This is a genomic window from Ruegeria atlantica (assembly GCF_013033965.1).
In the GTDB taxonomy this organism is placed as follows: domain Bacteria; phylum Pseudomonadota; class Alphaproteobacteria; order Rhodobacterales; family Rhodobacteraceae; genus Ruegeria; species Ruegeria atlantica_D.
Map to the genome: position 1 here is coordinate 683,345 of NZ_WQFE01000001.1, position 57,671 is coordinate 741,015.

At 54.7% G+C, this 57,671-nt stretch carries 49 protein-coding genes and 3 pseudogenes (2 of these 52 running past the window's edge); 22 read left to right on the forward strand and 30 right to left on the reverse strand.

Annotated features, from left to right (window positions below; genetic code table 11):
* Positions 1-327, reverse strand: the 5' portion of a protein-coding gene (locus tag GOW16_RS03345) for an ABC transporter ATP-binding protein (RefSeq protein WP_368039864.1). It extends 681 nt beyond the left edge of the window; 327 of the gene's 1,008 nt are visible here — the first part of the coding sequence; the start codon lies at positions 325-327; its stop codon lies beyond the left edge, outside the window.
* A 192-nt stretch (positions 328-519) separates the two neighbouring features.
* Between GOW16_RS03345 and GOW16_RS03350 the strand changes: the two genes are divergently transcribed.
* The 4 genes from GOW16_RS03350 to GOW16_RS03365 are packed head-to-tail and all read left to right on the forward strand — an operon-like array spanning position 520 to position 5,235.
* A complete protein-coding gene (locus GOW16_RS03350) occupies positions 520-2,175 on the forward strand; it encodes an ABC transporter substrate-binding protein (protein ID WP_170410199.1) in 1,656 nt (551 codons plus the stop codon).
* 11 nt (positions 2,176-2,186) lie between these two features.
* Positions 2,187-3,194, forward strand: a complete 1,008-nt coding sequence (locus GOW16_RS03355) for an ABC transporter permease (protein ID WP_170410201.1) — start codon at positions 2,187-2,189, stop codon at positions 3,192-3,194.
* Complete coding sequence (locus GOW16_RS03360) at positions 3,191-4,120, forward strand: ABC transporter permease (RefSeq protein WP_170410203.1); 930 nt, start codon at positions 3,191-3,193, stop codon at positions 4,118-4,120. Before GOW16_RS03355 ends, GOW16_RS03360 begins: the two co-directional genes overlap by 4 nt.
* Complete coding sequence (locus tag GOW16_RS03365; RefSeq protein WP_217354474.1) at positions 4,120-5,235, forward strand: agmatine deiminase family protein; 1,116 nt, start codon at positions 4,120-4,122, stop codon at positions 5,233-5,235. Before GOW16_RS03360 ends, GOW16_RS03365 begins: the two co-directional genes overlap by 1 nt.
* A gap of 82 nt (positions 5,236-5,317) precedes the next feature.
* Here the strand turns inward: GOW16_RS03365 and aguB are convergent, their stop codons facing one another.
* On the reverse strand, positions 5,318-6,199 hold the full coding sequence (aguB, locus tag GOW16_RS03370) for an N-carbamoylputrescine amidase (protein ID WP_170410205.1): 882 nt from the start codon (positions 6,197-6,199) through the stop codon (positions 5,318-5,320).
* Between the two features lie 5 nt (positions 6,200-6,204).
* A complete protein-coding gene (locus tag GOW16_RS03375; RefSeq protein ID WP_170410207.1) occupies positions 6,205-7,575 on the reverse strand; it encodes an aminotransferase in 1,371 nt (456 codons plus the stop codon).
* A 231-nt stretch (positions 7,576-7,806) separates the two neighbouring features.
* On the opposite strand from GOW16_RS03375, the gene GOW16_RS03380 reads away from it, so the two are divergent.
* Together GOW16_RS03380 and GOW16_RS03385 are read left to right on the forward strand one after the other, a co-directional pair.
* Positions 7,807-9,282 (forward strand): NAD-dependent succinate-semialdehyde dehydrogenase, encoded by a 1,476-nt coding sequence (locus GOW16_RS03380; RefSeq protein ID WP_170410209.1) that lies wholly within the window; start codon positions 7,807-7,809, stop codon positions 9,280-9,282.
* 873 nt (positions 9,283-10,155) lie between these two features.
* Entirely contained in the window at positions 10,156-10,452 is a 297-nt protein-coding gene (locus tag GOW16_RS03385) for a hypothetical protein (protein WP_170410211.1), read from the forward strand.
* Positions 10,453-10,862: 410 nt separating this feature from the next.
* Here the strand turns inward: GOW16_RS03385 and GOW16_RS03390 are convergent, their stop codons facing one another.
* The 5 genes from GOW16_RS03390 to GOW16_RS03410 are packed head-to-tail and all read right to left on the reverse strand — an operon-like array spanning position 10,863 to position 14,211.
* Positions 10,863-11,543, reverse strand: coding sequence for an NAD-dependent epimerase/dehydratase family protein (locus tag GOW16_RS03390; RefSeq protein ID WP_368039865.1), 681 nt, complete (start codon positions 11,541-11,543; stop codon positions 10,863-10,865).
* Positions 11,527-12,006: an SRPBCC domain-containing protein gene (locus GOW16_RS03395; protein ID WP_170410215.1), complete on the reverse strand. Its 480-nt coding sequence runs from the start codon at positions 12,004-12,006 to the stop codon at positions 11,527-11,529. Before GOW16_RS03395 ends, GOW16_RS03390 begins: the two co-directional genes overlap by 17 nt.
* 18 nt (positions 12,007-12,024) lie before the next feature.
* A complete protein-coding gene (locus tag GOW16_RS03400) occupies positions 12,025-12,480 on the reverse strand; it encodes a hypothetical protein (RefSeq protein ID WP_170410217.1) in 456 nt (151 codons plus the stop codon).
* A gap of 5 nt (positions 12,481-12,485) precedes the next feature.
* Complete coding sequence (locus GOW16_RS03405) at positions 12,486-13,319, reverse strand: oxidoreductase (protein ID WP_170410219.1); 834 nt, start codon at positions 13,317-13,319, stop codon at positions 12,486-12,488.
* A 10-nt stretch (positions 13,320-13,329) separates the two neighbouring features.
* Positions 13,330-14,211 carry an oxidoreductase gene (locus GOW16_RS03410; protein WP_170410221.1) on the reverse strand — a complete coding sequence of 294 codons (882 nt, stop codon included), beginning with the start codon at positions 14,209-14,211 and terminating at the stop codon, positions 13,330-13,332.
* 80 nt (positions 14,212-14,291) lie between these two features.
* Here GOW16_RS03410 and GOW16_RS03415 point away from each other — a divergent pair, with 80 nt between their 5' ends.
* A complete protein-coding gene (locus GOW16_RS03415) occupies positions 14,292-14,855 on the forward strand; it encodes a TetR/AcrR family transcriptional regulator (RefSeq protein WP_170410223.1) in 564 nt (187 codons plus the stop codon).
* A gap of 122 nt (positions 14,856-14,977) precedes the next feature.
* Here the strand turns inward: GOW16_RS03415 and GOW16_RS03420 are convergent, their stop codons facing one another.
* From GOW16_RS03420 to GOW16_RS03450, 7 genes are all read right to left on the reverse strand, one after another.
* Positions 14,978-15,934 (reverse strand): isopenicillin N synthase family dioxygenase, encoded by a 957-nt coding sequence (locus tag GOW16_RS03420; protein WP_170410225.1) that lies wholly within the window; start codon positions 15,932-15,934, stop codon positions 14,978-14,980.
* Between the two features lie 485 nt (positions 15,935-16,419).
* A complete protein-coding gene (locus tag GOW16_RS03425) occupies positions 16,420-17,106 on the reverse strand; it encodes a D-lyxose/D-mannose family sugar isomerase (RefSeq protein WP_170410227.1) in 687 nt (228 codons plus the stop codon).
* Entirely contained in the window at positions 17,103-18,380 is a 1,278-nt protein-coding gene (locus tag GOW16_RS03430) for an MGH1-like glycoside hydrolase domain-containing protein (RefSeq protein WP_170410229.1), read from the reverse strand. The genes GOW16_RS03425 and GOW16_RS03430 overlap by 4 nt, the downstream gene beginning before the upstream one ends.
* A gap of 12 nt (positions 18,381-18,392) precedes the next feature.
* A complete protein-coding gene (locus GOW16_RS03435; protein ID WP_170410231.1) occupies positions 18,393-19,433 on the reverse strand; it encodes an ABC transporter ATP-binding protein in 1,041 nt (346 codons plus the stop codon).
* A 23-nt stretch (positions 19,434-19,456) separates the two neighbouring features.
* Entirely contained in the window at positions 19,457-20,293 is an 837-nt protein-coding gene (locus GOW16_RS03440; RefSeq protein WP_170410233.1) for a carbohydrate ABC transporter permease, read from the reverse strand.
* A complete protein-coding gene (locus GOW16_RS03445) occupies positions 20,290-21,135 on the reverse strand; it encodes a carbohydrate ABC transporter permease (RefSeq protein ID WP_170410235.1) in 846 nt (281 codons plus the stop codon). Before GOW16_RS03445 ends, GOW16_RS03440 begins: the two co-directional genes overlap by 4 nt.
* Positions 21,136-21,211: 76 nt before the next feature.
* A complete protein-coding gene (locus GOW16_RS03450; RefSeq protein ID WP_170410238.1) occupies positions 21,212-22,480 on the reverse strand; it encodes an ABC transporter substrate-binding protein in 1,269 nt (422 codons plus the stop codon).
* A 211-nt stretch (positions 22,481-22,691) separates the two neighbouring features.
* Between GOW16_RS03450 and GOW16_RS03455 the strand changes: the two genes are divergently transcribed.
* Both GOW16_RS03455 and GOW16_RS03460 read left to right on the forward strand, forming a co-directional pair.
* On the forward strand, positions 22,692-23,702 hold the full coding sequence (locus tag GOW16_RS03455; RefSeq protein WP_170410240.1) for a LacI family DNA-binding transcriptional regulator: 1,011 nt from the start codon (positions 22,692-22,694) through the stop codon (positions 23,700-23,702).
* Between the two features lie 1,199 nt (positions 23,703-24,901).
* Entirely contained in the window at positions 24,902-25,510 is a 609-nt protein-coding gene (locus GOW16_RS03460) for a LysE family translocator (protein ID WP_170410243.1), read from the forward strand.
* A gap of 363 nt (positions 25,511-25,873) precedes the next feature.
* Here the strand turns inward: GOW16_RS03460 and GOW16_RS03465 are convergent, their stop codons facing one another.
* Positions 25,874-28,444 (reverse strand): hypothetical protein, encoded by a 2,571-nt coding sequence (locus tag GOW16_RS03465; protein ID WP_170410245.1) that lies wholly within the window; start codon positions 28,442-28,444, stop codon positions 25,874-25,876.
* A gap of 377 nt (positions 28,445-28,821) precedes the next feature.
* Between GOW16_RS03465 and GOW16_RS03470 the strand changes: the two genes are divergently transcribed.
* Entirely contained in the window at positions 28,822-29,115 is a 294-nt protein-coding gene (locus GOW16_RS03470) for a hypothetical protein (RefSeq protein ID WP_170410247.1), read from the forward strand.
* A gap of 357 nt (positions 29,116-29,472) precedes the next feature.
* Here the strand turns inward: GOW16_RS03470 and GOW16_RS03475 are convergent, their stop codons facing one another.
* Together GOW16_RS03475 and GOW16_RS03480 are read right to left on the reverse strand one after the other, a co-directional pair.
* The gene (locus tag GOW16_RS03475) at positions 29,473-31,899 is read right to left on the reverse strand and encodes an ATP-binding protein (RefSeq protein WP_254429663.1); all 2,427 of its coding nucleotides are present in this window, start codon (positions 31,897-31,899) and stop codon (positions 29,473-29,475) included.
* A gap of 80 nt (positions 31,900-31,979) precedes the next feature.
* Complete coding sequence (locus GOW16_RS03480; protein ID WP_170410249.1) at positions 31,980-32,705, reverse strand: response regulator; 726 nt, start codon at positions 32,703-32,705, stop codon at positions 31,980-31,982.
* 238 nt (positions 32,706-32,943) lie between these two features.
* Here GOW16_RS03480 and GOW16_RS03485 point away from each other — a divergent pair, with 238 nt between their 5' ends.
* The 4 genes from GOW16_RS03485 (at position 32,944) to GOW16_RS03500 (ending at position 37,953) form a co-directional block, all read left to right on the forward strand.
* A complete protein-coding gene (locus GOW16_RS03485; protein ID WP_170410251.1) occupies positions 32,944-33,966 on the forward strand; it encodes an ABC transporter substrate-binding protein in 1,023 nt (340 codons plus the stop codon).
* 94 nt (positions 33,967-34,060) lie between these two features.
* Positions 34,061-36,232, forward strand: coding sequence for an ABC transporter permease (locus tag GOW16_RS03490; protein ID WP_170410252.1), 2,172 nt, complete (start codon positions 34,061-34,063; stop codon positions 36,230-36,232).
* A gap of 10 nt (positions 36,233-36,242) precedes the next feature.
* Complete coding sequence (locus GOW16_RS03495) at positions 36,243-37,301, forward strand: ABC transporter ATP-binding protein (RefSeq protein ID WP_170410254.1); 1,059 nt, start codon at positions 36,243-36,245, stop codon at positions 37,299-37,301.
* A 13-nt stretch (positions 37,302-37,314) separates the two neighbouring features.
* Positions 37,315-37,953, forward strand: coding sequence for an HAD family hydrolase (locus GOW16_RS03500; protein ID WP_170410255.1), 639 nt, complete (start codon positions 37,315-37,317; stop codon positions 37,951-37,953).
* A gap of 308 nt (positions 37,954-38,261) precedes the next feature.
* Here the strand turns inward: GOW16_RS03500 and nadC are convergent, their stop codons facing one another.
* From nadC to GOW16_RS23045, 6 genes and pseudogenes are all read right to left on the reverse strand, one after another.
* A complete protein-coding gene (gene nadC, locus GOW16_RS03505) occupies positions 38,262-39,131 on the reverse strand; it encodes a carboxylating nicotinate-nucleotide diphosphorylase (RefSeq protein WP_254429664.1) in 870 nt (289 codons plus the stop codon).
* Between the two features lie 3 nt (positions 39,132-39,134).
* Positions 39,135-40,673, reverse strand: coding sequence for an L-aspartate oxidase (locus tag GOW16_RS03510; RefSeq protein WP_170410257.1), 1,539 nt, complete (start codon positions 40,671-40,673; stop codon positions 39,135-39,137).
* Positions 40,670-41,641, reverse strand: a complete 972-nt coding sequence (gene nadA / locus GOW16_RS03515; protein ID WP_170410259.1) for a quinolinate synthase NadA — start codon at positions 41,639-41,641, stop codon at positions 40,670-40,672. Before nadA ends, GOW16_RS03510 begins: the two co-directional genes overlap by 4 nt.
* 77 nt (positions 41,642-41,718) lie before the next feature.
* On the reverse strand, positions 41,719-42,633 hold the full coding sequence (locus GOW16_RS03520) for an NUDIX hydrolase (protein ID WP_217354475.1): 915 nt from the start codon (positions 42,631-42,633) through the stop codon (positions 41,719-41,721).
* Positions 42,634-42,883: 250 nt separating this feature from the next.
* A pseudogene (locus GOW16_RS03525) lies at positions 42,884-43,246 on the reverse strand (transposase); the annotation flags it as partial.
* 18 nt (positions 43,247-43,264) lie between these two features.
* Positions 43,265-43,630: pseudogene (locus GOW16_RS23045) on the reverse strand (WGR domain-containing protein); the annotation flags it as partial.
* Between the two features lie 4 nt (positions 43,631-43,634).
* Between GOW16_RS23045 and GOW16_RS03535 the strand changes: the two are divergent.
* From GOW16_RS03535 to GOW16_RS03560, 6 genes and pseudogenes are all read left to right on the forward strand, one after another.
* Positions 43,635-44,546 carry a hypothetical protein gene (locus GOW16_RS03535; protein WP_170410262.1) on the forward strand — a complete coding sequence of 304 codons (912 nt, stop codon included), beginning with the start codon at positions 43,635-43,637 and terminating at the stop codon, positions 44,544-44,546.
* A gap of 111 nt (positions 44,547-44,657) precedes the next feature.
* On the forward strand, positions 44,658-46,979 hold the full coding sequence (locus tag GOW16_RS03540) for a hybrid sensor histidine kinase/response regulator (RefSeq protein ID WP_170410266.1): 2,322 nt from the start codon (positions 44,658-44,660) through the stop codon (positions 46,977-46,979).
* A gap of 3 nt (positions 46,980-46,982) precedes the next feature.
* Complete coding sequence (locus tag GOW16_RS03545) at positions 46,983-47,684, forward strand: response regulator (RefSeq protein ID WP_170410269.1); 702 nt, start codon at positions 46,983-46,985, stop codon at positions 47,682-47,684.
* Between the two features lie 151 nt (positions 47,685-47,835).
* On the forward strand, positions 47,836-48,363 hold the full coding sequence (locus tag GOW16_RS03550) for a dihydrofolate reductase family protein (protein ID WP_170410272.1): 528 nt from the start codon (positions 47,836-47,838) through the stop codon (positions 48,361-48,363).
* 297 nt (positions 48,364-48,660) lie between these two features.
* Positions 48,661-51,129, forward strand: a complete 2,469-nt coding sequence (locus GOW16_RS03555) for an autotransporter family protein (RefSeq protein ID WP_170410276.1) — start codon at positions 48,661-48,663, stop codon at positions 51,127-51,129.
* Between the two features lie 940 nt (positions 51,130-52,069).
* Positions 52,070-52,927: pseudogene (locus tag GOW16_RS03560) on the forward strand (IS110 family transposase).
* A 477-nt stretch (positions 52,928-53,404) separates the two neighbouring features.
* On the opposite strand, the gene GOW16_RS03565 reads toward GOW16_RS03560, so the two are convergent.
* The 5 genes from GOW16_RS03565 to GOW16_RS03585 form a co-directional block, all read right to left on the reverse strand.
* The gene (locus GOW16_RS03565) at positions 53,405-53,842 is read right to left on the reverse strand and encodes a c-type cytochrome (protein WP_170410279.1); all 438 of its coding nucleotides are present in this window, start codon (positions 53,840-53,842) and stop codon (positions 53,405-53,407) included.
* An 8-nt stretch (positions 53,843-53,850) separates the two neighbouring features.
* The gene (locus tag GOW16_RS03570; RefSeq protein ID WP_170410282.1) at positions 53,851-54,717 is read right to left on the reverse strand and encodes a copper resistance D family protein; all 867 of its coding nucleotides are present in this window, start codon (positions 54,715-54,717) and stop codon (positions 53,851-53,853) included.
* A gap of 2 nt (positions 54,718-54,719) precedes the next feature.
* The gene (locus GOW16_RS03575) at positions 54,720-55,061 is read right to left on the reverse strand and encodes a copper resistance CopC family protein (protein ID WP_170410285.1); all 342 of its coding nucleotides are present in this window, start codon (positions 55,059-55,061) and stop codon (positions 54,720-54,722) included.
* A gap of 11 nt (positions 55,062-55,072) precedes the next feature.
* Positions 55,073-55,504: a c-type cytochrome gene (locus tag GOW16_RS03580; protein WP_170410287.1), complete on the reverse strand. Its 432-nt coding sequence runs from the start codon at positions 55,502-55,504 to the stop codon at positions 55,073-55,075.
* A gap of 536 nt (positions 55,505-56,040) precedes the next feature.
* Positions 56,041-56,430, reverse strand: coding sequence for a MerR family transcriptional regulator (locus tag GOW16_RS03585; RefSeq protein ID WP_170410290.1), 390 nt, complete (start codon positions 56,428-56,430; stop codon positions 56,041-56,043).
* Between the two features lie 97 nt (positions 56,431-56,527).
* On the opposite strand from GOW16_RS03585, the gene GOW16_RS03590 reads away from it, so the two are divergent.
* Positions 56,528-56,851, forward strand: a complete 324-nt coding sequence (locus tag GOW16_RS03590) for a hypothetical protein (protein ID WP_170410293.1) — start codon at positions 56,528-56,530, stop codon at positions 56,849-56,851.
* 4 nt (positions 56,852-56,855) lie between these two features.
* Positions 56,856-57,074 carry a GDCCVxC domain-containing (seleno)protein gene (locus tag GOW16_RS22735; RefSeq protein WP_254429665.1) on the forward strand — a complete coding sequence of 73 codons (219 nt, stop codon included), beginning with the start codon at positions 56,856-56,858 and terminating at the stop codon, positions 57,072-57,074.
* Between the two features lie 448 nt (positions 57,075-57,522).
* On the opposite strand, the gene GOW16_RS03595 is transcribed toward GOW16_RS22735, so the two are convergent.
* Positions 57,523-57,671, reverse strand: partial view of an ABC transporter permease gene (locus GOW16_RS03595; protein WP_170410296.1) — the 3' end only. The gene runs 649 nt beyond the window's last position; only the last 149 of its 798 coding nucleotides appear in the window; its start codon lies off the right edge, out of view; its stop codon occupies positions 57,523-57,525.

A 57,671-nucleotide genomic window follows, 5' to 3' on the forward strand; every position in this document is an offset into this window, starting at 1 on the left:
GTTGAGGCTGCTCATAGGGTCTTGGAAAACCATCGCTATTTCAGTGCCCTGCAGATCGCGCAGTCTCTTTGGCGATAGCTGAAGAAGATTCTGGCCATCAAACTCAACAGCTCCGGAAACATTGAGAGAGCGCTTGTCCAGCAATCCCATAATCGCCATGGCTGCTGTGCTTTTACCTGAGCCGCTTTCCCCGACGATGCCTAGGCATTGGCCGCGACTCAGTTGGAATGACAACCTGTCCACGATTGCTGCAGACCGGGGTCCGTTACCGACTGAAACGGACAGGTTATCAACTCTCAATAGTTCCATTTGCAGAGGCGTTCCCATTCCGCGGAATTTGTGCAGTGGTGTTCCGAGCCGAGTTCCGGCCGTTCGTTTTTAATACATGGTTCTGCACTAGGCGGCTGTGCCCCATAGGTGGTATCGACAGGTTGGACGGCAAACTGCGACGCTGGTTCCCATCAAAAAGCACAAACCGCGATGCATCACGCTCGTTGGATAAACTGCAGGGAGCCAGCAATGACCAAACGAACACCGACACGAAATTCACCACAGTTCCAATTGCCACGCCGGTCATTCCTTGCTGGGACGTGTTCTATGGCGGCGATGGCATTCGCCCCCACAGGTCGCGTATGGGCGGATACCGCTGCAACTGCTCCTGACATTGGCGCGCGCGATCCCAATACGCTTGTTGTTCTGGTCGACGCCACGGTCGAAAACCTAGACCCAGCGACGAATATCGAGTGGGCTTATGGCTTGCGTCCCATCTACGAGACCCTGACGATTCTTGACGGAAGCGATACTCTTTCGGTCAAACCAGCGCTAGCAGAGGCCTGGGAAGCCAATGAAGACAACACAAGCTGGACGTTCACGCTGGTCGATGGCGTGACCTTCCACGATGGCACGCCGTTCAACGCAGAAGCCGTGAAAAAAGCGGTGACCCGGATGGTGCTGCATCCTGCTGGTCTTGCCGGAACCTGGCAACTTGACGATCCCGAGACACAGATTGTCGTCGTTGATGACAGGACCGTTCGTTTTGATCTGGGAGAACCACGTCCCTTCTTCGACAGGCAGGTTAGCTCGCAATACGGGTTCTGGATGGCCAGCCCAACTGCTGCCGAAGCCAATTCAAAGGGCGATGATGACATGGGGTCCGAGTTTCTTCAGTCCAACCCTGTGGGAACGGGCCCTTACAAGCTGGAGAGCCTGAATCCAGGCCAAGACGCCACCTTTGTTGCCAACCCAGACTATCGTGGCGGGTGGGAGCATCCACATTTCAACCGTGTCATCACCAAGACGATGCCTGTATCCGCAACACGCAGACAGCTGTTGGAGACCGGTGAGGCTGATATGACGCTGGCGATGGAGCCGGAAGATATGATGGCCTTACGGGACGATCCGCGGTTCAACATGATCGACGCGCCCACTTTTACGGTTCAATACGTTGCGTTTGCCACAGATGGTAAGCTTGCTGATCCAAAAGCAAGGCAAGCAATCAGCCATGCGTTTGATCACGACGCATACATCGAGCAGGTAGCCCTTGGCACGGCAGACAAGCCGACATCGGTTTTCCCCGCACAAATGCAGGGACTTGACGGCAAGGATCGCCTGTTGCCCTTCGACCTGGATCGCGCCCGGGCATTGCTTGAAGAGGCTGGCATTGCGGAAGGCACCGAACTCACAATGGCCTACTACGCTGGGTTCGGAGATATCGAAGGTCAACTGCTGCAGGCCTGGCTGGCTGAAATTGGCATTGACCTGAAACTTCAGGAGCTATCTTTCTCGGCCTATCTCGATGTGTTCTTCGGCGAAGGTGAAGCTGACGAGCGCCCGGATCTCTTCTACTTCTCCTGGTGGCCGAACGTCGATCATCCCTACAGCTTCGCCTGGGGCCTGTTTAGCGGAGACGCCGCAACTTACGACGGCAATGCCGGTCGTTATGCCAACGATGAGGCGACGGCGTTGATCGACGAGCTTCGCAACCAGGTCATGACCGAGGATATGGCGGCCAAGTTCCGGCGCCTGGCAGACATTCTGACAACTGAGGACCCTGCCTGGCTTCCGATCCTGCAGGAACGCGCGCAATTCGTGTCACGAAATGACATCAAGGGCGTTGAGAACAACCCGATCTATGTTGCGACGCTGGACATGTACAATCTGTCGCGCGGCAACTGAGCGGCAAGCAGATGCTTCGGTTCATTCTCCGCCGCGCAATCGCAACAACGATTCTGATCGGCGGAGTCGTATTGATGACATTCGCGCTCGCCCGGCTTTTGCCGGGCGATCCCGCTCGTCTGATCGCCGGTGCCCGGGCCGATGCTGACGCGGTGGCGGCAGTCAGGGAACGCCTGGGACTGGATGACCCAGTTGGCATGCAGTTCCTGACTTATGTGAGCAACGTTATGGAAGGTGACTTTGGTCGTTCGGTTGTCACACGCCGTCCGATTTCCGAAGACATCGTCACCTTTTTTCCGGCAACGCTGGAGCTGGTCCTTCTGGCGGCCTGCATCTCACTTGTACTTGGTGCCTTGTTGGGTGTTCTGGCTGCGGTGCGCAGTGGCACACCTTCGGACGTTGGCGTGCGGGGCGTGGCCGTACTGGGCCTTTCCGTGCCCGATTTCTGGTTGGCGTTGGTCTTCCAGCTGCTGTTTTTCGCAACGCTCGGCCTATTGCCGTTTGGAGGTCGTCTGGGAACCGGCGTCACACCACCGGACTTCGTAACGGGTTTCATGACACTCGACAGCCTTCTGGCCGGTCGGTTTGACCTGCTTGTCGATGCACTGAAGCATATGATCCTTCCGGTTACAGTTTTGGCCATCCCTTCAATGGCGATCACGATCCGCGTCGTTCGCACCACAATGCTTGAGGTTCTGTCGCAGGATTTCATCCGAACGGCGCGCTCCAAAGGCATTCGGCCGGTTCGCGTTTACTTGCGGCATGCTCTGCGTAACGCGCTTTTGCCGATCGTGACGATTTTTGGTCTGAACACAGGTCTTTTGATCTCAGGAGCGGTGTTCATTGAGTTGATCTTCGATTGGCCGGGCTTAGGACGCTACACAGCCAACGCAATCGCGTCTTCGGATTACAACGCCATTATGGCGATCACACTTGTCGTTTCGATTGCCTACACCTTGATCAACTTCTTGGTCGACCTCAGCTATTCGCTGCTCGACCCGCGGGTGAAACTCTCATGAGCTCAGATTCCAACTTGATCCGTCGAAGCCAAAGCTTGCAATTTCCGGGACGCGAACGCGCAGCACAGATTGTTAGGTTTGCGACATCTTCCGGTCAGGCCCTTCTGGCAGTTTGCATCGTCTCGTTTATCCTCGTCGTCTCGGTTTCTGCTTTTGGCGCTTTTATTCTGGACATACATGTCACCGCCTTCGATCCGTTGAAGATGAACATCATGGCGCGGCTCGAGCCGCCGAGTGGAGAACACTGGATGGGTACCGACAAGATTGGGCGAGACATGCTAGCCCGGGTCGTTGCCGGATCATGGATTTCGCTATCGGTTTCGTTCGCGGTTTTGGCTGTAGCATCTGTGGTCGGCACCTCGGTCGGTCTGGTCGCAGGATACGTCGGCGGATGGGTTGATGAGGTTTTGATGCGGTTTACAGATCTGTTTCTGGCCTTTCCGGCATTGATTCTGGCTGCGGCTATCGCCGCGAGCTTTGGTGGCGGCATGGTCTCAACCACCGTCGCATTGGCCGCGGTTTTCTGGCCCTGGTACGCCCGACTTATCCGCAGCCGTGTGCTTTCCTTGAAAGAACAGGAATTTGTCGCGGCCAGCCGATGCCTTGGTGCATCGCATACGCGGCTGATCTTCACATCGCTGCTGCCGATGGTGTGGCCACTGGTGATCGTGCAAGCAACGACGGATGTAGGGTTCGTCATTTTGGCGGCGTCGGGCCTGTCTTTTCTAGGGTTGGGCGCACAGCCGCCCACTCCGGAATGGGGGGTTATGATTTTCGAAAGCCTGACCCACCAACCTGCTTCCTGGTGGCTTGCCGTCTTCCCGGGGGGCGCAATTGCGCTGGTTGCTATTGGCTTCAACCTATTGGGTGACTCCTTGCGCGACCGTTTGGATCCATCTCTAGGGGCATCGGAGGCCGGAGTTTAATGGAACACATGAATAGGCGGTTCTTTTTAGGCGCAACCGCTTCCTTAAGTTTGGCGTCGCCAAGTTGGGCCAGAAAGGACAAACAAGTGGACTATAGTCAAACGGGCGCAACAATCGTGAAAGGCGCCGGTGGCACAGATGGCTATCACTTCCCTGCCGAATGGGAAAAGCACGAGCGGACATTGATGCAGTTCCCATCCCCCCAGAACTGGCGCCGCCGTGATCTGGAGGATGCCCGAAGGGAGTGGGCTGAAACCGCAAATACCATCGCTGAGTTCGAGCCTGTGACGATGGCGGTTCGTGAGCAGGATATTAAAGCCGCTAAAAGCATGCTCAGCAGCCAGATCAAGCTGATCAAAATGCCGCTTAACGACGCCTGGTCGCGCGACAGCGGTCCGATGATCCTGAAAAACGCTTCAGGTGATCGTCGCGTTGCGGGGTTCACGTTTAATGGGTGGGGCAAGAAATTCCCTCCATATCGTGACGATCAGCTCGTTAAAGGAAGGCTCGCTGCCAAGTTGGATATGCCAATGTATCAGAGCAATCTGGTGCTCGAAGGTGGGGCGGTAGCATTTGATGGGCAGGGAACCGTTCTGACCACTGAAGAGTGCCTGCTGAATTCCAACAGAAACCCTGGCTGGACCAAGACTGAAATCGAAGCCGAATTACGGTCACATCTCGGCGTGATGAAAGTCTTGTGGCTGCCTCGAGGTTTAACACCGGACCCGATTACCGATGGCCACATTGATGGAATAGCGGCATTTGCAGCGCCAGGAATGGTCTTACTGCACACAACCGATGATCCGAGTGATCCGAATATGCAAATCACGCAGGAGGCTCGGGCTATCCTCGAAAGCGTAACGGATGCAGCTGGCCGGAAATTAGACGTAGTTGGGATTCCTCTGACCAGTTTTGATGTCGTCCACATGAATTTCTACATTTGTAACGGTGCGATTATTGTGCCCATTGCGGGACGCCGGTCGGAAGACGATGAGCCGCTTGGGATTTTGCGCGAAGTGTTCCCGCACCACGAAGTCAAAGGTGTTTCAGGAAGGATGATCGGTGGCGGTGGTGGCGGCGTTCACTGTATCACGCAACAGGTGCCAGCCATCTGACCCAATTCAGACCAGCGAAGTAAAAAAGGGGACCGCAATGCGATCCCTTCAAGTTTCGGGGAGTTTGTGAGTGGTAGTCGGCTTATTGGCCCTGCTCAGTCATCCCATCCAAGCTGCGCAAGGCTTTGTACATATTTGGCCTCCGATCCCGGAAAACACCCCAATTGTCGCGATATGCGTTGGCGGCATCCAGGTCCACGGCTGCAGTAATCACCGCCTCTGAAGCGCTATCCGCGTCCGCAAGAATTTCACCGGTATATCCGGCAATGAAAGACGTTCCATAAAACAGGCCTTCCGTATCACCCTGAGTTTCATGGCCAACACGGTTAGAGGCAACAAGCGGCACCATATTCGCCGCTGCGTGCCCTTGCATTGTCCGACGCCAATGGCCGCTGCTGTCGAGTTCCGGTTTCTTGGGCTCCGATCCGATCGCAGTTGGGAACATCAGAATTTCAGCGCCTCGCAATACAAGGCTGCGAGCTGTTTCCGGAAACCATTGATCCCAGCAAATACCGCACCCAACGCGGCCGTATTTGGTTTCGACAACTTGGAACCCGGTGTCACCAGGACTGAAGTAGAACTTCTCCTCATATCCAGGTGCTTGCGGAATATGCGTCTTGCGGTAATTGGTCAGAACTGAGCCGTCTGCGTCAATCACAGCCAACGAGTTGTACCGCGTCAGACCAGCGCGTTCGTAATAAGACACCGGAAGGACCACATCCAATTCTTTTGCCAGCGCACTAAAGTGGCTGACCACTCTGCTGTCCTCAAGCGTGCGCGCCATGTCAAAGTATTGGAGATCCTGTTCTAAACAGAAGTACGGCGTTTCGAACAACTCCTGCAAAAGAATGACTTGCGCACCAGCATCGGCGGCCTGCCGGACGAGTCCTTCGGCTCTGGCAATGTTGTCGTCAATGTCCCAACTACAGGGCATCTGCGTGGCGGCGAGAGTGATGTTTCGCATGCCGATTATCTTTCTGCCTGAAATTCAGTGATGCTCTCGCTGATTGCGCCGACTATCTCGTCGCATTGCTCTTTGGAAATGATCAGCGGGGGCGACAAAACGATCCGGTCACCGACCGGGCGAACAATCACGCCGCGCTCCATACATTTGCGGAATACGTGATGCCCGGCGTTAGCACCGGCATCCATCGGTGCTTTGCTCGACTTGTCGCTTACCAAGTCTATTCCCATCATCAGGTGGCTTCCGCGTACGTCCCCAACAATCGGAAGATTCAGAAGCGACTTTGCGGTCTCTTGCAAGTAAGGCCCGACTTCGCACACGTTTTCGAGCAGGTTTTCACGATCCATGATTTCAATGTTTTTCAATGCCGCGGCGCAAGCGACTGGATGGCCGAAATATGTCAGACCCAACGACAACAAGCCGCCTTCGCATTGCGGCTTTGCTATAACATCGTAGACCTTGGTCGAGATCAGAGTCGCACCCAAAGGGATGTAGCCAGAGGTCAAGCCTTTGGCGCAGACCAGGATATCTGGCTGGTAGTCAAACAGTGTTTCTGACGCGAACCATTCCCCCAGCCGCCCAAAGGCCGTCACGACCTCGTCAGCGATGTACAGCATGTCGTAGCGCTTGCAGATCTCCCACATACGTTTGTGGTACCCCTCGGGCGCGACCAGCACGCCACCAGCGCCCATGATGGGTTCGGCAATAAAGGCCGCTACATTGTCGGGACCCAATTGCTGGATGCGTGCCTCGAATTCGCGAACGAGGTAGTCGCAGTATTCAACATCGCTCCAGCCATCCGGTTTGGCGTAAAGATTGGCCTCGGACACGTGGTTTATGAAGTCTTCTCCAATCCGGTCGAACCCAAGTTTTGTCCCGTGAATTCCGGTGAGTGATGCGGCGACATAGGTCGCGCCGTGATATCCGTTTTGACGGGAAATGATCTTCTTCTTTCGATGTTGGCCCTTCTGGTCAAAATAGAAATGAACCAGCCGAATGGCGGCATCATTCGCTGTTGAGCCGCCACATGTGTAGTAAACGTGGTTCAAATCACCAGGCGCAAGCTCTGCGAGTTTAGCGCCCAGGTTTGCCGCTGGAACGTTAGAGCTGTGGCCAAACGGGTTGTAGTACTGCATGTTCATGACCTGCTCGGCGATGGTGTCTGCCATTTCCTTGCGGCCATGCCCGATGTTGACACACCAAAGCCCGGCAATACCATCCAACAGGCGGTTGCCCTCAGTATCGCTCACATGCATTCCCTCGGCGCGCTCGATGATCTGGCTGCCTTCCTTCGAGAAGGTCGAGAAGTCGGTATACGGATGGATGAGATGCGCGCGATCTTGTTCAAATGCGGCGTTTCGATCGAGGGTGGTCATCGTAGACTCCATGAAAACTTGTGCACCATTCGGCTGATTGCTGAGATCAGCATCGGCTAACAACTGTGCCCAACACAGTCCCCCACACGTGGTATCGACGCGACTAGAGACCTCCATCTAGGTACGGAAACGTCATCTGGTTCCCTGCACCGTTGACTGTAACCAAGGACGTTATTGCTGATGCAATGGGCATTCTCAAAGCGTCGATCGATGCCTTGCAAGAGGTCTGAAATGCTGGATACCAAAGTGACGAAACTGAACCTCAAAGACCCTTCTCTCTTGGAAACACGCGCTTACGTGAATGGAGAGTGGGTCACCAAGGAAACTACCTTTGCAGTCTTCAACCCAGCCAATGGTAATCTGATCGCGAATGTTGCCGACATGGATGCCGACGACACGCGTGGCGCGATCGACGCAGCATACGCTGCGAAGTCCGAGTGGGCAGAGCGTACAGGCAAGGAACGCGCCTTCATTTTGCGCAGATGGTACGACCTGCTGATTGAGAATACGGATGATCTGGCAATGATCCTTACCGCAGAAATGGGTAAACCTTTGGCCGAGGCCCGCGGCGAAATCCTTTATGGTGCATCCTTCATTGAGTGGTTTTCTGAAGAAGCCAAACGGATTTATGGTGACGTTATCCCTGGTCACCAGCGCGACAAACGCATCATTGTTTTGAAACAACCGGTGGGCGTTGTTGGGTCTATCACACCCTGGAACTTTCCAAATGCGATGATCGCGCGCAAGGTCGCGCCTGCGCTGGCTGTGGGCTGCACATTTGTTGCACGTCCCGCTGAACTCACTCCACTGTCAGCACTTGCCATGGCCGTGTTGGGTGAACGTGCTGGTATTCCGGCGGGCGTTTTCAACGTTATCCCATCATCTGACAGTGCCGGAGTGGGCCAAGAACTCTGCGCGAATGAAAAGGTAGCCAAAATCACGTTCACCGGTTCCACACGGGTAGGCAAAATCCTGATGCGGCAGTGCTCGGATACCATTAAGAAAATGTCGCTGGAATTGGGTGGCAACGCGCCCTTCATCGTCTTTGATGACGCCGACATCGATGCAGCGGTCGAGGGTGCAATGATCGCAAAATACCGCAACAACGGGCAGACCTGTGTGTGTGCCAACCGTATTTATGTGCAGTCGGGTGTATACGAAGAATTCGCAAGAAAACTCCAAGAAAAAGTCTCCCGATTGAACGTCGGCAATGGCTTTAGCGATCACGTGACCATCGGACCTCTGATCAATGAGGCTGCAGTTGCAAAGGTTGAAGAACACATTGCTGATGCGACGTCTAAAGGCGCGACCATAGTCGAAGGTGGACAGCGTTCAGATCTTGGTGGCACATTTTTTGAACCAACCGTTTTGACAGGCGTGACGCAGGGCATGAAGGTAGCCAAGGAAGAGACCTTTGGTCCAATCTCCCCGCTTTTTCGGTTCGAGGATGAAGCTGATGTCGTCGCCATGGCCAATGACAGTGAGTTCGGGCTGGCATCGTACTTCTACAGCCGTGATTTAACCTGTGTTTGGCGCGTTGCCGAGGCTTTGGAAAGCGGGATGGTCGGGATCAACACTGGCTTGATCTCAACTGAGGTGGCGCCCTTTGGCGGCATCAAGCAATCCGGACTGGGACGCGAGGGTGCTAAGTACGGTGCGGAGGACTTTTTGGAAGTAAAATACCTATGCCTTGGCGGAATAAGTTAAGCTCGACACAATCAAATGACTGCTGTGGCAACAAACAAAAGGTTTGACACGCTAGATGGTTTCGCTGAGTAGCCCGTGAATCAAACCAAATTGTATCCTTCAAGCTTCGAAGAATGGCGGCAATGCTTGCTGCACCGCGGCGTATCGTCCTCGCCTCAATGTCTCTTTTGGGCCGTACTTACTAGTTGTGGTGGGAATATCGGCCATCGACTCTTTTTTGAGGGCCAGCAGGATTTGGACAAGCCAAACGCCCTTGGCCGTCAGGGTGAGGGCGCGCGCCCCCCTCGGGCAACCCTATTAGACAGGGCCGTGTCCTCGGCGGTGCCTGCGGACCGTACCACCCCTGTCGGATAGCATTGCCTCGCCGCCATCCGCGTTCGCCACGTGGCAGATCAGCAGGAACAGGCGCCTTAGGCGTCTGATCTGCAAATCAGCCTGATTTTCCAAAAAGAAAGTCAGGATCAACGAAATCAGTCTGGATGCTGGAGGAAGGAAGTTAGGCGCAAATGACAAGGTTCTGTCGCTGGTACCCATCGACACCATAGACACCGAAGCCTGCTAAATCCCAAGCTCGCGGCTGATCTCAGCTAGTGAGCTTCCCACTAGCCTTAAACCACACTTGATCCGCTCATGCTTTCTAAGGTCGGTGGAAGTGGGCTGATGCATAAGCCAAGTCCTAACATCTTTTGAGGTTGTTCATTCTTCCCTCAATTTTAGCCAAAAATAAACTTTTTCCAATTTTTTCTGATGCTTACATTATGCACCCCTGATTTCGCGATGTTATAGTTTTGGTGCAAGAAATTGACAAAATCCGCTGAGTTTGTTGTCGCTGACTCGTGCGGCAGCTTTGCCAGGCAACTTGGGAGCTATTGATTGCCCAGCGATGTGTCAGTGATGATTGAAGATGAGCGGAGGATGGTCGCAATCGCTGTCTCTGAAGGCGAATGGCGCTGTTATCTGCCGTCTGAAATTAAGAAAATCTACAATCAGTCGGACACCTTGCGATCGATGGCACTGTTTCTCGGAATCACGCCCCTACTCGCCAGAAAAGCGCTTCAACTTGCAGGTGTTGACTACCTTCGCGATCTCTATGGAAAGCGCCAAACCGGCAAATCCTTTAAGGAAATTGCGACCGACAATGGAATGAAGCGATCAACGCTGACAAAATGATCAAGCAAAGGGGGTGGCCGGTGAAACCGGGAAGGCCACGCCGTCTGTTTTCTCAGTACCAGCTGGCCAAGGCCGCGATGCAATGCAAGACAGTCAATTCCGTTGCACGCAAACTCCGAGTGCATTGGAGCACTGCCAAACGGATGCTCTCGTCAGAGAAGCTCTTGGCGAAGCTAAACAGTAGGTACTTTTTGGTTGTTGGAGATGGATTTCTTGGCCGCGCTCAGACGCAGCTGAGGATTTAGCTGGGTGTCAACATTGCGACGTTGACAATGATGACCGGCCCCATCCGGACATCCAATCTAACCAAGATTGCTGCACTGCGACTTCTGCGAAGCGGACATTGATCCGGACAGAGTAGGAGTGGTTTGGGAATACTGACGAGCTTGTTTGATGGCGCTATGGCGAACTCATCCAAGCAGTTCTCGTATTTCACCATTTTCGAGTACGGCACTCTCACGAGGATCGCGCATGGGTGATTCCAGCATTGCACGAGCCAGTTCGTCGGAGGTCACTCCGATTTTCGGCATAAGCCTTTGGAGCGGCTTGAAGACATAATCTGCTGGTTTCCAACTGCTCCTCGGCCCGGAAGGCGCAATATAACCCGGACGGAAAGCGAACTTCCGTTCGAGGGCGGAGGCGAACAGTGCGCTCTCTGCCTCGCCCTTGATCTTCAATGCAAACGACATGCCGCCACCGTCGGGTCGAGCACCTTGGGCGGAAAACAAACAGAACGTGGCATTTGGGGAGACCTTTTCGCAGGCAGAGAGCAAAGCACGTAGCCATTCAACGGTGATTTCCTCGTATTCCGCACGGCTGACGCGCGAGGAATAGGTGGCCAGGCAGTTGAAGACCGTATCGATACCATTCAAGTGAGTTTCGATTGCCTGAGCATCGCCGAACGATGAGAATTTTGTTTCGCTCAGCTTGGCGTGATCTCGGCCCGACGGTCTGCGCCCAAGCGACACAACCTCTTGCGTGCTATCCTCGTTCAGTAAGGCAGAGAGAACCGATGACCCCACCATCCCGGTCGCCCCGGTCAGCAGAACCCGCCCAAGTGGTCGCGGTGTCTTGTCAGATGGATTGGGCACGACGTTCTGCCTCAGCCTTCAAGCCGCGATTGAAGGCCTTGTAGCCGTCCACGTACATCTTTGCCAAACGACCGCCCATCAGGAACGTGATGCCCCCCATAATCTCGTCGGATTGCACGAAGCGGGTTGTCCCATCTTCTAGAGGCTCGACCTGGAAATGATGGTTGTCGCGAATGCCGCCTGGTCCCTTCTCGGCCCAATAGAACTGCGTTCCGTCCACGACTGTGATTGTGTGATCCAACGTAGTCAGCTTCTCCTTTGATGCATCAAGTTGAAAGTCGACGGTGATCTTCGAACCGTCCTTGATCTCACCCTTGATACCGACGAGAAACGCAGCCCAGTTCCCGTAGTTGGCCGCGTCAGTCAGTACCGACCATACCACCTCTGGCGGCGCATCGATCACGATGTCGGTGTGAATCCTGTGATGCGAGAAGCTCACCTTTTCCGATGATCCGTTTTCCATGACTTTCTTCCTTACGTCTCAGGCACTGATTGGCCACAGGCCATCCCTGCCCTGAACTGTGATCCTCCCGAACCGATCCCGCATGCGCTTGGATCGGAAGAGATAGATCGAGATGATGATGTAGTTGATGCACTCCTGAACAAAGTTCCGGTAGCGATCCGGGCTTTCCAGCATATCGAATGTCTGTACCGCACACATGGTGGCAAGCGCGGTGAACATGACCAGCATGGCAATCGGCGTGAAGCTCCAGCACAGGAAGTATCCAAGGAGAAAGGTGGCCCCAGATGCGGTGATCAGTATCCAATGGAGTGTCTGCATACCGACCGGGAAAGTCGCGTTCTGCAGTGGCATCAACGGCGCGAAACCCGTGAAGTACTCCAGAAACCCGAGCAACCCCCAGCCCAGCATGATCATCGATGCGAGCACGATCAGAAACTCGAAGCCTCGCGAGGTACGGTCCATTAGTGTCGTCATCAGACTCACCCCAACATCCGCATCATAAACCGATCGAACATGCGGTCGCTTAGGATACGACGGAAGAAAATGGCCTGCCTGACGCCGACACCGGCGGCGTAGCGGGTTTTGGGCTTCGGTATCTGGATTGCCCCGACGATGACCTTGGCAATCACGCTGGGTGGAGAGGCCGTGCCGTTCTCCGCACTCATGTTGCGGAACCAGTTCGCCATCTTCCGCGCGATGGCGCTGTACGGACCGCTTCCCGAGGTCTCGAGCAACGGATCGATAAAGCCGCCCGTGATCTCGGTATCGATCGCGCCGGGGCGAACGATCACCACATCAATCCCGAATTGTGCTGTTTCGGCTCGAAGACAATCGCTGAAGCCTTCGAGCGCGAACTTGCTCGAGACGTACCAGGCTGCCAAAGGTGCGTGCACCTTCCCCTCGCCGGACGACACATTGATGATTTTGCCCCACCCCTGCTGGCGCATATGCGGCAGGACCAATTGGGTCAGGCGGCCAAGCCCGAAGAAATTGACGTCGAACTGATAGCGAGCCTTGTCGATGTCCGTTTCCTCGACCGACCCATAGACAGACAGGCCGGCATTGTTGACGAGGATGTCGACACCGCCATGGTCGCGCTCGATCTGTTCGACTACAGCGACAACGTCCCCCTCCTTGGTCACGTCCATCTTGATCGGGATGCATCCAAGCGCTTTCAGGTCGTCCATGATCTCAACCCGGCGCGCAACTGGATAGACCACATGCCCTTCCTTGACGAGCGCTTCTGCGGTGGCCTTGCCGATACCGCTGGACGCGCCGGTCACAAGGGCAACTCTCTTTTCATTGTTGTTCATGGCTTCGCCCTCAAACAGCAAATGTTTGACCGGTCATCTCTTCCGAGAGCAACCAGAGACGCTTGGCCACATCATGATCGTTGCAGATCGGATTGCGGATCGCGACGCCAGTCTCCCCGCTCATCTCCTCGGGGCCAGTCGGACCATAGTAGTCCCCACCCTCGACCTCCTCAGACAGGGCGGCAAACAGTGACGGCTTGGCAGCGTCTTCGTTGGAATGCAGCAGTTGCTCGACTTGCGCCTTCATCGCCTCGCGAGAGGCTTCGTCCAGATCCTGGAATAGGCCGGAATCGGAACCACCTGGATGCACAGTCAGCGACTTCAAATTCTTGCCGGACGCCCGAAGACGGCGGTCCAACTCGTCGCCGAACAGGAGACAGGCGAGCTTGGACTGTCCGTAGGCCAAACCCGGATTCTGCCCACAGGTCAGATCATCGAAGTGAATGCTGGCGCCCTTGTGCGCAATGCTCGACAGCGAAACGATCCGCGATGCTGGGTTATCCGGGATCAGGTCGATCAGAAGTGCGGTGAGAAGGAAATGCCCGATATGGTTGGTGGCGAATTGCAGATCGACGCCTTCGGCATTGGTTTGCGCCGAATAAAGAAGGATTCCCGCGTTGTTGATCAGGACATCAAGCTTCGCATAGCGGTCGCGAAACGCTTTAGCAAACGCTCGGACCGAACTGAGATCACTGAGGTCCAGCGCGATGATATCGAGCGACGCTGAGGGAACACGCGTGGCAACTTCTGCCTTGGCAGCTTCGGCTTTCTCCTGGCTACGGCAGGCCATGACGACGTGAAAACCGGCCTTGGCCATGCCGACCGTTGTTTCAAATCCAATGCCGTTGTTTGCACCGGTGACGATAGCGATTCTTCGAGATTGTGCAGACATATCAAATCCTGACGAGTTGACAGTTCGTGTATGATTGTCATCATATTGACACTCAGCGTCCGTTTGTCAATATGTAAATCATGGAAGATCGCTACGGATACATCATCGAGGCCGCGAAAGGCCTGTTTCTTCGCTACGGGGTGAAGCGAACCGGCATGAACGATATTGCCGAGGCCGCGGGCATTTCTCGCCAGACTCTCTACAAGGCATTTGCCAATAAGGATGAGGTGTTACAGGCTACGATACGGTCCCTGGCGGACAAAGTTGTCCTGGATATCGAGGCCGGACTGGACAAGGCCTCCGGCCTTGGCGCGCAACTGGATCTCATTTTCAAACACACCGTCATTGAACACTATGACTTCCTGCAATCCTCGCCCAATGCCGAGGACATCATTGCGGGCGTGACAGCCTCCAGTCAGGAAGAGCTTGAGGCAGGCGCAAAGAGAAACACCGAGATCATTGCGCGAGTTTTGGAACCCTTCTCTGGCTATATCGAGACGTGTGACCTAACCGTCAGCCAGTATGCCGACTTCATTCAGCGTTCTGCGACTGCCACAAAATACAGTGCCAAGAGCAGAAAGCACTTGCTTGAACTTTTGGCTGCGCTTCGGGTGTCGGCATTGAAGGTGACGGGTACCGATTAGGGGGCCACGACGGCCCATTGCGGACTTTGGTCCAAAGCGGCTCAGCTGCGTCGCAGCAACTGCAAAGCAGAAATTCGTTTGGTTTCAGTCCAGCGAAATGCCTCCGCCAACTCAACTCTTTCTTAGGTATCCGACTGGCCAACCTGATGTGCGTCGTAGCTCGCTTCCAGTTCGCCTCTCAGAAACTGTCCAAAATTCAGGGCATCGAATTTAGCAACCCCTGTCCCCGACAGCGGCGCAATTTCAGCGGAGACATGTGGGTCGAAGAAGAACGGCACGGAATAGCGCTGTTGCCCGGTCGCGTTAATCACCCGGTGCGGGGTGGACAACAGCTTTCCGTTGGAGAGCCGGTGCAGCATATCGCCTACATTGACCACGAAGGCATTGTCGATTGGCGGTGCATCCACCCAACGGCCCGCGGGCGTCTGGACTTGCAAACCACCAACATCGTCCTGTGCAAGCAATGTCAGACATCCAAAGTCCTTGTGGGGGGCAGATCCGAACAGATCATCTGGCGCCTGTGCCGGTTGTGGTGGATAGTGAAGCAGGCGTAGCCAAGTCGTTGGCGTCTGGAATGCACTGAGGATCGAGTGATCGGCAACGCCAATTGCATCAAGGGCCAGACCCATGAGCTTGCTACCCAGGTTTATCATCGCCTCGGCATAGGCCTCGCAGGCCTCTCGGAACCCTTCCAGAGCAGGCCATTGGTTTGGTCCGGACAGATAGACGGCAGGGTCGACCTCGGGATCCTCGCGCATCATCATGAACGACGCGGACTGATTGGGCTTAGTCACCTTTGCCAGATCAGAGTTCACGTCCGTGGATGTGTTGATCGCGATGTAGCCACGATGGCATTTATTAAGCGCTATTGCCTGTTTTTCGACCTCCGGCAGTGCATGAAACGCCCTTGAGGCGGCAAACACGGCAGCGCGTAAGTCAGGATCAACGCCGTGATTAATTACATAACCAAATCCGGTTTTTCCGTAGGCTTCGGCGAATTCCAAGGCGAGGTTGGACGTGTCTTCGCCCTGGATCAGCGGTGCAAGATCAAGCACCGGGATTTGTGTGAATTCAGTCATCTGAGGTCTCCAAGATTGTTTTGTCGAGCAGGTCACAAATGGAAGACCAGCTATCCCGCAAAACGTTTGCGGCGATGAGCACAGTTGCGCTCTAAGACAACAAGATGGAGAAACTCGGACATTTGCCGAACGCTATGACAGACTGAATCCACGATCAATCTATAAACACTACGACCCGGCCCAAAGCGGTCACTGGACAAGGTAACGAAATTCCGCAGCACAGCCCATATTGCGGCCATTCGCTGCATGAGCAACGGCGCGGGTCGCTCGAACGCATAGTCTGCGCAACAATGCCGCCGATGCGCAATGTCGAGCACAAACCCGCCTTGGCTAGACTTCAGGCCTTGAAGCACATTGCAGGGAACAGGCGGATGGAGTCCACACGACATTGCCAAATTATTCAGTGAAGGATGACGGACCAAACGCAGGTAGAGAAAGCTAAGATCGCGCCTAAATCCCTGCGGTTCCTTCACGTGTTTCATCGATCAGCCCAGCCATTTGGAATAGTCGCTGACCAACAGATGTGTCGGATCAACATCCTCCTGAACTTCGGCAAATCGGCCAATTGGGTCGCGAAAAATATTGTCGGTCTCGTCATCATTGACCGTTGAGACCACACCGATCAACACATCCCCCCCTTCGCCCCAGAATGCGTGCCAATCACCAGGGCGCAGGGTCACGCTTTCCCCCGGGGCCAGGCGCAGTTTCTCACCCGGGTTGAAGCTGTGTCGGATGCCATCCAGCCAAACCACACCACCGCGATCCTCAGCAAACCCACCTGCGTCGTCTGAGCCGAAAAGCTCGACCACCAGAGTAGCGCCGCCGCGGTTGATGATATCTTCCGCCTTCAAAACATGCGTGTGCATGGGCGATAGCTGGTCCTGCCTTGAAATCAACAGCTTCTCTGCGTAGCACATGCCGCCGCCCTTGGCCAAATCACTCTGCAACCCGTTGCGCAGGGTAAAAAGGAACAAGCCCATCTTGTCAAAATCACCATCACCGTAATCGGTTATGTCCCAACCGCACCTTACGTCAATCACGTGACGGGCATCACTTTCACGGGCTTTAAACTCCTCGGGCGTCCAATAAGCAAAAGGTGGCAACGTGAAACCGTGAGAGCGGATCATCTCATCTGTTTGGTCCATGATGTCATTGATGCGGGAGCGTTTCACGCCGGCACTCTTTTGGTCTTGAGGATTTCGATTACCATGGCTGCGGTCCAGGTAAAGCTGCCGCCCCCACAAGGTTCGCCGCTGATCGGGTCATAATATTCCGCAAAGCCACTTTTCTGAATAAGGTTCAGGCTGTCGGCGAGGATACGTTGTGCCATTCCATCCTGCCCAGACCGGCTTAGACCTTCGGCAATTAAATAGTTCACGATCAACCATGTCGGCCCACGCCAATAGCGCAGACAGTCAAAAGCATCATCCGCCGGGTCGTGGCTGGGCACCAGATAGCCGCAACGCTCGGCCAGCAAAGCGATCCTTCGTGCCAGCTCTTCAGCACGGCCCAGAGGGACATCGGCAATTGCGGCGAGCAGCCCGCCAATCGTGGGCGTATCCTGCAGATGCCCAGCAGCGCGGTTGTAACAGGTGTATTGCCCAAGCGTCGGGTTCCAGAGGCTTTCCAATGCCGACCGACCCTTCGTGGCCATCGCGCGGGCCTCTGAGGCCATTGAGCTATCGCCCAGGACTTCGGCCAAGTCGGCAACATCGTCGCAGGACCGTATCAGAATGCCGTTAAAGCCTGGATCAACCAGTCGGAAGGGTGAGGCATCGTGAAGTTTCGCGTTGTCCCAGCCAAGCTCACGGAAATATTCAAGCAGCCAGATATAACATTTGTATTGCTCGTCGGAAGGGCGGTGATCGGGGTTAGCATGTGTCGTGTCACGTCGCGTGAAAGGCGCTATTCCCTCAATCGGCACATCATCCAAGCCTTCGTCCCAGTCCACAGAGTTGTCTCGACCAGATTCCCATGGATGAATGATTGCCACCAGCCCCGTGTTTTCGGGATCGCGGTCGCGGTAGAACCACTGATGCCAAGCGTGGACCTTGGGCAAATGCTTGGCCAGCCGCTTTCTTGCGGCGGCTTTGTCTTCGGCGCGGTCGTAGAGCTTGCGCAAGGCAAAGCCTACGACTGCAGGTTGGGTGATGCCGGTCGTGGGCACGGCTCGTCCGGTTTGCCAGACGTCAGGTCCGGGAAAATACCCGTCATCGGGTTCGTGGAAAATGATATGGGGCACCATACCGTCGTCCCACTGATGGGCCATAAGTGTCTCGATCTCGACCCAGGCCCGATCCATGTCAAAATGTGAAAATCCAAGCGCAGACAATGCGCTGTCCCAGTTCCACTGGAATGGATAGAGGCCATGGGTGGGCACGGTATAGCTGCCAAGGTCATTGCCTTCCATGACCTTGCGAGCCTGATCGATCAGCGCTTGACTCATCGCGCTTCTCCTTTACGCAACAGACAGAGTGGTTTCGGGGTCGAACCAACGCCCCCGGCCCTCTTGCGGCGCCAGGGTAAGTACGTCACCAGGCTTAACGCTAAGCTCACTGTCCAATACTGCGCGGAACTGGTGACCCTCTACATCACAGGTTACGAGCAGATGTGCACCTAAGGGCTCAACGACCTTCGCTCGCGCACCAAAACCCTGATCGGCAATACGCAGGTCTTCTGGACGGATAGCCCACTTTAGATCCTTTCCGTTTGCCGGGCCCTCAAAGCTCTGACCGGCAACGGTCCAGCGACCAGAGCCCGCGGCTTCAGCGGGGAGGAAATTCATTGGCGGATTGCCGATGAAACTGGCCACAAACTCGGCCGCTGGATCGCGGTACACCTCGATGGGCGAAGCTGCCTGAACAATTTTGCCCTGGTGCATGACACTAATCCGGTCAGCCATTGACATGGCCTCGACCTGATCGTGGGTCACATAGATGGCGGTGGTCCTGCTTTCGGCCAGAACGCCCTTCAGTTCGGCCCGCATCTCCATCCGCAACAGCGCATCAAGGTTCGACAGGGGCTCATCCATCAGGATCACGTCTGGTTCCATCGCCAGCGCGCGGGCGACAGCAACCCGCTGGCGTTGGCCGCCGGACAACTCGCCCGAATAGCGCTTCAAGAGCTGTTCGATATGCATCAACCCGGCGGTGCGCTCGACCCGGCGTTTGACTTCATCATCGGGCAGTTTCTGCATCCGCAAACCAAAGCCGATGTTCTCGAACACCGTCAGGTGCGGAAACACCGCATAGTTCTGGAACACCATCGAGATACCGCGATCTTTGGGCGACAGGTGATCCACCCGGCGGCCACTGATCCAGACTTCGCCGGTCGTGGCAGTTTCCAACCCTGCGATGATACGCAGAAGCGTGGACTTACCACAGCCTGAGGCTCCCAGAAGGACCATGAATTCCTGGTCTGCAATGGTCAGGTTGATGTCGTGAAGCGCTTGGTAAGATCCAAAGTTCTTGGCGACGTTTTTGATCCGAATTTCAGCCATAACAGTTTCCTTTCAGCCACCGCTCAGCGGTTAGCGATACCCCACATGGCAAAGAGATATTTGCGCACTGCGAAGATGAAGATCAGGGCAGGCACCACGAGGATGAACCCACCTGCAAATTTCAGGTGCAACGGGGCCTCGCCCAGTGTCTGCAACAGGAATGCGGGCAACGTTCGGTTCTCGATCGTCAGCACGGCGGCTGCGAACACTTCGTTCCACGAGATCACAAAGGCGAAAATCGCCGAGGCTGTGATCCCCGGTAACACCAGAGGTAGGATCACCTTGGTGAAGGCGGTCAGCCGTGTGCAGCCCAGCGTCCAGGCTGCCTCCTCAAGTTCCAACGGAATACCCGAGAAGAGCGAAAAGGTGATAAGCACCGCGAAGGGGATCGCCAACGTCGTGTGAACCAACGCCAGACCGAAAGCCGTATCATCCAGACCTGTTCGGATGAAAAGAACTGCCAAGGGCAGTGCCAGAAGCGGCAACGGAAAGGCCCGTGTCAGCAGGATCAGCAACCGGAACAGCTCTTTCCCGCGAAAGTCAAACCGCGACAGGGCGTAGCCTGCAGGGGCCCCGATGGCGATGGACATCACCATCGTCATCAAAGCCACCAGAACCGAGTTCCACAGCGCCCTCAGCATTCCCTGGAACCCCATGAAGAATTCCAGTGATCCCATATTGAACTCCGGGATGAAGCTCTTTGGGAAACTGTTCACCGTATCCGGTGAAGACATTGTGTTCACGAATAACAAGTAGAGCGGTATGATCACCCAGGCACACAGCAAGATCACGCCTGCCCAGTAGAGCCCCCTTCCCGCCTTGCGGGCGTCAGGGGTCACAACATCAGCAACAGCCGTCATATCGTAGCTCCTTTAGGGACGCGCAGCGCACGTATGATGATCAGAGTGAAGACGATCGAGATAATCAGAACGATGATCGCCAGCGCTGCTGCTGCCCCACCATTTTGCAGGTCAAACTGATAGGCGTAGATCTCGCCCATGAGCACCGGGAAAATCGTGCCACCAAGGGCTGCAACCACGGCGAAGACCTCAAAGGCCAGGATGACGCGCAAGACCAGTGCCGTTTGCAGCGACGGGCGCAGAAGAGGCAGGGTGATCCGCGTGAATTGCTTCCAGCGCGAGGCTCCAAACACGTCTGCAGCCTCGTAGTATTCCTTGGGGATCAACCCAATGCCCGCCACAAGGATCACAAGCATAATCGCGGTCGCGCGCCAAATCTCAGCCAGCATAATTGCTAAGAATACAACCCAAGGGGTTTGGTAGCTCAACAAACTCATAGGTTGCTCAGTGACCCCAAGCCCGACCATCATCGAGTTCAGGAAACCCGACTGCTCGAAGATCGCCAGCCAGATGATACCAGCCGCAAGATCTGAGATGCCCAGCGGTATGGTCCAAATATAGAGAACCAAATCGCGGCCCTTTTGCATCTTAGTGACCATCGTGGCCATCAGCAGTGACAGCGCCAGTTGGATCGGCACCACGGCCGCAGCCAGAAGAAAGGTGTTCTTCATCGAGATCGGGAACTTCCAGTAGGTCACAACCTCGCGAAAGTTATCCAGTGAAAAGCCGTTCTCTGTACCAAACGCCTGCTGCGCAACCAGCGCAAATGGGTAAAGGAAAAAAAGGCAGAGAAATAGCGTCACCGGGAGGATCAGAAAGTAAGGCAATAGCCGCGCTTCCATCGGACCGCTCCTATAAGTTGGGATTTTGCTGGGGAACCGGGCCACTATTTCAGCGGCCCAGCAGTCAGGAAGTACCTTACTCGACCGGGCAAGCGCCTTCAGACGGTGCATCTGGTGCCCAGCAGGGTGCGCCAGTTTCGGTCATGATTTTTACAAGTTGCTTCTTCTGGTCATCCAGAACCTGCTCGATGGGCTGGCCAGCCAGAACAATGCGTTCGAACGCATCTACATACACACGGTTGAAGTCACCGCCCATGCTGCCCAGACCTGCAGGCAGCAACCCAGGATTGGCGTCTGCCGAGCCGCTCATCGTTGCAACCGCTTCGCCGGCAGCTTTGACCGAAGGCGGCAGGTCGTCAGGCAGTTCAACATCCACCACGGGAAAGAAGTTAGTGGCCTTCAGGGTCGCGATCTGCGTCTCGGGCTTCATCAGATAGGACACCAGAGCTTTGGCCCCTTCGGCATCCGGCGCGGTGCGCGGGATGGCAACGCCTGCCAGAACAGGCATGAAGCCGCGGCCAGTCGGGCCCGCAGGCGCCGGGAAGGCGACGAAATCGTCGGGACGTTCATTAAATGCCTGCGCCAGACGCGAGGTATGGTCAAAAACGATCCAGGCATCACCGTTCAAAAGTTGTTCCTGCATGAACGAAAAGTTAGTCGAAGCAGGGTTCGTATGGCTCCAAAGCTCTTTAAACTTCTCCCAAGCCGTCACAGCCTCTGGTGATGCGAAAGTCCGTACAACGCCGTCGGTGTAGGACGGGTAGAGATAGCCCTGAAAGAAGCGGTGTTTCAGCCCCTTCGGACCTGCCGGAAAGCCGAATTTCTTCTGACCAGTCGCGTCCTCTACATTTGCCGCCCACGCGATCAATTGATCATAGGTCAGCGCATTAATGTCCGCACCTTCCGGCAAGTATTGCAGCGCTTCTGTGTTGGCAGCCATGATATAGCTCGCTTGCATCCATGGCATGTATTGCAGGCTGTCCGTTCCCAGCTTGGCCAGATCGTTGAAAGTGTCTGAGGCCGACATGACGCCAAGATCGCCGAGGTCCATCAGGTCATCAGGATTCATCGCCGAGAAGTTTCCGTGCAAAGAGCCCAGCAAGTCAATGCTGCCTGAGTCGGCTTGCAGCTCGGCTTGCAAGCGAGTCAGCCAGGGGCCGTCTTCATTCGGCTGGTAGTCAACCTCACCCTCATAGCCACCAAGAACTTCGGTCCGCATAGCTTGTGCTTCTTCGGCGGGCCGGGCTTGGGTCGACCAGAATAGAGTTTCGGCCTGCACGGAGGCGGCGGAAACAAGCATGGCCACACCGGACACAGCGCCCGACAGTTTCAGATGAATCGACATGATTTCCTCCCTATGTCTGAGGCTGACCGGAGCCCGACAACCTCTCTCCCTCGCCGACACCTTTGGGTCAGTCCGCGGGCGAATGTGATTAATATGGTATATCGTTGTATCTTGAGTCAAGCCTGTTGCTATCAAGCATTCGCCATAAATTGCTTGCCATTTACAAAACCACTTGCGATTTTAGAAAAACGTTATATCTACACTGTGACCCATGACGAAAAAACCCACCTTATCCAGCGTTGCCAAAGAAGCGGGTGTGTCGGTTCCAACCGTCAGCCAGGTTATGCGTGACACCGGCCGAATTTCAGAGAAGACACGTCAGAAAGTCCTGAGCGCAGCCAAGCGTCTGCGCTACGTCCCAAATCAAGCGGCGGCCACCATGCGATCGGGGGACAATCGCGAAATCGGTTTTATCCTTAACAAATTGGCCAACCCGTTTAACGCAGAGGTTGTCAGCGGCGCCGTCGACTTGCTCGAAACCGAAGGATTCATGGTTTCGGTCCTTGATGCACAAGGGGATCTTCAACGTCAGGACCGCCTCCTGGAAGCTTGCATCAGATTTGGTCGCCGCGGCTTGATCTGGGTTCCGGCCCTCAACACGAATGAGGACGCCATGGAGCTTCTGGACGCTCATGGAGTTCCCGCTGTTACTTTCATGCGCAAGGTATCACAGTCCCTTGATCATGTTGGCATACTCAACACTGAAGCTCTCGCACAAGCCACGCAGCACTTGATTGACTTAGGGCACAAGCACATCGCCTACTTTGGCGGCACCGAGCAATCGTCCGTGCGTGAGGAACGCATTGCCGGTTACCTTGGCACTTTAGAGCAGCTGGATGACGTGCAGCCAATTGTCTGGCCATGCAATGAGAATAAGAGCGCCGGTGTTGACGCTATTGCCGCACTCCGTCACCAACACCCCGAGGTGACGGGCATTGTTTGCAACGGAGACGTTGTGGCGCTTGGCGCCTGCTTCGGCTTGATCCGATCCGGTTGGAAACCCGGGCATGATTTTTCGGTGGTGGGTTTTGATGACATCGAGGATGCGGCCGTCTCGACGCCCGGCCTCACAACCATGGCGATCGACCCGAAGAAGTTAGGCAAGCGGTTGGCCGAGATCCTTCTGGACCGAATGCGAACACCCGAACTACCAGTCCGTCATTTCGAGTATTCTGCGACCCTGACAATTCGAGGAACATCAGGAGCAGCCCCCGGGCACTAAAGTGTATATCTCAGTTGCTATCGCTGGTATCTATTGCGGCTTGCGATGGTGAAGACGCCCCAATTTCGGTTGTTCGCAAACCCACAATGGCACGTGCTGCCGATGAGATAGGAATTCTTAACCTGCGGCAACAGCCGCGAGGCAGCGGTCAAGATCACCCCTACACTGTTGAACCGAGGGTCCGCTTTGAAATGCTTAAATGCCGTTGCAGTATCATGCGGTATTCGAAACTTTGGGCTCAGAGCCGAATTGCTGTGGTACAGTTCAAATTCCGAAATGCCCGCCATTTGAGTGTCGGCCTCCTTGCTGGGCCCCAGATGGTTTCGCGCTCGCAGAGAAGGTCTGATCTCCCGCCCTTCCTGCCGGTGATGTGACGGCCCATTTCGGACATTGAGTGTGCCGAGCGGTGCTGCATCGCAGCCTCTTATATGCGGACATCCTATTGCAGAAGTTCGAAGTCGCCAGAGGGCTCGATGTGTCCCCTGCCAAAGCTCTGAGCGCACATGCTTTGACGCGGGCATGCATTATTGCTCATCACTTGCTATGCTCATTTGGATAACTTTGTGTGGAGGGCTAATTGGCTACTAACTTAGATTTTGAGAAGACACGCATTCAACTCTATTCTGAAGCACCTGGTGGAGGGGCCTATGATTTTGTGTGTGAGGCTCGATTTTTGGACGGAAGCGGAAACGTTGTCGGCACTTACAGTTTCTATGACCGCGCGGGCCTACAAAAGTCTGCCATCGTCCGAACCGTGATTGGTGGTAGTGGTCCAGAGCACAGTATCCACGTAGTTTTACATGTCCGCGAACTAGACACATACTTATATCTGCTTGGTCAGAATGGGACCGGAAAGCTTCTGGCCACCGACGATCCACCTGCTTCAGCAGGCGAGCTGCAGACGCGAGTATCTTTACAGTTAACTTCAGACTGAGAGCTCGGCCCTTTGCAGACATTGGGCATAACAATCATTTTCTGCGGTCGAGCCCGCATTCCGGTCATTCGCTGCAAGTGCAAATTTTGGCGCCGCTCGAACTCACACATTGCTCACCCAACCGGTCATTCCACAGCATGCCATTGTAGTGTTTTCAAACTGCCTCTTCACTGCGTCGTAATCGAAGAAATGAGACTGCTGTTTAGCCGACCTTGACCCCTGAGCGCCTGGCGCAGAGAGTGTCTAAAAATCAGGAGCTCCATTCATGTCACTTGAATTCTTATTAACTTCATTGGTTGTCGTATTACTGCCTGGAACTGGGGTGATCTACACTTTGGCAATCGGCCTCGGTCGCGGATTTAAGGCAAGTGTGGCTGCTGCTGTTGGATGCACCCTTGGAATTCTACCTGCGGCTGTCGCCAGTATCATTGGTTTAGCCGCGCTGCTTCATACCAGCGCTTTGGCGTTTCAAGTCATTAAGTATCTTGGGGTCGCATATCTATTTTTCATGGCTTGGAGAATTATGAAAGATGACACCGTCATGGAAATGCCCGAAGATAAGAGCCAAATCGGGTATCTGCGCATCGCGACAACAGGAACCTTGTTAAATGTTTTGAATCCCAAATTGTCCCTGTTCTTCTTGGCATTCCTTCCTCAGTTCATTTCCCCTTCAGCGCCAAACGCAACAGCTTCGCTGATCTGGTTGGCGATTTTGTTCATGATGATGACCTTCATTGTTTTTGTCGGTTACGGCGTGTTTGCTGCTTATGCACGTGAGTACGTAATTCGCCGTCCCGATGTTATGAAGTGGATCAAACGATGCTTTGCTGGGACATTCGGATTTTTAGGAGCCAAACTCGCTATCGCCAACTGAAGCATTCGGTCAATATGGGCTCGCTTTGGTCCTCGGATGAAGCGCGGCATCACACTAGTTTTAAGCGTCTATGACGGCCCATTCCGGACCTTGGCCACCATGTTCGTTCGCTGCGGTGCAGCTCGACAAAGCCGCCATTCGTTGTCTCAGCAATCTCACTGGATGCAAGAACGACACTCCGCAAATTTTACGGAGGCTTAGGCGGTTGAGTTCTGCGTTTCCAAAACGGATGAAATAGTCGATCAACTTATCAAAACTCAATCCGCAAAAACCTGGGTCGCGTTCGCAATCAAGGAAGTACTCCCAAATACTGCTAAACGGCACCCGGCCTGAGCAATGGCCGGGTGGAGTGTCAATTGGGCTTCAGGCTATGGACATTCCGAATGCTTCCAGCTGATTCACCAAGGCGCTGTTCGCCTCGTCGATAGAGTTCCAGTCATCTGCTGTGAGGTTACCGAGGTTCAGGTCTTCTGCCTGAATACCCTGGAGCGTCACCGTATGACCGCCGTTTTCGACGACTTCAAACACCAGATCATCACCGTTCTCGCTGACTTCAACGTTTCCTTCACCGAGTGAGTTGAAATCCAGCACGTCCTCGCTTGCATTGAAACCGATGATCTCTGTCTTCACACCCCAGTTCCAGGTAAGCTCTACAACATCGGCACCTGCAGCGAATGAAACGGTGCCTGTTGTTTGGTCATCGTCTGTATCCATGGTTCCGCCATCTGTGACACCACCATTGTTAGTACCTGAAGAGCTTCCGGTAAGATCACCGGTTCGGGTCTGATAGCCGTCGGTCGTGGCTCCAACAGGTGCCTTTGGCGTTAGCAACACGGTGCGATCAACCAGAGTCACATCGTTCTGATCAAAACCAAACGGGACCTCCAGATTGTCTTCCATCACCTGATCATGGTGAAATTCAACCAATCCGGGGATTAGGTCAGCCTTGGAGACGCCCGTCAGAGTCACGCTTTGTCCTGTCGGCAGCGATGAAATGACCAACCCCTGGCTGCTATCCTCAACATTCAGGCGCTCACGCGTACCAAAATACAAGAAACTGATCTTCATTGCGGCTGGGTCGAAACCGTCGATCACCTCATGCACACCATATTCATGGCTGCGGATATAGATCGTATCAGCATCGCGCGGACCGACGCCTTGTTCCCAGCTGACAACGGCCCCCATGTCCTGCCGGAAATGTTCGTTGCCAACGACACCGAAATCTTCGATCGTTACATCCTGGTAAGTCACGCCCTGTACGATCTGGGCCGCATCGGACCAGGGGCTGTCGATCACGATCTCTCCTGTAGATGATTTGGTAACAATCATGCCGTGTACAGACGTTCCGCCGAAATCCAGTTGATCCGTGCCGGGGCGGAACCCGGTTATGTCGTCGGCGTTGCTGTCTGTCCGGAATTTAACGCCGCCCGTATCCGTTGTACCGGTTGTGGCGGGCGGGTTTGAACCATCGGCGTCGTAGCTCAGCTCATAGCCTTCACCGACACCCGGAGTGACAATGATTTGACCCAAGGCAGAGGATACTTCGTTCAACACGGCTTGGTCCGTGATCGAGAAATTGCCTAAATCCAGATCAGCCAGTCCAAAGCCGGTGAATATTATTTGTTTCGTCACTCCGCTTTCGGTCAGCTCAATACGGACAGTTTGACCAAGAGCATCACCGCTTTCTTCAAAGATCGCGAAACTATCGGCTGAGATATCCGGGTCAATTTCAATGACGTCACCCATCGCAGGCATGAAGCCATCTATCTCCTGCGCGTCTGATGCGAGGCTTAGTGTGACATGCATATGCTGATGGCTGTGACCATTGCCATCGCCGCCGGGGTTCGTCCCGTGCGACCCCACCATGCTGAGAACCTCAGTCGCTGCAGTGCTATCCAGGATTGTAAAGTTGGCGGGGCTCAGATCCGCCAGAGTCACGCCGCTCAACGTGGTAGATTGGTTGTTGGATGGGATCGCAAACACAACGGATCCATCAACTTCTCGAACGTCCAGCGCATCTGCGCCCACCCATGAGATGAAGATCGTATCGGTCTCCGGATCAAAATCCGGGATCGTCACGTCCGTGCCCCAAGCCCAGGTTATGACCACATCCGCCGTACTTTCCGGGGCGTCGGCGGTTCCGTTGCCGGTCGGAGCGGTCGGTACCGGCGGCTCGAGGGGTGGAGAGACATTTCCGGTGCCGCTTCCACCTCCGGTATCCGTTAGCAAGATACCATCGGTATAGACCTTGATGGCGTCCCCTACCGAAGGCGCGTCGTAGCCGCCGAATTGATTGATATAGCGCAGAATGGATGTGCCATATTCATCAGTTGACACATTGCCGCCCTGCAAAAGAGACAGAGTTCCCCATGCGCCGCGCAAATGCGCCGCCGCCATAATCCCTGTCATGGTAAGGGTAACAGTCACCTCTTGCCCGTTATCGATATAAATCCGGGTCGTGCCGAGGTAGTCGCTCAGGCTTTCGCCCTGATAGCCCAAACCGGTTTCGATTACCTGAAGGTTATAGCCAAAGGCTTCCTGTATTGCGCGCTCCTGCGCGGCTTCGGTGGTAAAATCGTCAAGCGAATTGACACCGTTCTTACCGGTCCAGTTTCCATCCCACGTGTTCGAAGCTGCCCCGTTTCCGTAATAGACATCGTCCGTGTAATACCCCAGATCGATCAATAGAGCTTCGCCGAACTGATAGCCGACAAACCCCAACGAATTCATAGAGCGATAGGACATGGCGTCCCACTCGTCGCTGCTCAGATCTGACCAGCTGGAATAGTTTGGATAGAAATCTGCAACCACCCCACCGGCCCATTGGTCTAGTTGCCAATCCTGAATGACGCCGGCTTCATAGCGATCTCGATCCCAACCAGATTCAAACGCACGTAAGGCGTCGCGAAATTCTTCATACGTTCCATTACTCATTTGAACTAGACTCCCATCTTGTCTTTGCTTCAGCCTAAATTTTACGGCTTTCTAAGCCCGATCACCTCGGACCCAACTTGCGTAACAAGTTAGAAGTTCGGGTTTCGTCAAAAGTTCATTAACGAATTAATCTGCGCGGATGCGGGCCCAGACCCATCTTTTGATGCGCTAAAAAACGCCGTAGGTCAGTGGGTTAAAGCAGAGATTGAGCAAGAGAACGGCGCAATTGCGCGAGTCTTCGCCAAATTTAGAATGCCGCAATAATTAACTTTGCATCCTTACCAGATCGAATTGTTAAGAATGCCTCATCCGAAAACAACGGCATTGCTGCATCGGGGCGCAGAATATACCGCGCGATTCAAGCCGTGGCCAAATCAATGATTGATGACGGCCTGATCGGTGCCGACTGTCTTAGGTCGTTTTTGTTTTCTCTCTGGTTCATGACAGAAGCAGAGGCACGTCACGCTCTTGAGGAAAACTCCGAATTGAAGGATGTGTTTGAAATCTGCCAGATCAGTGTGGAACCTGCTCCACTCAAGGCTGACGATATATTCAAAGAGCATATCGAAGATCCCCATACCTATGCCAAGAAATATGTTGGGTACATCCGGGCCTTTGCTGATTCCACTTTGAGAACGCAACTATTTGCGTCCCAAATGCGACAACTCTGAAATCCTCGAACAGCTTATGGACGAATTCTACAATTATCTCGCGCTTTTGTATCAACGTGAAGCAAGTAAATATGCGTGTGAGATTTGGCACCTTGTCGTTGTTCTACGCAGAAATTAGGCTGGCATTCGCTCGGCGAGCGTCAGTCGGCTTTGTCGGCTGAATTCTGCTCTAACAACGCTCGGTACTTTTGTTCGACGAACGGCCATTCCTGCCGTTGGCCAATTGGTCAAGATGCTGCTATTGCAGCCCGCATTGCCGCCATTCGCCGCAACCGCAAAATCTGGGTAGGGTCGAACTTACAGATCGCGGACCAAGCGGTCATTCGAACTTTTCCAACAAGATCAGTTATAGGATGCTTAGCGGGCCTTGAACCGGTTTGATTCCACCAAAGCGCTGGACATGTTGGCTTCGGCGACGGGTTTCTCCACAAATTTTGCATCTTCGCTTGGCAGGTCATTGAAGGATGATTTGCCGCTAATCAGAATTCGATCTGACTGAGGCAGGATTTTCTGCGCGCGTGACAATACGTCTAAACCAGTCCGCGATCCGCCGAGATCGAAGTCGCTGACAACCAGATCGAACAAGCTTGTGTTCAATGCACGAATGCCATCATCTGCTGTGCTAAACATCTCCACCTCGTAACCAAGGCTTTCCAATACCTTTGCTGTCACTCTCCGATCGCTGTCGTTGTCATCGACCAGTAGTGCTTTCTTTCCTACGTAGTTTTCTTTCGACAATCCTTGATCTCTAGCCAACGGCAGTGAAAGAATGACATTTGTGCCTTTGCCTTCCTGGCTGTCGATCTCGAGCCTGCCGCCACTTTGATTGATGAAGCCGTAGACAATCGAAAGACCCAGTCCTGTTCCACCAGCTCCAGCGCGGGTTGTGAAGAATGGCTGAATAGCTTTGGATCTGACACTGGCAGGCATCCCTGATCCCGTATCTGAGACAACAATTTCCGCACTGTTGTTGGGACCTTTGGACAGGTTGATGCGTATTATTCCGATGTCTTTGATGGCGTTGTTGGCATTCAAGACGAGATTGAAGACTGCGGATTCCAGTTGCCCTGGATCTGCACGCACGTGCAAAGGAACGTCAGCGCGGACAATATCCAGTTCAACTCCTGGCTTGAGCCCGATTTCGACCAAGTCAACCATCCCTTCAACAAGGGTATTCAGATCGAAGATTTCTGGTGAAAGTGGTTGTTTGCGCGCGAATGCTAACAATCGGTCAGTCAATGAGGTTCCATAGTCCAGTGCATTCTCAATCGCATTCAGGTTGTCCGTTTCGGCCGGGATTTCTTCTCCCAATAAATGGGCATGCGTTCGGATTGTCGCTAGAACGTTGGCAAAATCATGCGCTGTATCACCGGCAAGTTTCCCGAGGAGTTCAATGCGATCGATCTGTTCCACGCGTTCAGCAACGTGTCGCTGTTCCGTCACATCCGAGATCAGCCAAACCCGTCCTTCGTCAGGCAGGCGGCTGACCCTAATTTCAAGGATTTGTCCGTCGTTGCCTTGTAGAACCAAATGCCCTCGATGTTTTATGTTCAGTTGCGCAGCATTCGCGGATGCTCCGAACGTGGATTGAAACAACCAATCAACTAAAGACCCCTTAATCTTTTCGGCTGAGAGAATTCGACCAAGAGCGGGGTTTGAGGCGGTGAGTTTTCCAGTATTATCGGTGATCGCAATCCCGTCCGTGATGTTGGCAAACACCTTTTCGAAGAGGGCATTTCGCTGATCGAGCAGTTTGTTGGAGCGGTCCAATCGTAGTGCATTTGCTCGGAAGTTCCGGAAAGAGCGAAACAAATCCCCGATTTCATCATCACCCCCAAGCTTGCGCGGCAAGACACTGCTTCGATCCCCGTTGGCCAATCGCACCATAGCCTCCGAAACACGTCCGATGTTGAAGGCCACGTAACGAGAGACATAGAGCGCGGCGACCAATGCCAAACCAAGGGCGGCAAGGCTGACGATAGCGACAAAAATACGTGTGAATTGGATCGTGTTGGAAGAGGAACTGCGCTCTTCCGTCAACGTGGACTCGGCGCGGTTTGCAAAATCCGCTGCAAGCTCGTTTATGCCATTGGCGTCACGTCGAATGCGGAACATGGCGTTTTGCGCATCAAGGTTAAGACCCAATTCATCCCTTCGCAGTTCGAAGATGCCAGTTTCCCCATAGACGAGGGTGTCAAGGCTGTGCAGGAATTGAGTTTGATCCGCTGTCTTCGTCGCGCTTTGCGCCAACGTCCCCTGCCGTTGGTAGTGTCGCTGCTCCTCACCGACACCGATCAGATTGCTCGCATATGCCGCATTCAAAGCATCAGCATTCATGCTTTGCAAGGTCCACCATGTCAGGCGCTCCGCGGTCGCAATACTCTGATCTTCAATGCGATCCGTGACGACCTCACGCAAGGTGCTGAGTTCTGCAATGCGCGCACGGACAAGAGACTGTACCCGGTCAAGCGATTGGGAGGCTTTTACCAAATCAAGGATACCAACTTCCATTGCCGCGGTAAGATCAGCCAAGACCGTGCGGTCAGGCTCTGATGTTGAGGAAGATGGCCATTCTTCCCGAACCCGCGCCAATACATCGAGAAGCTTTTCCCCTTCCTGTTGGATCAGGAAGTTCGAGCGTTGATTAAGCAGATATGGCGCAGAGGTCGCCAAATCCGAGGACCGTTTGGAGAGATCGATTGCTTGCGCGACCTGGCTGAGCGACTGAGTGTGCAGGTCTTGCAATCGATCATCAACCCTCTGAAGTGCGATCCAGGTCAGCATGCTGATGCAAATGATGGCGAGCGATAATAAGCCTAACGCAGTCCAAAGCCGTCCTCGCACCGACCGCGGTAGAAATGACATCAGATTGAGTTCCGATGTGGATCAGTGACGAAGATGTAACCTTGCCCGCGTCGTGTTTGGAGATGCACTGGTTTGGATGGGTTCTCTTCGATTTTGCGCCTTAATCGTAAAATCAACACGTCCACAGTCCGATCTACATATTTTGAAAGATCACTACCAAGTTCGGACAGCAACTCAACTCTCGGGATGATTTGGTTTGGACGGCTCAGAAAGTATTCAAGCAGGCGGTATTCCGCGTTTGTGAGCGGAATTTCCTGGTCAGTTTCATCAAAGAGGATGCGTTGCTTGTGATCCACGCTCAGTCGCCCAAATGTGTTCCGCCCAATATCGCTTTGTGTCGTGGATATCTGATCGGAATTGCCGTAGCGACGGAGCACGGCACGGATTCGAGCGATTAGCTCGCGTGGATTAAACGGCTTCAACAAATAATCATCGGCGCCGATCTCCAGCCCAATTATTTTATCCGTCTCGTCACCCTGTCCAGTTAGCATAACAATCGGCAGGTCTTTTGTCCGGCGGATGTCCATTGCCAACGTGAGACCACTCTCGTCGTTTAGCTGAAGATCAATCAATACCAAATCCAGAGAAGTTCTTTTGTCCGCATCGTGGAACTCAGAAATATTCGCCATGGGGACTGGTTCGAATTGGTTCTCAGCCAGCAACGCAACAAGCGCGTTGCGCATCGACGCTTCGTCTTCCACAATTCCGATTTTTGGCAGCGACACACAAAGTCTCCTTCCTCACACCTTTCTAGCACCAAAGCCGTACGCGCGTCGCAAGCCTTTTTGTTTCGAATATTTCAATGCTGAGCGTCGGCTGTAACATTATTAACCAAACGCCTGCGCACTTGTAATTTTGTTCATATAGGTTGTGTGTCCCCACGATGAGCCGCCCCTTACCAATAGACCTGCACCCTAGCGCGGAGGAGCGCAGGGCATACACCAAACTCAATGGGAGGAATAAATGAAAAAGTTAGGAATGGTGTCCGTGGCCGCGCTATTGGCATCCGGTGCAGTGGCTTGGGCTGATGAACTCAGCCTTGTATGTAGTGCAGAGCAGGATTGGTGTGACTTGATGGTCGCCGCGTTCGAAGCGGAAAACCCGGACACTGATGTGCTGATGGTTCGAAAATCGACGGGTGAAACGCTGGCCCAGGTACGAGCCGAAGCGGGCAACCCGAAGATTGATGTTTGGTGGGGCGGCACCGGTGATCCGCATTTGATCGCCGCCGAGGAAGGCCTGTCGCAGGCCTCTGGAGTGGACACCAGCGAATTGCTTGGCTGGGCTCAGAACATGGCTGAAATCTCCCGCGGCAAGACAGTCGGGATATATGCAGGTGCATTGGGGATCGGCTACAACGCGGATATTCTCGCCGAGAAAGGCATTGAACCGCCGCAATGCTGGGCTGATCTTGAAGACTCACGATTTGAGGGAGAAATTCAGGTTGCAAACCCGAACAGCTCCGGCACAGCATACACCGAATTGGCGACATTTGTTCAGCTCTTTGGCGAAGACGAAGCGATGACCAAACTCGCTGCTGTCGGTAAGAATGTGAATTCTTACACCAAGTCAGGTTCTGCTCCATCGAAAGCAGCTGCACGTGGCGAAACTGGAGTGTCCATCGGCTTCATGCACGACATGGTGAAGCTTGCATCGCAAGGCTTTCCGCTGAAAATTGTCGCCCCGTGTGAAGGCACGGGTTACGAGGTTGGTGCGGTCTCGATCATCGACGGTGCGCGTAATTTGGTAGGTGCTAAAAAATGGGTCGAGTTCGCGCTGAGCGCAGAGGTTCAGTCGCGCGCGCCTGAGGTTGGCTCATTCCAGGTTCCGTCAAATTCCAATGCTCAAGTGGCTCCGGAATCGCCGGATTTGGCATCAATCAAGTTGATTGACTACGACTTTGCAACCTATGGCTCCAGCGAGACGCGTGAACGACTGCTGGCCCGTTGGGACTCAGAAGTCGGTGATCCGAACCCGCAGCAGTAACGTCTCCTCCCCGTCGCTTGACCGAAACTGACCTGTCGAGCTGACACGGATGCCCTGCTCTGCGGGGCATCCCCCAATTTTCGCGAGAATACACATGAAAAAGACAGTTCTGATATGGCTGGCTATCGGGCTAGTCAGTTTTGTGCTGCTGCCTTGGCACATGACAGAAGATGGCCTCTATGACGCGACTTGGATGACAGATGGCGTTGCCGCAACCGGCCTCTTCAGCATTCTAGCTGGTCAATGGTGGCTTGCACCGGCGGGCCTTGCCATTTTGGCTGCAATTGTCATTCAGCTTGCCATCGATGAACCGGTCAAGCGAGCGCGCCTTACCCTTGGAACAGCGGTTGCAGGGCTGGCCTTCATCGCTCTGCAAGGTTTGATCATCGTTCGTGCTGGCCCACGGATTTTCGAGACCCTTTTCGTAAGCGAAGCAGTTATGGCCGGACAACCCGGCATGGGTGCAGGCGCTGGAATATGTGCACTGGCCCTCCTGTTTGCAGCGACGATTTCACTATCGCAATCGGACAAAGGCCAAGGTGACGCCTTTGTTGTCAGCACTATCGGACTGATTGTGGCCCTCGTCGCGATCTTCGTCTTCTTCCCTGTCATCCACATTTTGGTACGTGCCTTTGAAGTGGACGGCGGGTATTCCCTGACAGAGTTTTTCCCACGCTTCTTCAGTAGCGATATCTGGGACTTGAGTTGCTTGATCAGTAATCGGTCCTGTGGCGTTGGCATAAACTCGCTATTTCTGGCCGTCATGACAGGCGCAGGCACAACGCTACTGGGTTTGTCTTTTGCTCTGATCTTCACCCGCACCGATTTTCGCGCAAAGAAGCTTCTGCGGGTATTAACGGTACTTCCGATTATCACACCGCCCTTTGTGATTGGTCTGGCCCTGATCCTGCTCTTCGGTCGCACAGGTACAATAACTGAGTATTTCGCGGACCTTCTTGGTTGGGAGGCCACGCGCTGGCTCTATGGCTTCTGGGGCATTTATTTCGCACAACTTCTGTCCTTCACGCCTATCGCATTCCTCGTTCTGATCGGGGTCGTGCAAGGAGTCAGCCCGAGCATGGAAGAAGCGTCGCAAACCCTGGATGCTAATCGTTGGCAGACATTCCGCTTTGTCTCGTTGCCGCTGATGCGTCCGGGTCTTGCGAATGCGTTCCTGCTGGGCTTCATCGAAAGTCTGGCGGATTTCGGCAACCCACTGGTCTTGGGCAGTGGCTACAGCGTGCTTTCGACGGATATCTATTTTGCCATCGTGGGTGCGGTTGCAGACCCGGCTAAGGCCGCCATCCTGGCTATCGCCTTGCTGACACTCACGCTGACCGCCTTCATGGCGCAGCGGATGTGGCTCGGCAAAAAATCCTATGCTACGATCACAGGCAAAGCTGATAGCGGGCAGAATGCCAGCCTAAACCCAATACTCAAATGGGCGTGTTATTGCACGGCGTTGCCTTGGGCCGCGTTCACGTTGGTGGTCTATTCCATGATCATCTTCGGCAGCTTTGTGAAACTCTGGGGTATCAATCACGGCTTTACATTTGATCACTACATCCGCGCATTTGGAATTGACTTCTCTACTGGCAGATTTTCGGGCGTTGCCTGGGATAGCTATTTCACAACGTTAACGATTTCGTCGATTGCAGCCCCGCTAACTGCATTGGTCGGGCTTTCGACTGCCTACCTTCTGGTGCGGCAAAAGTTCTGGGGCAAAGACGCGTTCGAGTTTTCGACCATGCTCAGCTTCGCCATCCCCGGCACGGTTATCGGTGTGAGTTACATCATGGCCTTCAACTTCCCGCCGATTGAACTAACCGGTACGTCCATCATCCTGATCATCGTCTTTGTCTTCCGCAACATGCCGGTGGGCGTGCGCGGCGGTATCGCGGCGATGAGCCAACTCGACAAAAGCCTGGATGAAGCATCCATCACATTAGGAGCCAACAGTTTCACCACCGTACGCCGGGTGATCTTGCCGCTTATGGGGCCCGCGGTTTTGGCTGCTTTGACCTATAGCTTTGTGCGGGCGATCACTTCTGTCAGCGCAGTAATCTTCCTGGTCAGCGCGAAGCACAATATGGCGACATCCTTTATCGTGGGGCGCGTGGAAAACGGCGAGTTCGGTCTCGCGATCGCCTATTCGGCTGCGCTGATCATCACGATGCTCGCGGCCATCCTTCTTCTTCAACTTCTGGTCGGAGTGCGCCGTCTGCGGCGCTCTGACCGCGTTCAACAAATCGCTAAGACGGCGTGAGGTAACAGCTATGACAAAAAAAACAGGTTCCGTTCGCTTCGAAAGTGTCGTGAAAAAATATGGTGAGGTGACGGCACTCAAAAAGCTCGATCTGTCCATCGATCCCGGCAAACTCGTTACATTGTTGGGGCCAAGTGGCTGTGGGAAAACCACAACCCTGCGTCTGATTGCTGGGCTGGAGATGGCCACAGAAGGAAAGATCTATATTGGCGGCGAGGATGTTACGCATTTGACTGCCACCTATCGTAAGGTCTCGATGGTTTTCCAATCTTATGCACTCTTCCCGCACATGACCGTGCGCGAAAACGTGGCCTATGGGCTCACAGTCAAGTCCGCACCCAAGGCTGAGGCTGCGCAAAAGGCAGATGAAGGTCTCGAACTCGTGGGGCTCGCCGGTTTTGGAGACCGTCTGCCCAGCGAGTTGTCGGGCGGACAGCAACAGCGTGTCGCCGTGGCCCGAGCCATCGTGCTGGAACCCGAAGTTCTGCTGCTGGATGAGCCCTTGTCGAACCTTGACGCCAAGCTGCGTCGACACGTTCGCGAAGAGATCCGCCAGATCCAACAAAGCCTTGGCTTGACGGCGGTTTATGTGACCCATGACCAGGAAGAAGCTATGGCGGTGTCAGACGATATCATCGTCATGAACAATGCTGAGATCGCCCAGATCGGCACGCCCAATGACCTATACGAGGCACCATCCTCAGCCTTCATTGCGGATTTTATTGGCGATGCGAACTTAGTGCCCTGCGATGTGGATGCGCTCGATGGCGCGATCGCAAGGGCTAGGGTCAATGGGCAAAAGTTGTCGGTCCCAAGCAATGGCATCCGAAAAGGGGCCGCCCAAATGGTTCTGCGGCCGCAGGCATTGACGCTGCAAAAACCAGACCAACCCGGCCTCGAAGGACAGATCAGCTATGCCGCTTATCTCGGAAAAGAGATGCAATACACGGTGGAAACATTGGTCGGATCTTTGTTTGTGATTGGTCCGGTCCAGGCACAGCCGTTTTTGCGAGGGGATAGCGTGTCTGTCGGCATCATCGAAGATCAAGCGCGTTTGGTCTCTGCTTAACATGCGAATTCCAATGTTGCAGGCCATTCTTCACCACCGAGGGGACGCGCGCAGTGTGTCCAGCGATCAGTGGTTAAACCTCTTCGATGCAGAGGAGTTTAGCGCAGCCATTTTTGATTGCGATGGCACATTGGTCGAAAGCGCGGAAGCGCATTTGGCTTCAATGCAATCCGCTGCGCAGGATCAAGGGTTGGACATGTCCGCCGACTGGTATCACACACGCACCGGGCTGGACCGACGCAGCCTGTTTCTAGAGTTCCAAGCCTCTACCCGGACCGCATTCGACATCGACCGGGCATGTCACGTGAGCATTGCTTGTTTCTCGGACGCGGTTTCTCTTGTGAGACCCATAACGCCAGTGTTGTGTTTTGCGAAAGCGTTGAGCAAACGAGGGATCTCATTGGCGGTCGCAACGAATGCGGAACGAAGCGTTGCAGAGCTGTCACTTTCAGCCGTAGGGACGAGGGGTCTTTTCGGCCATTTGATCAGTATCTCTGACGGCGTTCGGCCAAAACCTTCGCCAGAGTTATTCAAACTAGCGGCAAAACGTTTGGCGGTGCCTCAAAACGACGTGTTGGTTATCGAGGATTCACCGCAAGGTGTACAGGCAGCAATAGACGCGGGCATGAGCGTCCTTCAGCTTATCGATTAAAGCATGGGCATTTGATTACCGCCGTGGGCGTCTGGTATCGTCTATCCTCCGCCATTCCTTTGAAGCGCAGCATCGGTCAAGTTGGGCTCTCTGCCACCATTAGACCAGTCGCAGCAATTTCAGCGACGGCGTGCTTAGCGCTAGCAAGGACGGCCCTTAGAAGACATCCGTTTCAGTCGTTGATCCGGGACGCTGTCCGTACAAGCAGCTATTCGCTGCTAATGCAAGTCCGTTTGAATCCGCATCGAATGCGCCGAAAGGTCCGAAACCTCTCTTTGCGTTAATATCTGAATGCTACATGCAAAGGCTCATTTTTGCTTTGCAACGACATCCAAACCGATATCAAGACAGGGTGAGCTATGGGTGATCCAGCCCATGGAAATCAGATCGACCCCGGTTTCAGCCACCGTGCGCACGCTGTCTGGTGTGATCCCACCCGAGGCTTCGGCGATGGCTGTCCCATCAATCATAGCCACAGCGTCGCGCAACGTGGCCGGGGTCATGTTGTCGAGCAGCACGGCATCGGCACCGATTTCAAGAACTTGCTCTAACTGCGCAAGCGTATCGACCTCGATCTCAATCTTGACCATATGGCCGACCGTCTGCTTCGCCCTGGTCAGGGCCGGGACGACACCACCGGCAATGGCAATGTGGTTGTCCTTGATCAGCATCGCATCGCTGAGGGAATAGCGGTGGTTCATGCCGCCACCGGCGCGTACGGCATATTTTTCCAGCGTTCGCAGACCGGGGGTTGTCTTGCGGGTGCAGGCAATCGCGGCGCGCGTGCCTTCGACACGACGCACCAGATCAGCGGTCACACTAGCAATGCCCGAAAGATGCCCCAAAAAATTGAGCGCGGTCCGTTCGGCGATCAACAGGCTGCGGGACGGACCTTCGAATGTTGCAATCTCCGTTCCGCTTGCAATCGGGTCTCCGTCCTTCACGCGGCGGGTCACCGTGATGGCAGGATCAACCAGGGCGCAAGTCAATTCTACGCAGTCCAGACCGGCAACGCGACCGGGTTGTCGCGCGCAAGCCACAACCTCGGATCGGCGATCTGGTGGAATGACGGCGGCAGAGGTGACATCACCCGCCAGACCAAGATCTTCATCCAGCGCGCGGCGGATCATTGGCTCAAGCATTGTGCGGGGTAAAGGGGAAAGGGGCATAGCGGGCATGGGTCAGGCTGTCCTCAGCTGGGGTTCTTGGTCTACCGAACTCGCATGCGACAAAATTTCAGTCAGGTTCATCCGGTTTGATCGCGCATTGATCGCTGGATCAGGAAAGTCGCTACGATAGTGCCCACCGCAGGACGCCCGGCGCTTTTCGGCGAAAACCGCGATTGCAAGGGCAACGAGGGCCGGATCCGAGGCTGGCCCACAGAATTGAACCTGCGGCAACAGGTTCGAGATCATCTGCCGAAGCCCTGCCCGATGGCGGACTACACCCAAATGCAGCGACATCATGGGCCTGACGGAACGAGGATCGGGATCAGGCAACGCAGCGGGGTTCGGGACAAAAGCCCGGGCTCGCATCTTGCTGTTAGCTACATCGTTGGCGGCACGACGCGCCATCACAACCGCCTCGAGCAGAGAGTTGCTGGCCAGGCGATTTGCGCCATGCAAGCCGGTGGCGGCACATTCTCCGATTGCCCAGAACCCGGGCAGCGTGCTTCGGCCCGTCTGGTCAACCGCAATGCCACCCATATGGTAATGTGCAGCCGGGCGCACCGGAATCGGGTCGCGCGCAGGGTCGATTCCACGGGTAGCGCACAGGGCCTGAATGCTGGGAAAGCGCTTGGCAAAGCCAGCGCCCGGCGCGGTGCGAGCATCAAGAAACGCACGCCCTCCACTTGCGATGACCTGATGCACGGCGCGGGCCACCACGTCGCGCGGGGCCAGTTCGGCATCCGCAATATGCTCCATGAAACGCTTGCCGGTTTGGTCGATCAGAATGGCACACTCGCCCCGCACGGCCTCGCTGATCAGGGCCAAAGGCGCTTGGGCGGCATCCAGCGCGGTTGGATGAAATTGCACGAACTCCATATCGCGCAGAGCAGCGCCTGCACGTGCGGCCATCGCCAAACCCTGCCCGAAATTGCCGGACGGGTTTGTGCTGGCGTCGAACACACCCCCGCAGCCACCTGTCGCCATAATGACCTGAGCGGTACGAAATACAGCCGCTTGACCCATCGCTTGCAGATGAACTCCGACAACACACCCGTCGGCGGTCACAAGCCGCCGGGCCTCAACCCCCGATAAACAAGTGATCGAGGGGCAATGCTGCACGGCGCGGGTCAGAGCGGACATGATCTCGGTCCCAGTCCGGTCACCGCCGATATGCAGAATACGGCGACGGGAATGCGCGGCCTCGCGCGCCAAGGCGAAAGTGCCATCCTGCGCCCTGTCGAAGCGAACGCCGTATCGCTCAAGCACAGCGATCGCGTCAGCGGCCTCTGACAGGATACCCGAGGCGACAGTTGCATCACACAGCCCATCTCCGGCCCGGAGCGTATCGGCCAGATGCCGGGCAGGATCGTCATCGGCGCCAAAAGCGGCGGCAATCCCCCCTTGCGCCCAGGCGCTTGAGCATTCCTGCCCCAGCCCGGCGCGAGTGATAAGCACCACAGGCTGCGGAGCCAGTTCCAATGCGGCCACCAGCCCAGCGATACCGCCACCGATGATGGCGATCCGGTCATGGAGCCCCTCAAGCCGGATCATTTCACGGCCAGCATCCGCTCGACCGAACGGCGCGCATCGTCAGCGATGGCCGGATCGACGGTGACTTCGTGGCGACCCAATTCCAGAGCTTCGCGGATATTGCCCAAACTGATGCGTTTCATATGCGGGCACAGATTGCACGGGCGCACAAACTCCACATCTGGATGATCCAGTGCCACGTTGTCGCTCATTGAGCATTCTGTCAGCAGACAAACCCTTGCCGGTTTCTTGTCGCCGACGAAGTCTGACATCCCAGCTGTGGAGCCTGAGAAATCCGCCTCGGCCACGACCTCGGGGGGACATTCCGGGTGGGCCAGCACCGTGACACCCGGCCATGCCTCGCGCATCGCGCGAATGTCGTCTGGGGTGAACAGCTCATGTACCTCGCAATGCCCGTGCCAGGCAATCAGTTCGACATCGGTCTCTTTGGCGACGTTCTTGGCGAGGTACTCATCCGGTATCATCAACACGCGCGGCACCCCGAGGGATCCCACCACTTTCACGGCGTTACCAGAGGTGCAGCAGATATCCGAGGCGGCCTTCACCGCAGCCGATGTGTTGACATATGTGATCACTGGCACACCTGGATGCGCTTCTCGTAGCAGCGCGATATCCTCAGGCGTTATGGAATCCGCCAGCGAACATCCCGCCCCCACATCAGGGATCAGCACGGTTTTTTCAGGGTTCAGCAGCTTGGCGGTTTCAGCCATGAAATGCACGCCGGCCAGCACGATGACATCGGCGTCGACCTCAACGGCTTCGCGCGCAAGGGCCAGGCTGTCACCTACGATATCGGCGACGCCGTGGAAGATCTCGGGCGTTTGGTAGTTGTGCGCAAGGATGACGGCATTCTTCTGCTGCTTCAGGTCGAGGATGGCTTCCAGATCCTCTTCGTACTGCATCCATTCAGCTGGCGGAATGATTTGCTTAACCCGATCGTACAACTCTGGCAGGCGGAAATCTTTCATTAGCTCCTCCAATTATACTCGATTCGAGTACATTAGGGCCGTGATTATTCTCGATTCGAGATTATGTCAAGCGAGACTCAAGATTTGGACAGAGGCAGCCTTGCGCCCGACAGCATGCGGGCCTCAAGAATAGCGGGCCGGTACCTGAACAGACGCGCCGGTCGGCCGCCGGTGCCGCTCGAGATTTCGCCTGTTTCTTCAACCAGTTCCTGCTGGTCGATCTGGCGGCGGAAGTTGGGTTTGTGCAAGTGCAGACCCGACAGCGCCTCGACCGTGCGCTGCAATTGAAGCAGGGTAAAGCTTTCGGGCATCAGCTCGAACACAACCGGAGAGTATTTGATCTTGGCCCGCAGCCGCGAAATGCCAGTGGCAAGGATGCGGCGGTTGTCGCCCGCCATAGGCAGACCAAACTCGGGCACATCGACCAGACCGGCCTCATACATCAGCTCATAGCGCTGTAGGACCAGCTCCTCGTTCCATGTCTTTCCATTCAGACCGAATAAATAGTCGACACGCTGAGCCTTGAGCGGATCTGCCCCGGCCCACGCCGTCAGGCGATCGGCGATACGCGGCACTTCCTCGGGGATGCAGTCGCGATGATCTTCCCATGGGAAGTACCGGTACCAACTGCGCCAAGACGGGCGCCCTGCCCCGGCAGCATCCTGTTCGCGCACCAGCCCTAGATAGCTAATCGAAATCCGCTGCGAGGTTTCAACATCCCCGGACCTAGGATCGCGATCCCTGTCCGCAAAGGTATAGAGCTGTTCGAGATAACCCACCGGATGGCCGGTCTGCGCCTCAATCCAGGCGCGCAAGCTGCTCTGCAGGCTGCGATGAGAGGATTCGAACGGCCCCGATGGCAGCGCCTCACCCCCCCGCAAGGTCATGACACGCGGCTGGTTGTCGGTCACAGCGACAAGGATTGCGATCAGTTCGGCAGGGGCTAGTCCGCTGGGCAAGAAGGTACCTGTGTATTGCGCAATGCCAGTCATTGACATCGTGTTTGATTTCTAACTTCTATCTTAAGCGTTTGCGCGCGGAAATTGCCAAAGCGGATCAACTTGCTGAAAAAACACATGTCGATCGTCATTAGCTGAAATTGCTAAAGTACTTACGGCCCAATTCAAGTGCCGGGTCGGCCCATACCTGCCGTTGATCGGTGCGCTTCGTCGCTGCGGCGCGGCCCGTCAAAGGAGACATTCGCTGCGCGAGCGAAGCTGGAAGACGGACGGAGGTCCGAAAAGCGATTGCTGCGAGGGTAAATTCATTCTGTGCACCGCAGGGCCCTCGAAGCCGGAGCCGTCCCATGCCAAGAATGCGTTTGAGGTGGGCGAAGAGCATCTCGACCTTTTTGCGTTTGGCCTGGACCTTTGGGTTGAAGGGCGATTTGGCAGCCAGCCGGGCAAAATCACGGGCGTCTTCATGTTCTTCGCGACCGATGAAACGGGTGTTTGTGTTCGGGCAGCATTTTGGTTTCGACGGGCACGCATCGCATATTGCTTTGGTGGCTCGGTAGCGGCGACGGCCGGTTTTGGGTTCTTTCCTGCGTGGGTCAGAGTAGTTGCGCCGAGACTGCAACAGGTGCTGGCCTTCTGGACACGTATAACCACCGACGGGAACATACCCTCGACAGAGCTTTTGCTTTTCAAGTTTTTGGAACACTTCACCGGCCAGGGCTCCGCCATCATACGTTACCATCTTGGCTTGCCCGTTTGTGCCAATACGTTCCCAGGTGCGAAGAACAGAAACTTCCCCGAACAGCACCGGCTGCAGTTCAATCCCATAGAACCGCGCCATGTTGATCTCGGGGTCCACATGGATCAGGTGGACAGGTGTGGTGTCTGACAGTTCCATGATCTGATTGTCGATCAGTTCAGCCGTTCTGCCCAATGACCTTTCGAGATTGGCGAGTTCTGGCATTTCGTTAACAATTAAGTATGGACCACACCCGCGTTGTGGTTTGTCCTTCCACTGCGAAAGGGCGCGCATTCAGGTGGCATTGAGATTCTGTACGAGGCTGCCCAAAAAAATTGATACAATTGATACAACTCTCAACATTGCTTTGAAACACACTGCATTCACTATGGCGACTGTATCAAGCGGTGCCTGTTGGACTTTGCGCCAGTTCGGAATGCGGGAGAGAAGTTTTATGATCGGTCAAAGGCATCTAAGAATTGCCGTATCGTCATTGATGCTAATGATTGCCAAAGGAGCGCTGGGGTGCGAGCCAATGCACATAGTTCAATACCAGACCGATGGAGGCAACCATGACATTCGATTGAATGGCGTTCTGGTTAAATCAGGTGATGGCTACTCCGGCGTTGTAAAGCTTGATCAGGGTCTGTTGGACGGCGAGAACGTCGTAACTGTTACCTATGACGCCGCGAGCGCAAGGGGCTCAGCAAACTTCGCGGTGCACGCAGGATGTGAGGGTGGTTTCCCGGACGAGCACGTGCTCGTGTCAACGGAAATTCACGGTAGCGGAAAGCAAGATCTGATCTTCGATACCGAAATACATGCCGGGGTACTTTTTCCGGGTATTATTGCAACCAACGGCGACGGTCTGATCGAAGCTGTGCAGGAACTGCAGGCAGCGGTACGAAGGCGCGATGCCGAGGCAGTGTTTGCCTTGCACGAACCTCTTCTGAGCAAAATGGCCGAGCGCGGTGCTCCGATGGATCGGATCAATGCGCATGTGACGAAGATGCTGACAACAGGTGAGATCACTCTCACACAAAATCTGTTCTTGACGCCGGTCTTGGATGGTATGGCGTGGGAAGCCCTAACCTCTTCCAATCAGCCGCCTGTCATTGTTCGTCTTGAAGAGGATGGCGGGCAGTACGAATGGACCAGTGGCACACGATGGATATTTGTCGAGGAATCCTGGTACATCATTGAACCATGAAGTTAACGTCTGAATTCAGTTTATCGCTTGTCGCCAAGTTCATACCTCGACAAATTTGAAAGGACCCGCAGGTTATGGCCTTCACCTGATTGAGATTAGAGGACAGCGGAAATGACCACCACCCAAGAGATGCCGACCTCTGTCGCGGGTAATCCGGGACAGGGTTCTGCCTTGGTCGAAGACCTGATCGATGCTTTGGACGAAGGGATCGCACTCTTTGATGATGAGGGCAGATTTCTTCTGTGCAACGTCAAATATATGGAACTGCTGGCACCACCGGGTCATCCAAAGCCAATCCCCGGAACCTCTTCACGGCAGGTTGCGCGTGTTTTTTCCGGGACGGGTTATCTGCAGCCGACCGATGGCAAGGGTGATACGACATTCTCGTCTTGCGTTGGTGTTCCGTCTGAACCGGGCCAGACCCTCGAGTTCAGAAATGCGGATGGACACACTATTACAGCGACGACTAAAACCACAGGGTGCGGCAGGACAATGGTAAGCGTACGGCTGTCGAGGGAGGCACAAACGCCTGATCAATCGGCACGCGACATGCTGCTAGACGCGTTTCAGGCACTGGACGAAGGGCTTGTCCTGTGTGACGAGAACATGCGCTTTGTCTTTGCCAACACGGCCTGGAAGGAGATGATGTACGGCGCGCGACCGCATCTGACCCCTAAACCCGGCGATGACGTCGCCGACAAGGTCATTGAACTGGTCAGAGAAGGCTTCTACGACATCCCCGAGGATCAGAGCCATGAGGATTACATCAATTGGCTGATGACTGAGATGTCGCAGCACGGCAAACAGGTAGAGATACGCACCGCCGAGGGTAAGCACTATGTCGGCGCGTCGCATCTGACGGCCTATGGCGGCTCCCTGCTTTTCGTCCGTGATCTGACCAATCAGCGACGGGCGGAAGCAACCCGGCTGGAGGCGGTCAACGGTGCCATTGATGCGGTGGATTACCCGCTGGTCCTCTTTGATGCAGATGAAAAGTTCGTCCTGGCCAACAAGGCATGGTACGCAATGATCGAGCCTACGGGGATAAAGCCGCAGCCTGGCGCCCCCGGTAGCGAGTTCTTTTGGTCCATCGTTGAATCTGACTATTACCTTCGCCCGGAGGGAATGAGCAAAGAGGACTACTATGCCGCGGGAATGGCGCTGATCTACAATTACGGACGTGAGTTTCCACTTCAAACGACGGATGGAAGGATTTTCCTGGGCAGTTCCAACGTCACTGCTTTGGGTGGGTTTCTGCTCTCTTATCGCGAGATTACCGATCAGGTTCGCGCCGAGGCCGAGCTTGAACAACAGCGCGAGGTTGCGCATCAGAACGAGAAGCTCTCTGCCCTTGGGGAACTGCTGGCCGGCGTTGCGCATGAGTTGAACAACCCCCTATCGGTGATCTTTGGATATAGCCAAATGTTGCAAGGCAAGGTTAGCGACCCTGTTTTGTCCGAGCGCATTGATTTGATGTGCCAATCCGCTGAACGCGCTGGAAAGATCGTCAAAACTTTCCTTGCCATGGCGCGACAGCGCCCTACACGGATAGATATCTGCTCGTTGAACGACGTGGTGGCGACTGCACTGGAGGTCTCGGGTTATTCACTAAAAACCAACGGTACCGTAGTTGAAACCGAACTGGACGAAACTGCGCCTCCAATTTCGGGCGATTTTGACCAACTGGCGCAAGTGTTCAGTAATCTCATCGTCAATGCTGGCCATGCTCTTCAGGACCAGCGCGAAGACGGCCGTATTCTCGTCCGTTCATATCATGATGCAGACGAAAACCGCACCGTAGTCGAGATCCGAGACAACGGGCCGGGTATTCCGGCAGATATCCAAAATCGGGTTTTCGAGCCGTTCTTTACCACGAAGGAAGTTGGCGAAGGCACGGGTGTTGGGCTTGCCTTCAGTCACAAGATCATCGAAGGCCACGAAGGCGAGTTGTCACTGCGCTCTGCCCCTGGGGAGGGTACCAGTTTCTACGTCAAACTTGATTCAGTCGCTGACGACAATACACAGAACGAATTGGATCGTCTGGCCCCAAGACCCTCAAAGGCTCTCTCTTGTCTTGTGGTCGATGACGAGGCAGGTGTGGCGCGACTGCTTTCGGACCTACTCACCGATGAAGGGCACTCGGTCGAGATGACGACCACCCCCCGGCAAGCCCTGCATATGGCTGAGGCCCGGGAATTCGATATCATCCTGAGCGATTTCAAAATGCCCGACATGGATGGTGAAGCGTTCTACGAAGCCTTGCGGCTGATTTCACCGCGCAACGCCGATCGAGTCGGGTTTATTACCGGTGATGCCCTGAGTGAGAATGTCCGCGACTTTTTTGCGCGCTCAAAACGCCCCTTCATCGAAAAACCGATCATAAAACGCGAGCTTCTGACATTGATCCGGCTCGTGCTCTACGAACTGGAATAACCCATGTATCATTCCGTCATCATCTGCGACGACGAAGCGCCCCTGCGCAAGATGCTTGCGGATCACCTGAGCGAATGTGGATACGCCGTACAAGAGGCTGAAGACGCCACGACGCTCATGTCGCTTTTGGCCGAACAGGAACCTGATCTGGTCTTGCTGGATGTCAGGATGCCAGGCAAGGACGGGTTTACGGCTCTGCGCGACATCCGGACGGGCTCTCAAGTGCCGGTGATGATGTTGACGGCTGCGGGAGATGTTGTCGACAAGGTGCTAGGGTTGGAATTTGGCGCTGATGATTATCTTGTCAAACCAGTGGACCTCCGCGAATTGCAGGCCCGGATAAAAGCAGCAATCCGACGCAGTGCGATCAGAGAATCTGAACAAGAAGTGCATGATCGCCTTAGCGGCACCGTGGCCTTTGGCCCCTGTCATCTTGACATAGATGGTGCACGGTTGTTCGCGGAAGATGGTTCTGAGATTGCGATTACGGCTATGGAATTTAGCCTGCTGCGGGTCTTTGCTGAAAACCGAGGCCGGACCTTAAACCGCGACCAGTTGCTGGCAAAGGCGCATGATCGTGGCTGGGAACCATTTGATCGATCAATTGATCTCAGAATTTCGCGCATCCGCCGAAAGATCGAAAAGAACCCGGAAAAGCCCGAGGTGATCCGCACCGTTCACGGCATCGGCTATGTGTTTGGCTAGGCAATTGCCGAATGCAGAACCTGAATTGACTATCCGCTTCGTGCGGCAGCAATGACCTGGATGAAAGAGGAGTGCCCTGCAAGTGATCAAGTAATTCCAGTCGATCAACCAGCCGAATTGGCAAATTGGATACACTTAATCGGAGCACACCATGCATCCCATCATTTATGACGTCGCCGTCTCACTGGACGGCTTCATTTCTGGTCCGTCCGGAGATGTTTCGTTGTTTGCCCACGAAGGGCCAGTCGTCGAAGACTACAACACCCGTCTGGCGTCATACGCTACCGCAATCATGGGTCGGTCCACCTATGAGTTTGGATATAGCTTTGGGCTGAAACCGGGTCAGAACCCTTATCCGCATATGGAAACCATAGTTTTTTCCCAATCCATTGGCGATCTGAAAGACTCGGAAGTCTCGCTCTGCAGGTCAGCGACTGTCGGAGTTGTCGAAAAGCTCAAAGCCACCGCAGAGGGACCGATCTATCTCTGCGGAGGCGGTTTGTTTGCGGGCTGGCTATTGAATAAAGGCCTGATTAACCGGATCGTGCTCAAACGAGCGCCCTTCGTCTATGGCAACGGAGTATCGCTTTTTGGCGGTGCTACCGCTCCGCGCCAGTTTAGAAAGATCGCCTCAAAAGCATATGATAACGGGTATGCGCTGGAAGAATTTGAAACCTAGGAGTTAACGGAAATCCTGCTGCTCTCTTAGGGCGGGATGCCCAAGCGGCGGCAGGATCGCATCTTCGCGGAGATTGCGCTGGACTCTCGTCTTCACAGATCTGCTAGGTAAGAATCTGACTGCCGACGGCGGTATTGAGTCTTCTTGCATCTGCAGCAGTTAATCGCGTTTTACGCCTGCGTGCTTCCACTTTCCAAAATTCGACAAACCGCTGACATATTTGATACATCCACCGAAACAAGCCTGACAAACCGACATCTTATCGCTTCCAAAATTGTATTGGAGAGGCGATTAGGCATGTCACCAAAGACACATCTGTTCAAACTATTCATCAGCACATCAGTTGCGGCGCTGCTTTCAACAGGGACGGGTTCAGCGCAGGTGATCGTCGACCCAGGCGATACATTGGTTGTGGGTTCTGGAGAGACGATAAACGACCAGGTCAGGCTGTTTAACAACTCAACTCTTCAGGTTGAAAGCGGCGGGACGGTGACGAATGACGTTAGCACGGTGCGGGCGGGCGAAGCCAATGCCACAGTCGAAGTCATCAACAATGGCCAAATTCGTTCAGATATTGCGAATGCGATACGAATGGCAACAAGCACGCTTCGCGTCGAGAACTCAGGTGAGATTGCCGGCAACCTACATGGGATAGTTTTACAGACTCCGGTCTCAACTCTAGATTATCTTCATAATTATACGACCGGTATTATCAGTGGGGAAACTGGAGATGGTGTGCGTGTTACGGGCACTACCCAGACCGTCATAAACGACGGCTTGATAATTGGCGACGACAACGGATTCTTTGGAGCGGGGTCAATCGGCACGATCCAAAACACTGGCAGGATTCAAGGCACAGATAACTTCGGTATATTTGGTGGTTCGGATATCGGAGAGATCCAGAACTCCGGCGAGATATTGGGTACTTTTAACGCCATCCGCACCGTCGGAAATGTGGGCGAGATCACTAATCAGGGGATTGTTCGCGGGGGGCAAGACGCGATCGCAATTGGTGGAAGTTTGGGGGCGTTAAGAAATGATGGTTTCATCGAGGCGCTAGATGGTGACGGAGTATCCGTCGACGGCCAATTCTCCCGGTTGAACAATACGGGACAGATTATTTCGAACGACGGCAATGGTGTTACAGCCAGTAGCGGGATTTCGGCATTTGCCAATTCGGGCACAATAAGCGGCGCGCAGGTTGGTGTTCTTAGTGACGGAACCATGACATCGCTGGACAATAGCGGTGTGATTTACGGGAACAGCAGTGTCGGCCTGGCGGCCAGAGACATCATAAGTTTTACCAATACCGGCACTATTTCCAGCGATAACGCTTCGGGCGCCATTACTGGTCAAATCGAAACGTTTTTCAATGCAGGTCGGATTGAAGGCCACGAGCTCGGGCTTGGTGTCGACGGAGACGTAGGCAGTTTCGAAAACCACGGTACCATCACAGGACGGCTTAACGCAGGCTTTGAAAACACCGGCGTCATTTCCTCATTTGTGAACACCGGAACAATTTCGAGCGACGATAGTGTGGGAGTTATCCTCTTTGATACCGCGACATTCACCAATAGTGGTTTGATCAAAGGCGACACTGTCGCGTTTGAGATCTATGGCAGCACGGGTACTGATCTCTTTCTGCGTCAGGGTTCCAACATCCAGGGCTTGATCGATATTGTCGGACCAAGCACCTTGAACACCGATCCCGGAATGAATCTTGATCTAACATTCCTCAACGATGTGCCTGTTGTTGGAGACACCTCCGGTTCACCTTTCGTAGTAAGTGGCGACACGATCGTTGTGGTCGATCCTACCGAATTTACCGGCTCTGACCTTTTTGCCAGCGATGTAACGCGTTCCATTTTTGACATTGTGGGCAACACTGGCGCTCGAGTTCCTCTCATCAGGCGGGAAGACGAGGCGGAACGAAATATCTGGATCTCGGGCTTCGGCGGACAAAATCAGGTTTCAGGAGACAATGTTCTTCAAGACAGCTATGCCGGAGTTATCGGCGGCGTGGATTTCCCCACGACCAACGGTTCGCTGCTTAGTCTGTTCGGAGGCTATGCCTCAGGTGACATAACTTCGGACGCTTCGAGCAATACGCGCACCACCAAGTCCGTCTTCGCCGGTGGTCAGTACTTTCGTGACTTTGGTTCGAACTACATCCGCGCTGCAGTTGTCGGCGGCCAGTTGAGATCTGATAGTGGCAACCGGCAGGTCTTCAACAACTTGACTGCCGGTGGGGTTGAGACCGCTTCTTCCGAACATGATGGCTATTTCGTATCGCCGTCCTTCGAGTTTGGAACCCGTTTCGACAATGTGCTTGCAAACAAGTCGCTCCTGGCCAGCCTGCAGGTCAGCTATCTGCACATGTCCGAGAACGGGTATACTGAAACCGGTGTTGCGAGCCCGATCACGATAGATGACAGCCAAAGCGATTATTTGAATGCGCGGGCGCAGGTCACACTACCCCATGAATTTTCCCTAGGCGCGGGTCCGGACGCATTGTTGGAATTAACGGCAGGTATCGATGGGCAGTTCACACTGGGAGATGCCTCGCGGAAAGCCACTGTACTGGGGTCAGAGATTACACTGGACCCGACCTACGACGACCAACTCATTCGTGGGTTTGTTGGTGGTGGGCTCCGCCAACAGACACGCAACGGCCGTGGAATCTTCTCTATCGGTGCGGATGGGTTCTTTGGCGGCAGCAGCAACTACGAGATCCGTGGAACACTGTCCTTTCAGTACGTCTTTTAAGACGCACCACATCCTCAATCATCTAAACGTCAAACATGAAGGAAAAAGTATGCCTGTCCGCAATTTCCACTGCGGGTTGCTTGGAGGCCTGATCGCACTTGCGGCCTGCTCCAACACGACCCCAGTTCCTATCCTCGCCGAACCGGTTTTGAACAAATTCGACGTCACCCCCAATTGCTCAGTTCATCCTGAATTAAGGAGGACGCACGCATGCGAGCAATCAGAACATCAATGCGTTGATGCGACCGGTAACAGCGCGTCGTGCATCCCCTCTGTGGAAGAGTGTATTACTGCTGCTGGAACGGCCTGCCCGCCGCCAATTCCGCGAGGTGAAGAAGATCACGGCGATGGAAGTTCAACCGGTGGAGGTCGAGATCCGGGTCAGGACGACGGGGGCACGACTGATGGTGGCCGAGATCCGGGTCGGGGTGATGGAAGCACGGCTGATGGTGGTCGAGATCCAGGTCGGGGTGACGGAAACCCGACCGGCGGTGGTGGAGATCCTACTCCTCAATAAACGCAGATCTCAAAAAGTCACGATCCTAGGCCACCATTGCAGACGCGTTCAATTCAATTGTCTGATCAGGTGTACGCGTTGTGTTGGTAGGGGTAACTCGAATTTCTTGTTCGCAAGTGAAGACTGAGAGCATCGCTACCCTGCCTATGCCAACTTGAGGTCGGCCTGAACAGTAGCAAAACAACCGCCTGCCGCTCACTCACGGTTACCCCTCGCAGGCGGGTCTGGTGTCGGTTCATTCAGGATTAATCCTCTTGAAAGATCCGGCACCACAATTTCTAAGACGGGTCCTTCAAGTTGAGTTGCAAGCGGTTTGTTTTGTCAACATCGGCCCCAAGCGGATGAGGTGGATGGCTCCTGCTCCACCGGCATCGAACATGCCAAAGTGCAGTTGTTATCGACTGCTAGGAAAGGAGCCACCCAATGACAGTAAAGACTGTGGGCCTGGATTTGGCCAAGGAAGTTTTTCAGGCGCACTGTGTTTCAGCCACGGGGCGTCGGATCATCAACAAGAAGATAAAACGCGCGAAGCTGATTGCCTTCTTCGAGACATTGCCGCGCTGTGTGGTTGGTATGGAGGCCTGCGGATCATCCCATCACTGGGGGCGCAAGTTGCGTGAGCTTGGCCATGACGTTCGGCTCATGCCAGCAGCCTACGTCAAACCTTACGTGAAGCGCGGCAAGACCGATGCAGCCGATGCAGAAGCGATCTGCGAAGCGGTGCGTCGCCCGACCATGCGCTTCGTCGAGATCAAGTCCGAAGACCAGTTGGAGATGCCCGAGATCGCGGACGGCATTCTTGGCGTGATGTGTCATCAACTGAACGGGCTCAATGCGCGGGTTGACGGGCTCACCAAACTGATTGAACAACACGCGTGGCTAGATGCCGATGCCCGACGTCTAATGCGCATGCCAGGGATCGGACCGATCACCGCGTCGGCCGTTGTTGCCACCATTGGCGATGCAAAACAGTTCGAGACTGGCCGCGATTTAGCCGCCTGGTTGGGCTTGACACCGCTGAACAAATCCAGCGGCGGTCGAAAGCGCCTTGGGCGGATCACGAAGAAGGGTGACCGTTACATCTGAAAACTGCTGATCATTGGAATGACGTCACGTGCGCTCATGGCCAAGAACAGCCCAGAGAAAGCCGACACCTGGACCGCTAAGCTTCTGGACGAAAAGCCCTTCCGACTGGCAACAGTCGCCATGGCCAACAAGTCCGCTCGGATCATCTGGGCGCTACTGACGAAACAGGAGGAATACCGGCAGCCGATCTGGTGATCCTGCCAAGAGATGCAAGACGATTGATGTGATGATGCGAAACGAAGTCAACCAAGAGTAAGGACACTCCGACGAATGTCGCGGCACTTGAGGTCGTTTAGCCGATAGGAACCTTGCTCGCGGAACTCATCAGGGCCAGTGGCAACCGCCACGCAAACAGGCCGGACACACGACTGTACTGACAGACCATCGCAGTCTCAGAAATCTCTTGTAATGCAGGAGCCATCCACACATGCCTTTCGCCGACCGGTCAAAATGCTGCGGTCGCACCCGCTTAGCCGTCATTCGCCGCAAAAGCGAACTTCGGACCTCGTCGAACTCACAGATGCGGAATAGCACCAATTCGCTGCGCTTGCACCAAGGTCGGCTTTCAAGGGCGCGCCCAGTTCTCGGACCTAATCCTACCGGACTATGGCACTGTAGTCGCCGCGCAATTGAAGCGTCACCGTACCGGCCACGTGGCGAAGGTTGCCATCCTTAGTCATGCGGTGGATTGCGGCCTGCTTGAATTTCCTGAACGCGCTCAGGCCAAGTGGAGCGCATATAGGCGAGAATGTCCCAGATATCGTCGTCGGTGAGGGTATCCCCAAATCCGGGCATGCCACTCGCAAAGCCGTCGACGCCGCGCGCGGCCAACGCGGCCTCGCCACCCAGCCGGGTGTATTCGAATAGAAGCTGGTTATCGTGGTGCCATGTGTGCCCGGTTTCGTCATGGGGCGGCGCAGGCAGAATGCCGTTGTTGTCAGGCGTCTGCCAATCTGGCTGTCCTTCGAGATTGACGCCATGACAGGACGCGCATTGTTCGGCGTAGAGGGTCTGACCATTGGTCAAGTCCCGGTCGTCCATTTCATGACCGGCACTTGCACTCGTAGCGAAGCTGAAAAATGTGACGATCAAAAAGTCGCGCCTGTTCATGCAATACCTCAGTTCGGTAGGGTCAAAACACTGGTGAGCGTCGCGGTTGCTGCAAGGATCACCAGAATGATTACTGCTTCGATTTCAATGGAGCGTACCAAGTGGCGGGCAGCTTTATTGTCCCCAGATTGCATGGCTGGAACGAAGCGAAGTTTGTTTGCGGCGGCCAACATCAGGACCGCGCCCACAAGCGCGAGTTTGATTAACAGTGTTTGCCCATAGCCCGTTGTCATTAACGCCCACATATCGCCAAGCAACATCCAAGCCATCAGCAGTCCCGCCAAAATCAATGCAGGGACAATGACCGAAGCAGCCTGCCCAAACCGATGCCCCAACATGGCCGCGTCGTTCAGATATTCAGGCCGTTGCGACAGGGCGCGCAACGGTCCCAGGATGCCGACCCAAAACGCGACACCGAGAAGGTGCAAGAGCAACAGCACACGGACGCCGGTTATCTCCAACTCGGGGACATGCCCGATCTGGGCGAATGACCAAAGCGCGATCATTCCACCGGCAAGCGCGATCCATTGGCCGACTAGGGGCATGAATACGCCGACGATTATCAAAACCGTCCCGATAATCCGATAGACCAGAACGTCGCCAACCTGGGTCTGCCACAGCAGTCCGAGCATTTCTGGATCGGTCATACCATCAGGTCCGCCCGTCAGGGCAGCACCGCGCAGCATGAACCCAAGGACAGAGCCCGCAAGCGCAAGCCCCGCCAACAGAGCAATCTGACCACGCATCCTATCGCCCAGAGGCGACACCAAGTCGGCAAAAATAGCCCGAATGATCAAAAGACCAGTCGCTCCTCCAATGCCGACATACAGCATCAGCTTGGACAAAATCGCGCCTATTCCCCAAATGTCGGGCATGGTCAGTCCACTGTGAATGTGAACTCGCCCTGCATGGCGTGCCCGTCCGCTCCCAAGCCCCGCCATTCAATGCGATAGGTGCCTTCGCCCATGCTTTGAAGCGGGAGCGCGAACGCGCGCCCAAAACTTGTTTGGTCTCCAAGGTCGAGTGTGACGGTATGAGCCTCCTGATGGATCATGTTGACCTTTGTCAGGCGAATATCATCCGCGAAATTGAAACTGATTTCAGAAGGCACTTCGGCAACAGTCGCCCCGTCTTCGGGTGTGGTGGTGTCCACGCTCGAATGGGCAAAAGCACTGCTGGCAAGCATGGAAATCAATGCAAATGTGGTGAGCTTCTTCATTGACGGGTTCCTCAATTTATTCCATTAGCGCGCTGGATTTCGCGGATGTAGTCGATGACCATAGCCACATCGCCACGGGTCAAGCCTTCAACCGGAGGCATGTCGCCAAACTGCCAGTGGTGGCTTTTGACGCCCATTGCTACCGCGCGTTGGAAGGACTCGTCTGCATGATGGCTGGGTTCGTAAATAATATGGATAAGCGGCGGCCCTGCGCCCTCAACACCTACCGCGTTGCTTCCGTGGCACGAGGCGCAAGCGTTTTCGAATATCCGTTGCCCGATGGCCACGTTTCCTTCGATAGGCGGTATCTGAATGGCTACCATAGCATTCCCTTCGGCAGGTGCCGACTGCGCGGCGTCCTCAACCGGGACGGGGTGTAGAGTGATGTAGGCAGCGATGGCTGCCACGGCGCATGTGCCGATCAGGAGATATTTTCGGTTCATGTACTGGTCCTAACCTTGTGTAACAGAGCGGTACCGCAAATAAATCGCAGCACACCGGAACGTGTTCACTGCCGTGAACAGCGTCGGAAATCTGTTTCAAGTGTTAGGTGGCCTGTCCGGGTTGTCCGGTTCATTGAGCGTCGACAGGCTTGTGGCCCGCAATGCTAATACGACTGCTGCTTGGTTAGGTTTGGTTTCGGAAGCCGATGTTGTGATCGCGAGAACGTTACACAGGAATGGGTTGCATCCTTCGTGTGCTGCACTGCCCTGCTCATGCTGCCCGTCTTCGCTGGAAGCGACCAGCCCGTGGTCAGCGTGTTGAGCCTCAACACTTGTGGCCATGTGTTCAATACAATGCCCGCCAACGCACTCATTAGCTAACGCATGCGCGACGTTCCCAAGCCCCATAACAAGGATCAGAAAAACCGTAAGAATTGTCGTGGTTATTGGCCGAAGGTACTTCACGTGGCGATGCTACCGCGGATTCTGACCGAACACAACGCGCGGCCAAAGGGTCGCGCAACACCCGATGTTCCCTATCGATTACGCAATTGAGAAAGCATAGGGCAGGAAACATTCCCGCTGTCGCAGTTGGCTGTGAGTTCAGTCAACGCCGCCTCCAAATGCTCAAGTTCCTTTATCTTTTCGCGCACATTCAAGACGTGGTGCTCAGCCAAGTCCTTAACGGATTGGCAGTCTTCGCTATCGCCTTCAGATAGTTCGAGTAGCGTCCTCGCATCAGCAAGCGGAAAACCCAAGTCACGGCATTTCTTTAGGAACCGAAGCCGTCCAATATCCTGCGTGGAGTACATTCGTCGATTGTTTGAAGCGCGTTCCGGTTTAGGCACGATCCCTTCGCGTTCATAGTAGCGGATCGTTTCAATGCCGATACCGCTTTGACGGGATGCTTCCCCAATCGCAAACATGTGAGATTCCCCACCTTGATCCTGTAGTGGCTACAGAAGTTATACGACAGGATGTCGCTTAGACAACTCCGCGCAAAAAAGGTCGTCAGGAACGCCAATGCAGAAGTACCTTAGCCTCAGTTACCTAGGATCGCTGTCCGCTCTTGGCGTCGCAACTTGCTGTGTATTGCCCATGACGATGATGCTGCTGGGATTGGGCGGCAGTTGGCTGGCGGTCTTCGGGAAGATAGCAGCGGCTAGCTACTATGTGTTGGCGATATCGACCGCGCTCGTCGCGGTATCTTGGCTGCTGTCTCATCAGCGCGGTTCATTGCCAAAGTTGAAGTGGTGGCTTTGGGGAACGACCGCTATGACCGGTTTAGCTTGGGTTATCGTGTTCTATGAGGCTCGGATCAACGATTTTCTGATTATGCAGATGTGAGACAATGACGGAACAAACTTTAGCGCTTGAAAGCACACTGACTTGTCCAAACTGTGGGCACAGTCAAACCGAAAAAATGCCTACGAATGCCTGTCAGTGGTTCTATGAGTGCAAGTCGTGCAAGACGGTTTTGAAGCCGTTGGAAGGCGACTGTTGCGTCTATTGCTCTTACGCCAACGTGCCGTGTCCACCAATTCAGTCGGGTAATGGCTGCTGCGGATAGTGTGAAGGATTCCGGTGTTGCTCACTTGGTGAACTTGCCACCGGACGATTTCGACAATTTTCCCAACCGTTGCTCCGGTCTATGATCTTGGGAAGCCCGGCATTCAGTGTTTGCGCAGCATGAGGTATTTTGGGCTCGTTGCGGCCATCGGAGCGCGAGCAGCATATCGCTGGTAGGTCAGCCTCATCCGGATGAAGACGGCCCATTCCCGACATTGGGCATAACAATCATTTTCTGCGGTCGCAGCCCGCATTGCCGCCATTCGCTGCACAAGCAAAGTGAGGAGCCACTCGAACTCTCAGCCTAAAGGTCAAAGCTGACGTTCCATATGCAATTTCGATTAACCACCTTGCTCGTCTTCTCGCAATTTCAATAATTCTGGTTAATTCTTTAAGAATTGTCTCCTTTCGGGCTTTGGGCGTCAGCTCTTTCTCCGCTTCCGTAGATATTATCCGAAGCTGCCATTCCGGCGTCCAGTCCCAAGTACCTTAACTTCTAACCAGTGGAAGCCCAACGCGATCACACCCGCCACGAGAATGTAAAAAACCGCCAACAATAGAAGCGGTTCATAGATTATGAACGTGTCTGAACGCACCC

Excerpts from the sequence above, each read along its gene's own strand:
- GOW16_RS03350 (WP_170410199.1), top strand. The coding sequence starts at position 520 with ATGACCAAACGAACACCGACACGAAATTCACCACAGTTCCAATTGCCA.
- GOW16_RS03355 (WP_170410201.1), top strand. The coding sequence starts at position 2,187 with ATGCTTCGGTTCATTCTCCGCCGCGCAATCGCAACAACGATTCTGATC.
- GOW16_RS03360 (WP_170410203.1), top strand. The coding sequence starts at position 3,191 with ATGAGCTCAGATTCCAACTTGATCCGTCGAAGCCAAAGCTTGCAATTT.
- GOW16_RS03365 (WP_217354474.1), top strand. The coding sequence starts at position 4,120 with ATGGAACACATGAATAGGCGGTTCTTTTTAGGCGCAACCGCTTCCTTA.
- aguB (WP_170410205.1), bottom strand. The coding sequence starts at position 6,199 with ATGCGAAACATCACTCTCGCCGCCACGCAGATGCCCTGTAGTTGGGAC.
- GOW16_RS03375 (WP_170410207.1), bottom strand. The coding sequence starts at position 7,575 with ATGACCACCCTCGATCGAAACGCCGCATTTGAACAAGATCGCGCGCAT.
- GOW16_RS03380 (WP_170410209.1), top strand. The coding sequence starts at position 7,807 with ATGCTGGATACCAAAGTGACGAAACTGAACCTCAAAGACCCTTCTCTC.
- GOW16_RS03395 (WP_170410215.1), bottom strand. The coding sequence starts at position 12,006 with ATGGAAAACGGATCATCGGAAAAGGTGAGCTTCTCGCATCACAGGATT.
- GOW16_RS03400 (WP_170410217.1), bottom strand. The coding sequence starts at position 12,480 with ATGACGACACTAATGGACCGTACCTCGCGAGGCTTCGAGTTTCTGATC.
- GOW16_RS03405 (WP_170410219.1), bottom strand. The coding sequence starts at position 13,319 with ATGAACAACAATGAAAAGAGAGTTGCCCTTGTGACCGGCGCGTCCAGC.
- GOW16_RS03410 (WP_170410221.1), bottom strand. The coding sequence starts at position 14,211 with ATGTCTGCACAATCTCGAAGAATCGCTATCGTCACCGGTGCAAACAAC.
- GOW16_RS03415 (WP_170410223.1), top strand. The coding sequence starts at position 14,292 with ATGGAAGATCGCTACGGATACATCATCGAGGCCGCGAAAGGCCTGTTT.
- GOW16_RS03420 (WP_170410225.1), bottom strand. The coding sequence starts at position 15,934 with ATGACTGAATTCACACAAATCCCGGTGCTTGATCTTGCACCGCTGATC.
- GOW16_RS03430 (WP_170410229.1), bottom strand. The coding sequence starts at position 18,380 with ATGAGTCAAGCGCTGATCGATCAGGCTCGCAAGGTCATGGAAGGCAAT.
- GOW16_RS03435 (WP_170410231.1), bottom strand. The coding sequence starts at position 19,433 with ATGGCTGAAATTCGGATCAAAAACGTCGCCAAGAACTTTGGATCTTAC.
- GOW16_RS03440 (WP_170410233.1), bottom strand. The coding sequence starts at position 20,293 with ATGACGGCTGTTGCTGATGTTGTGACCCCTGACGCCCGCAAGGCGGGA.
- GOW16_RS03445 (WP_170410235.1), bottom strand. The coding sequence starts at position 21,135 with ATGGAAGCGCGGCTATTGCCTTACTTTCTGATCCTCCCGGTGACGCTA.
- GOW16_RS03450 (WP_170410238.1), bottom strand. The coding sequence starts at position 22,480 with ATGTCGATTCATCTGAAACTGTCGGGCGCTGTGTCCGGTGTGGCCATG.
- GOW16_RS03455 (WP_170410240.1), top strand. The coding sequence starts at position 22,692 with ATGACGAAAAAACCCACCTTATCCAGCGTTGCCAAAGAAGCGGGTGTG.
- GOW16_RS03460 (WP_170410243.1), top strand. The coding sequence starts at position 24,902 with ATGTCACTTGAATTCTTATTAACTTCATTGGTTGTCGTATTACTGCCT.
- GOW16_RS03465 (WP_170410245.1), bottom strand. The coding sequence starts at position 28,444 with ATGAGTAATGGAACGTATGAAGAATTTCGCGACGCCTTACGTGCGTTT.
- GOW16_RS03470 (WP_170410247.1), top strand. The coding sequence starts at position 28,822 with ATGATTGATGACGGCCTGATCGGTGCCGACTGTCTTAGGTCGTTTTTG.
- GOW16_RS03475 (WP_254429663.1), bottom strand. The coding sequence starts at position 31,899 with ATGCTGACCTGGATCGCACTTCAGAGGGTTGATGATCGATTGCAAGAC.
- GOW16_RS03485 (WP_170410251.1), top strand. The coding sequence starts at position 32,944 with ATGAAAAAGTTAGGAATGGTGTCCGTGGCCGCGCTATTGGCATCCGGT.
- GOW16_RS03490 (WP_170410252.1), top strand. The coding sequence starts at position 34,061 with ATGAAAAAGACAGTTCTGATATGGCTGGCTATCGGGCTAGTCAGTTTT.
- GOW16_RS03495 (WP_170410254.1), top strand. The coding sequence starts at position 36,243 with ATGACAAAAAAAACAGGTTCCGTTCGCTTCGAAAGTGTCGTGAAAAAA.
- GOW16_RS03500 (WP_170410255.1), top strand. The coding sequence starts at position 37,315 with ATGTTGCAGGCCATTCTTCACCACCGAGGGGACGCGCGCAGTGTGTCC.
- nadC (WP_254429664.1), bottom strand. The coding sequence starts at position 39,131 with ATGCCCGCTATGCCCCTTTCCCCTTTACCCCGCACAATGCTTGAGCCA.
- GOW16_RS03510 (WP_170410257.1), bottom strand. The coding sequence starts at position 40,673 with ATGATCCGGCTTGAGGGGCTCCATGACCGGATCGCCATCATCGGTGGC.
- nadA (WP_170410259.1), bottom strand. The coding sequence starts at position 41,641 with ATGAAAGATTTCCGCCTGCCAGAGTTGTACGATCGGGTTAAGCAAATC.
- GOW16_RS03520 (WP_217354475.1), bottom strand. The coding sequence starts at position 42,633 with ATGACTGGCATTGCGCAATACACAGGTACCTTCTTGCCCAGCGGACTA.
- GOW16_RS03540 (WP_170410266.1), top strand. The coding sequence starts at position 44,658 with ATGACCACCACCCAAGAGATGCCGACCTCTGTCGCGGGTAATCCGGGA.
- GOW16_RS03545 (WP_170410269.1), top strand. The coding sequence starts at position 46,983 with ATGTATCATTCCGTCATCATCTGCGACGACGAAGCGCCCCTGCGCAAG.
- GOW16_RS03550 (WP_170410272.1), top strand. The coding sequence starts at position 47,836 with ATGCATCCCATCATTTATGACGTCGCCGTCTCACTGGACGGCTTCATT.
- GOW16_RS03555 (WP_170410276.1), top strand. The coding sequence starts at position 48,661 with ATGTCACCAAAGACACATCTGTTCAAACTATTCATCAGCACATCAGTT.
- GOW16_RS03565 (WP_170410279.1), bottom strand. The coding sequence starts at position 53,842 with ATGAACAGGCGCGACTTTTTGATCGTCACATTTTTCAGCTTCGCTACG.
- GOW16_RS03570 (WP_170410282.1), bottom strand. The coding sequence starts at position 54,717 with ATGCCCGACATTTGGGGAATAGGCGCGATTTTGTCCAAGCTGATGCTG.
- GOW16_RS03575 (WP_170410285.1), bottom strand. The coding sequence starts at position 55,061 with ATGAAGAAGCTCACCACATTTGCATTGATTTCCATGCTTGCCAGCAGT.
- GOW16_RS03580 (WP_170410287.1), bottom strand. The coding sequence starts at position 55,504 with ATGAACCGAAAATATCTCCTGATCGGCACATGCGCCGTGGCAGCCATC.
- GOW16_RS03585 (WP_170410290.1), bottom strand. The coding sequence starts at position 56,430 with ATGTTTGCGATTGGGGAAGCATCCCGTCAAAGCGGTATCGGCATTGAA.
- GOW16_RS03590 (WP_170410293.1), top strand. The coding sequence starts at position 56,528 with ATGCAGAAGTACCTTAGCCTCAGTTACCTAGGATCGCTGTCCGCTCTT.
- GOW16_RS22735 (WP_254429665.1), top strand. The coding sequence starts at position 56,856 with ATGACGGAACAAACTTTAGCGCTTGAAAGCACACTGACTTGTCCAAAC.